This is a genomic window from Chthonomonas calidirosea T49, from assembly GCF_000427095.1.
In the GTDB taxonomy this organism is placed as follows: domain Bacteria; phylum Armatimonadota; class Chthonomonadetes; order Chthonomonadales; family Chthonomonadaceae; genus Chthonomonas; species Chthonomonas calidirosea.
Genome location: NC_021487.1, coordinates 2535313 through 2592983, shown reverse-complemented (window position 1 = coordinate 2592983; position 57671 = coordinate 2535313). Strand labels below are relative to the sequence as shown.

The following is a 57671-nucleotide window of genomic DNA, read 5'->3' as shown; positions in this document are numbered from 1 at the left end:
AGGAAAGCTGCTGCCAGCCCTGATGCTGCTCCTTTTTTGCGTCCTCTGCACCTGGCTCGGACTAATGGCATCGGCACCCTACTCGTCCGCAAAACAGTGGCATGAGGCCAATGAGAAGCTCTATCAACAGCTGCAAACGCTGCGCCTACAAAATCAACGGCGCGAGTTGGAACTTCAGGCACTACAGACTCCTGCCGGCATCGAGCGAGCCGCACGCGAACTTGGCTACCTCCGCCCAAACGAGTATACGCTCCGCCTCCCCTCCAATTCAGGTGCGCCTTAGGAGCTGCTGCGCGCCTCCATCGAATTCCTTGAGTTCCTATAAAGCTGTGGATAGGTTCAAATTGCGTCGTTCTACCCAATATGAAACAGGCGACCGAGCGCATAGGTTGTAACGCCGCAGAGAACGGCGATGAGGGTCATCTCCAAGCCGCTTTTCCACCACGAGCGCGCCGTCACCATGCTTTTGGCCGCACCTACGGCGAAGTGAGCCGCCATGCCGATGACAGCTGCCCAAAGCACTGCCGCATTACCATGGGTAAACAGAAAAGGAATAACCGGAATAAAGCCTCCGATAGCCGTGGAGGCGGTGGCCGTTAGAGCTGCAACGAAGGGGTTTGGAAAGCGCGCCTCACTCAGCCCCAACTCCTCTTGCGCCATCGTTTTCAAAAACTGCTCCGGCTGGGCAGCTAGCCGCTCGGTCATGGCAACGGCCTCTTGCTCGGAGAAGCCCTTCAGTTGATAGATAAGCGCCAGCTCCTCTTTCTCATGCTCTGGCGACTGCTCGATCTCCTGCTTCTCCCGCCCCATCTCCGCCTGGTAGACCTCCCGCTCCGATTTGGCCGCCATAAAGGCACTGGCTCCCATCGAAAGGGCGGAGGCTAGCATAGCGATAAGACCAGCCACTAGTACGACACGCCCACCTCCGGCCGCGCCCGCCATTCCGCTCACCACCCCAAATACGGCACCTAGCCCGTCGTTCAATCCGTAGATAGCATCGCCTATCCAACTCCCTGTAGTCGCATGCCAGCGCTCCCCTTTGAGAATGGCCTCGAGCCGAGTGCGTGGCTCTTCACGCGTTTTGAGCTGTTGGAGAAGCAGGGTGTGCTGCTCCTCTTCATCCTCTATTTGCCGAAAAAGGGCGTGCGATTCGGCATCCTCCTGAAGGGCCTGCGCGTGGTGAGCAAAAAGCCGTGCATTGCGCTGCTCTTCAGCCTCAATGCGACGCAGCGTCGCCTCCACTCCCAAAGTCTGCACAAGAAAGCGCTGGGCCGACGTCGGCTCCAAGCTTTCGGAAGGGGGGACACCGCCCAAGGCAAGAATACGGTCGGCAAAGCGCTGCGCATGCTCCTCCTCCGCGCGGGCGAGGCGCAGAAGCAGCTGCCCACGCCGCTCGTCTTGCAGCTGTTCGGCAAGCAGGCGATAGAGGCGGGCAGCCTCTATCTCGCGTTGCCAGGCTGCCCGTAACGCCGTAATTACCTTTTCCTTGCCGGCCATCGTCAACGAACCCTTTCTAGCTTTGCATAGGAAAGCATCAACCTGCGCGGACCCACGTTGGGAAACGCGATCTCGATGATGGCATCGTCGCCCTCTCCGCTCACCCGTAGCACGACTCCTTCACCGAACTGGGGATGCCGCACTCGCTGTCCCGCTCGGTAGAAAGCCTCTCCTTGCTGTCGTACGGCCTCACTTGGAGGGCGCGGCCCCTCCTGCCAAAGACGGCTAGGCATGCCTCCCGCCTCTCGATCGGGGTCAAACGTGGAGAGCGAGGAACGGCTGCATGGCTTTTTGTTGAAGGCAAAAAGCGTTTCGGGAATCTCCTTTAAGAAACGCGATGGCGGGTTATAGGCGGTGCCCAGAAACTGGGAACGTTGGCGAGCACAACTTAGATACAACTCCTCTTTCGCCCGTGTTATGCCCACGTAACAGAGACGACGCTCCTCCTCAAGCTGCTCGCTCTTTTCTAACGAGCGCATATGAGGAAAGACGCCCTCCTCCAAACCGGTAAGGAAGACCACTGGAAACTCAAGCCCTTTTGCCGCATGCAGGGTCATGAGGGTTACAGCAGGCACCCCCTCCTCCAAACTGTCTATATCGGAGACAAGTGCCGTGCTCTCCAAGAAAGCGGCAAGAGTGGGCGATTCGGTGGTGGCTTCAAACTCGACAGCCGCCTGCAAAAGCTCCGCCAGGTTTTCCAGCCGTCCCTGAGCCTCCAACGAGTTCTCCTCATGGAGCGCCTGCAGATAGCCAGAACGTTCCAGCGTCGTTTTAAGTAGGTCGTGTACGCTCAGCGTGTCGCGTAATGCCCGTAGCCCTAGAATAAGCTCTCGAAACTCAGAGAGATTCTTGCGGGTACGTGTGTTGAACTCAGTGAGCACCTGCTCATTTCCTAGAACTTCCCATAGGCTAGAACCGGCAAGAAGGGTCTCCGCCTCTAGTTTTGCTAGCGTTGTATTTCCGATGCCGCGTGCGGGCACATTGATGATCCGCTTCAAGCTTACGCTGTCGTTGGGGTTATGGACAACGCGAAGATAGGCGAGGGCATCTTTGATCTCTTTGCGGTCGTAAAAGCGCAGTCCACCCACGATGCGATAGGGTACCGCCCAAGCCCGTAGCATCTCCTCTAATACACGCGATTGGGCATTGGTGCGATAGAGCACCGCAAAATCCGACCACTTTCTTTTTCCGCTTTGCACCTGCATGGTGATGGTATTCACCACCCACTCCGCTTCCAGGCGCTCGGTGGCCGCCTCGTATTTCGTGAGCGGCGGCCCTTCAGGGTTTTCCGTCCATAGCCGCTTCTCTTTGCGCCCCTTGTTGTTGCTTACAACCGCATAGGCCGCATCAAGGATACGGCGTGTAGAGCGATAGTTCTGCTCTAGCTTCAGCACCTTCGCGTCTGGGTAGTCCTTCTCAAAGCGCAGGATCAGGTTCACATCGGCTCCGCGCCAGCTATAGATGGACTGATCATCGTCGCCCACCACACAAAGGTTTCGGTGCTTCTGTGCCAGCAGCTTTAAGAGCAGATACTGAACGAGGTTAACATCCTGGTACTCGTCCACCAGGAGATAGCGCCAACGGTCTTGTAGATGCTGAAGCACGCCCGTATTGTTTTGAAGCAAACGGACTGTTTCGGTTAACAGATCATCAAAATCGAGGGCGTTATTTTGGCGCAGTTTCTGTTGATAGAGCCTATAGATGCGCCCAGCGATCTCCTCAAGATAGCCCGAATAGTGTTTATCCCACTCTTCCGGCGGAATCAGACTTTCTTTTGCTCGACTGATCCGGTCGAGCATCGTACGCGGTGGAAACTTACTTTCATCAAGGTTGATAGCGCGCAGACACTCCTTTACCAGGCTCACTTGGTCGCTATCGTCGTAGACCACGAACTCGTGAGAGAGGCCGGCCTCTGGGGCAAACTCGCGCAGGAGGCGTGCACAGATGGCATGGAAAGTGCCCACCCATAGCTTCTTGCCCACCTTTCCTCCCACGAGGTGATCGAGGCGCTCTTTCATCTCTTTCGCAGCTTTATTGGTAAAGGTAACGGCCAGAATGCGCTGAGGCGGCACCCTACGCACAGCGGTAAGATAGGCGATACGGTGGGTCAGGACACGCGTTTTACCGCTGCCCGCTCCGGCAAAGAGCAGCAGAGGCCCCTCAGCGTGCAAAACAGCCTCACGTTGAACGGGGTTCAGCCCTTGCAGCAGTCGTTCCTGCGTAGCCTGTTGGGCCTCCGAGTTCGCATCGGGTTGTGAAAAAGGGGGTTCTGCCGGTTTTACGGTTTCATCCATCGCCTGCCATCGCCTCTATGGGGAAGTCTTCTGTGTATTATACAGTAATTCGCAGGCGTTCTACCCGACAAGATGTACCTACTTAACAGCAGGACAAAGTAACTAGCCAAAACTTAGGCTAAGAGGAGGTAGCCACTTGTGATGGATCGGTTCTTCGTGAAACCAGCTTGTTGAGGAACTTCTCGGAAAGCACGTCGCAGGTATCGAGTTTTTGACGTGCACATACATACGCCGAAAAAGCCTCGGCAAAACCCTCCTCCACCGAGGTCGAGGCATAGGTGCTTACTAAACAGTGCTTCCGAAGCTGCCGCTGCCACACGGCCTTGTAAGCGTCGCGCTCCGCCGAAGTAAGAAGCTGATCCCAAACGAAATGGCCGTACTCGTGGGCGAAAACCATGCGTGCTCGATCGCCCTGAAGGGTATCTAGGAGCAGGATTGTGGCATCGGCATCAATACGATCCCCTCCCGAATAGTAACAACCGTCTACCACATCCGAACAGGGCTGCCCCATCGTCTTCTCAAACAGTTGCTGCATTGTCTTGGCTGATACCACCTCTACCACCACCGCTTTTTGAGTCTTTAAAGCGCTTGGAAGCGAATCGTAGACCTGCTGCCAAATCTCCTTATGAGGCGTATTCGAGTCGAAAATGAGATCAGCGCGGGCAGCCTGTACACTGAACAGTAGATAGCAAAAGCCGACCCCAAAAATGCTAGTGAGGATGCACCTCGTCCAGCTTATCGCCCTGTCTAACCACATACCTTACACTCTGGCCCTTTCCGAATTAATTTCGATGACAGCAAATAGACGAAAACAATCACCACTTTACCGATCGCTTCCTTGCTTGGGATGCCTGTTTCCCTACAGGCTTAGTGTGGTTTAACGAAACCGAAGAGGAAACGTGAGCCGATGGTCGTGCCTAGTGTTACGTTTCCAAAAAGATAGACGGGAGATAAGGGGTGAAAAGTGCGAGCAGACGCCCCTGCAGAAAGCATTTTCTACAGGGGCGCTGAGGGCCTTAGAGGCTATTCCGGATTAGTGTTTGTCGTACTGCAGGGCGAGTTGGCACTCTCTTATGGCCTGCTGAGTAAGGTCAAGTGCCTTCTCGCGATGGCCACCGAAGTCATGCTGCGCTTTCGACAGGAACATCTTGGCGCGATTGAGCGCAAAGAGCGCATGGCGAATCTCGGGGTGCTTCTCGGTTCGAGCCATTGGGCGATGGTTAGGTCGGTGAGCCGGCGGTTGGCTCTGGGCGAAAGAGTTTTGAACGAACGCCCCAAGCCCTAGCAGGCTCACAAAACCTGCCCCTGCAAGCAGCATTCGAGTCTTTTGGGTAGAGATCATTTGTTGAGATTTCCTCCTTACACTTTCAATGTCTGGATTTTCGCTTTTTGAAACGGTCATCCTCTTTAGTTTTGGTCTCTCGTGGCCGTTCCGAGTATAGAGACGCAAGCGATAGGAGAAATGTTCAAAATATTTGGTAAGCACCACCAACAGGATCGCCTTGAATGGGGGCGCATTGTTTAGCGAGGAGCCTGCTATCTGCAACGGCGTCCCGCTCCCCAATGGGAGGGATGAGGGCGGAGAGCACGCTAAGGACTCTCCCTAAATGAGCAGGCTGTAGGGCGATTCGAGGATTTCACAGAGCCGCTGAAGGAACAGGGCCGCCGGCGCACCGTCTACCTGACGATGGTCGAACGAGAGACAGAGATTCATACATGGTCGAACCTCGATGGCTCCATTGCGAACCACCGGCTTTTCCTGAATGCGCCCGACTCCAAGTATGGCCGCCTGTCCCGGTACAAGAATCGGGTTGAAGCTATCCACATGAAACGGACCGAGATTGGTAATGGTGAACGTTCCGTCGCTTACATCCTCCGGGCTGAACTTTCCGCTGCGCACACGTTCGATGAGAGGCTTTAGTTGTGCCGCCACCTGTCCGAGTGTCAAACTCTCAACATGCTTTAAGACGGGCACTACCAGACCCTCTTCCAGTGCAACGGCCACGCCGATGTTTTTTGACTTATGCAGGCGGATAACATCGCCTTGCAGCGTGGCGTTGAGGCGCGGATGCTCCTCGAGAGCGCGTGCCACCGCCTTGACCAACATATCGGTAAACGATAGGCGCACTCCGTAAATGCGCTCTACTTCCGGCAAAAGGCGGCTGCGAAGCTCCGAACATGCGCTCATATCTACCTCGGTAACTAGAGTAACATGAGGGGCGGAAAAGGCAGAGCGCACCATGTTATCGGCAATGCGGCGCCGCATGCCAGCCAACGGAATCTCCTCAAAATCTTGGGTCTGCTCTGCTGAGGAGGGTTGGCTCTGCCGGGCCTCCACATGGCGCCTAACGTCGTCGCTGCGTACACGGGATCCAGAGGACGCCGCAGCCACGACATCGGCAGCTACGCCCAAGTCGTCGGCGAGGCGAGCCGCAAGAGGGGTAAATCGTGGTGGACGCGGCGCGGACACTTGCAACTCCGCGGCAAGATAGGCCTGCACATCGCGCTCGATGATGCGCCCCTCCGGCCCAGAACCACGCCCCTCTAACGCTGCAAGCGGTACGCCCTTCGCCTCAGCAAGGCGTCGCGCTCTCGGAGAGATGCGCAGCGACCCACCCTCAGCAATCACGGAAGCAGAGGGCTCGGCTACGGAAGCGACCGATGCTGGTACGGCTGCCTCTACAGATAGAACGCTGCTTTGCCGCAGCTCTGAGGAGAGGAGGGAAGAGACGTCCTCCCCAGGTGCGCCCACAATGGCAATAGGCTGGCGAATGGGAACGGTGGTGTTAGGTTGAGCGAGAATCTTCAACAGAACGCCGTCGGCCTCTGCTTCTACCTCCATAGAGGCCTTGTCGGTCTCCACCTCTAACAACGGCTCACCTTTACGAACCTCTTCACCCTCTGCTTTCAGCCAACGAAGGATAGTACCCTCCTCCATGGTATTGCCAAGCTGGGGCATCACGATCAGCTGTGCCATGTTTCTTGTCCTCTCTTATAAAAAAACATAACGCCAGGGTGCGCCGTAGCGCTTACACGGGTGTAAGCACGGCCTTTACCACCTCCCCACAAGCCATGGCCTCAAAACATTCGCGCCACTGCGGGAGCGGGGCAACGCGGTTTAATACCGGTTTTAGATCGATTTGACTGGAGGCCAACATGGCCAAAACGCGCTCCCAAATCGGCCAATTGTGACTAAACGAGCCTTGTATTGTTAGGTTTTTAGCCACCACAGGGTCAAGCGAGTAGTCGCAGGGCTGCGGTCCCCAGCCAACCTTCACGATCTGAGCTGTGGGGCGAGCCAGCTGCAGAGCCGTTTGCAGGGAGGCACTGACGCCGGAGGCATCCACCACCACATCAAAGCCGTACCCATCGGTAAAAAGCTTAGCGGTATCGGCCATCTCTTGAGGAGGCAGCGCGAACACGTGCGTTGCTCCCACGGCCCGTGCTGCCTCAAGGCGATGCCGGTCAGCCGGTAGTCCGTAGACGACGAGAGGATTGGCGCCATTGAGACGCGCCATGAGCGTGCAGAGAATGCCAATAGGCCCAGGCCCTAGCACGGCCACAGCGTCGCCGGGGCGGATGCGGACGTTCATACAGACGGCGTTATAGGCCACACAACACGGCTCGGTAAGCGCCGCATGCTCGAAGGGAAGCGATTCGGGCAGAGAATGAAGGCAGCGTTCAGGCACTCGCACATAGCGCGCCATGGCGCCGTCTACTCCATAACCGAAACCAAGCCGTGCAGGGTCGAGATTGTAAAGCCCGCGCCGAGTCATTGGGGAGTCGGGATCGATCACAGCCGCCGTTTCACCGGTTACCCTATCGCCCTCCTGAAACCGACGAACTCGTGCTCCCTTAGCCACTACCACACCGGCATACTCATGGCCAAGAATCACCGGATAGTTCACCTTCCAGCTGTGGGTGGCGTGATACTGATGCAGATCGCTCCCACAAATGCCTACCGCCTTCACCTCCAGCAGAACGTCCTCTTCTCCTATGCTGGGCACGGGCACTTCGCGCAACTCTACCGCGCCGGCATGCTTCGCATAGTTGACCAAAGCCAGCATCTTCTCCGACATTGCCGTTCCTCTATCCTGCTTTCACACGCGCAATGACCTCCGGCAGCGATAGCGTGCCGGCGTATAACGCCTTTCCGATAATCGCCCCTTCGACGTTAGGATGTTGCTGACGCAACTGGAGGAGGGCCTCAATATCCTTCATACTGGTAACGCCTCCGGAGGCGATAAGCGGCCGCCCCTGAGCTGCCTGGGCCGCATTGCGAATGGCCTCTAAATTCACCCCTTCAAGCATGCCGTCTTTTGAGATGTCGGTAAACACAAACCGTTTAGCGCCTAATTTCACCATTCGCCCGATGAAGCTGAGAGCTGGTTCGTTTACCTGCATCTGCCAGGCCTGAATGGCCACCATACCATCCCGTGCATCTACCCCAACGACGATCTTGTCGCCATACACGGTAAACAACCCTTCGATAAGTTTCTCCTCAGTGGCCGCCGTCGTGCCCACCACCACCCGCTCCACACCGAGGCGCAACATCCTTTCCACTACTTCTCCACTACGCACCCCGCCGCCAAACTGTATGGGTAACCCCACCTGCCGCACGATTTGGCGTAGCACTTCAAGGTTCGTTGGGTCTGGACTGCCCTTGCGCGCCCCATCGAGGTCTACAATATGTAACCGTTGAGCGCCTTCCGCCTTCCATCTTTTGGCCATCTTTAAGGGGTCTTCCGAATAGGTTGTGATCTGTGCGAACTGCCCCTGGCTGAGGCGCACGCACTTCCCACCTTTCAAGTCAATTGCCGGATAGATGTCCATGTAAAATCCTCTCTTTCGCCTCTTGAAGTCTACCAGTTCACAAAGTTCTGCAAAATGCGCAGCCCAACGGCTCCGCTCTTTTCCGGGTGAAACTGCGTCGCGGCCACATTCTCTTTCTCGACGGCACAGCAGAACTCCTCCCCATATGTGCTTGTGGCGATAACCACAGAGGGATCGGCCGGGCAGGGAAAGTAGGAGTGAACAAAATAGACCCTATCCCCCTCCTGTAGGCCACATAGCAGCTTCGATGGGCGCGTGAGGTGCAGGGCGTTCCACCCGATGTGAGGCACCTTTAATCTCGACACATCGGAATACCCTCCGTCCTCAAAAAAGGCCCTCACTCGTCCCGGAAGCACCCCTAAACCGCTCGTTGTGCCCATCTCCGTGCTCTCCTCAAACAGCATCTGAAGTCCGAGGCAGATCCCTAAGAACGGTTTGCCGCTACGGATATGTTGCATAACGGCCTCCTGCAGGCCGCTACGCTGTAAGTTGCTCATCGCTGCACAAAAAGCCCCTACTCCGGGCAACACCACCTTCTCGGCCCGCGCAATAACATCGGGGTCAGAGGTGATCTTGGCATCCCCGCCCACACGCTGCAATGCCTTCTCCACGCTGCGTAGATTGGCCATACCATAGTCTACAATAGCAATCATAGGTTTTTCTGTCTCCACGAAACGTTCTCGCAAAACCTCCCTAAAGAATCTTAGCATAGAACGAGAGCCTATAAGAAAAACAGGCCCTTGAGGTAGCATAGAAGCGGTCTTTCTAAGAATTAGAAGTTAGAAATGAGGAATTAGAAACAGAGTGAGAGGGATCGTATGGTGAAAAAGGCGCTTTTGGTGGGCGCTGGCGGCATGGGGCGCGCTTGGGCGCGCAATCTCACGGAGTGCGATCAGACGACACTGGTGGGTTGGGTGGACATTCGGCCAGAAGCAGCCGAACAGGGCGCCCAAGAGCTAGAGCTTTCCGACATCTACATTGGGGACGACCTCAAGAAGGCCATTGAGGCCACGAAGCCGGACTTCGTGGTAGATGTAACCGTCCCCGAAGCGCATCATGATGTGACCATTACGGCGCTTGAGGCTGGCCTACCGGTGTTGGGCGAAAAGCCCATGGCCCACTCGATGGAGGCCGCCCGCGAGATGGTGGCGGTTGCGGAACGCACCGGGAAACTCTATATGGTGAGCCAAAGTCGACGTTACGACGCGCGCATTGCAGCCTATCGTAGGCTTATTCATGAGAACCTGGGCCCCATCGAGATTCTCAATTCGGATTTCTATCTCGGCCCTCACTTCGGTGGCTTTCGTGATGAGATGGATCATGTGCTGCTGCTCGATATGGCCATTCACACGTTCGACGCCGCGCGCTATCTCAGCGGAGCCGATCCCGTTTCGGTGTATTGTGAGGAGTTCAACCCTTCTTGGAGTTGGTACCGTGGGGCGGCCTGTGCCAATGCCTGCTTCGAGATGACGGGTGGGTTGCGCTATACCTATCGGGGTTCTTGGTGTGCTGAGGGGCGAATGACCTCATGGGAGGCGGAGTGGCGCGCCGTGGGCCCGAAGGGCACCGCCACATGGAACGGCCACGACCAGATCGTGGCCGAAGTGGTGGTCGAGCCGAACGGCTTTTTCTCTAAAACGGAGGAGCGCACTGTTGCCATAGAGCCGGAGCCGGGGGGCATCGCGGGCTCCTTAAGGGATTTTTTGCGCGCCCTTGAAACGGGCTTGCCTCCTATGGGCGAGTGCCACGATAACATCAAAAGCCTTGCCATGGTGTTTGCAGCGATCGAGTCGGCCACTAAAGGACAGCGTGTGCCTGTGACGCTTTAGCTATGCCTTACCTTAGGGTGTCGAGCCAGGCGGATCGGTGGCCTGCGCCGCATTGAGCAACGTGTCGCGCGGCACACTATGCCGATCCACAAGCAGGGCATAGCCAGTGCCATCGCGCGACCAGGCGTAAAGCACAGGGCCTTTTGGCGGAGACATAGTGTAAAATCGCCTCCGATTTAATGCCAAGGTGCTTAGCGAGGAGCCGAACCGCCCGTGATGGGGCACAATGTAGATGCCCACAAGCCCATGTGGGGTGCGGTAGAGCAGACGAGCAGCGGCCACACCATCGAGAGAGACGACATCGGCCCCCAAGAGCTCTCCACGCGAGAGTGAAAGGTTAATAGGCGGGACGTTGGCGTGCAGGCGATCGCGCAGCCAAACCGCAGCGCGGTCGGGGTTTGGCTGCGCAAAGGCCGGTTGAACCACCGTTCGCTCCACCTGCTCAAAGTCCTGAAGAGCGGCGCGCACGGGGAAGATATCGGGGCTATTAAGGCGTGCCCAGACAAAGCTAAAGATGGCAAGCAGTAACATGGAGAAGGCTAGTGCTGGACGCCAGGCGAATCGCGCGCGTTCAAGCCGCTCTCTGCGTCTCCAAACGCGTTGGGCTTCGCGCCACACATGCGGAGCCGGCTCGATGTGGCGTTGATGAACACGAAGGGCACGCAGGTGCTGACGTATCTCTGCGAGGCCTTTCGACTCCTCATAACAGGAGGAGCATACCTCTAGGTGCTTCTTCACTTGTTCGTGGAGGTCTTCCGGTAGCGCTCCGTCCACGTAGGCAGCGAGGAGGTCGTGCATTTCCCCGCACGAACCCTTCATCGCCTCGGCCTCATTCTCATTGTGACTCATGGTCTTCTGATAACGACACGTAGTAGTGCGTGCTTTCCTTGTATTTTACAGCTCACGATTGTTTGCGCGCCGTCGGCTCCGTACCGGTCAGCATTTGGCGCAACAACGCTCGTCCTCGCGACACACGGGAACGCACCGTTCCCACAGGGATGTTGAGGGCATCCGCCGTTTCCTGATAGCTCAGCTCTTCCACATCTACCAGCAGCACGACCGTTCGATACTCTTCCGGCAAGCTGTCGAGCGCTTTTTGGAGCTTTTCATCTAAAAGGTTCTCCGTAAGGAGGACGGCGGGGTCGCTCTGCGGCGGTGCGGGGAAATCCCACGTACTGCCCTCCACCCCCGAATCGAAAGAGGTGGTCAGCGGCCTTCGCTTGCCGCGCTCATAATCGTTAATATAAACTCTTGTCAGAATAGTAAACAACCATGCACGAAAATTGGTTCCCTCTTCAAACTGATCGAAGCGTTCGTAGGCTCGAATCAGCGTTTCTTGGGTTATATCTTCCGCCCATTCGCGGTTGCGCGTCATTCTGAGGGCCGCTTGATAGAGTGGTTTAAAAAGCGGTTTTGCTAACTGCTCAAAACGACGACTCCGACTTTTGCTAAAAAGATCCATTCTCTATGCGTTCCTGCTATCGGCCCGGCGAAAGACTATCTCCCCTGTTTCAACTGCCGACGCCATGCCTCTATCTTCATCAGCGCTTCCATCGGGGTCATTGTGGTGATGTCGAGCGCCTCCAACTCCTCTAGAATGGGATGCCGCTCGGGTTCAAACAGCGTAAGCTGCAGCTTCTGCTTGCGTTCAGGAACCTGTTGACCACTATCCACAATATCGCGTGTGACCCCGGCGCTACCCTTTTCAAGGCTTTTGAGTATCTCTTTTGCCCGCTCTACCACCTCTAGGGGCACACCGGCCATACGGGCTACCTGAATCCCATAGCTCTTATCGGTTCCGCCCGGTACTAATTTTCTTAACCAAATAATATGCTCTCCTTGTTCCCGAACGGCCACCCGAAAGTTCTTTACCACCGGATAGCGATTGGCCAGCTCGTTGAGATGATGGTAGTGTGTAGCGAAGAGTGTTTTACAGCCGATCTGCACGAGATATTCTGCTACCGCCCACGCGATAGAGAGGCCATCGTAGGTGCTGGTGCCACGCCCTATCTCATCCAGGATCACGAGACTGCGGGCGGTGGCATTGTTCAAAATGTTGGCCGTCTCGCTCATCTCCACCATAAACGTGGATTGGCCGCTAGCAAGCTCATCATGGGCGCCCACGCGAGTGAAGATGCGATCTACAATGCCGATGGAGGCCGAGTCGGCCGGCACGAAGCTGCCGATCTGGGCTAGAAGCACGATCAAAGCGGTTTGACGGAGGTAAGAGGATTTTCCGCTCATGTTGGGGCCTGTGATGATGAGCAACCGGTTCTCTTCATCAAGGTGACAATCGTTGGGAATGTAGTCGCCTCCGAGGCCGATGCGCTCGATGACGGGGTGGCGTCCGCCGAGAATATGGATCGAGTCGCCCTCATGTACTTCCGGACGCACATAACGGTGGCGTACGGCCGTTTCGGCAAAGCTTGCCAGCACATCGAGCTCGGCCACCGCGCGCGCTACAGCCAGCACTTCGGGAGCCGCTTCACCAACCCGCTCGCGTACGCCGAGAAACAGCTCATACTCCAGTTCAATCGCCTTTTCCTCAGCTCCCAAAACAAGCGCTTCATACTCCTTGAGTTCAGGTGTGATGTAGCGCTCGGCGTTCACCGTGGTCTGCTTGCGTAGGTAGTTGCTTGGCACTTTGGAGAGGTTGGCCTTGGTCACCTCGATGTAGTAGCCGAACACAGCGTTGTAGCCGACTTTCAACGAAGCGATGCCGGTACGTTCCCGCTCGGTGGCCTCCAAGTTGGCGATATAGCCCTTCGCATCGGCGGAGACAGCGCGCAGTTTGTCTAGCTCCGCATGATAGCCGGGACGGATAAGCCCTCCCTCGCGCAAGCCGGCCGGAGGGTCGTCTTGAATAGCTCGACCGATTCGCTCCACGATGTCCAGCGGGCACGCGAGACGAGAGGCCAGATCGCGCAGTTTTTCGCTGCGGGCACCAGCGAGCACGGTAGCGATGTTGGGTAGCCGAAGCAGCGCATTGCGCAAGGCCACCAGATCGCGGGCGTTAGCCAGCCCCGCGGCCGCACGGCTCACAAGACGCTCGATGTCGCCCATTCCTCTCAGAAGATCGCGTAGATCTCCTCTGCGAATGGGGTCCCGCACCAGCTCCTCCACAGCTTCTTGGCGCCGTTGAATACGCCCCACTTCCAGCAGCGGCTCCTCGATCCATCGCTTCAGCAGACGGCCTCCCATGGGGGTGAGGGTCTCGTCTAAAACGCCCAATAACGTGCGTTGCCTACCACCATCGCCCATGGGGGCGAGAAGTTCAAGATGACGTCGTGCTGCCGAGTCTAGCGTCATGAACTCCTCGGTGGAGTAAGTGGCGAGGCTACGAATATGCGCCAGTGCCCCCATTTGTGTCTGGCGGAGGTAGCGCAGAATGAGCGCGCAGGCATCTATGCCAGCCGTATACTCCTCACAGCCGAAGCCGCGCAGCGACTGCGTTTGGAAATGGGCCAACAGCAGCTGCCGACTATCCGTGCTGGTGGAGCGTTGCCCTCCCTCCGATCTCGGCATAACAGTTACTGAACCGGTGCAGGTGGCCTTGATGGCCTCAATCAGCTCCGCATCTACCCCCTCTGGCACTAAAATCTCCGCCGGCTCAAGTCGTGCGATCTCCTCAAGAAGTCGCTCCTTGCGTCGCTCTCCTTCGATCTCTGTGGTAAGAAACTCCCCTGTAGAGACATCCACCACGCCCACCCCGGCCACCGGGTCTCCGATAACGGCCGCCACAAGGTAGTTGTTGCTGCGCGAATCGAGCATGGCGTCTTCCAGCACGGTGCCGGGGGTAACGACCCGCGTGACCTTCCGCTTCACCAGCCCTTTGGCAAATCGGGGGTCCTCTACCTGATCCATGAGGGCCACACGATGGCCCCGCGCGATGAGCCGAGCAATATAGCGTTCCACAGAGTGATAGGGCACACCGGCCATCGGCACCCGTACGCCTCCGTCATCACGACCCGTAAGGGCGATCTGCAGCTCATGCGCAATGATCTCCGCGTCCTCCCCGTAGGCCTCGAAGAAGTCGCCTACACGCATCAGCAAAATGACCCCCGGACGCTCGCTACGGGTAGTAAAATACTGCTTTAACAGCGGCGTGCGCCCTACATAGTTCGACGGGAACGGCTCTACCGTCGCTTTTTCCGAAGTGGGCAAAACATCTGAGTCCGACATGCTGCGTATTCTACTTATTCACAAGGAAAACGTCAAGTTGGGATCGCCGGTTTGGACTTTTCGAAGGAACTCGGCGAGTCGACAATTGCAAGAACTTGACAATTGCGTGCACGTACGTTACAATAATAGTGTGATCGGTTTTGGAGCACTTTTTCTTTTTTAATTTAAGGCATAAGGGCGCTATTATCCTAATCGAGCTGCTTTTTAACAAACGCTTCTTTCGCTCTTGCCGAGGGCTACACTCCTATTCGGAACCCCGCAAGAGGATTGACAAAGGAGGAACGATTATGCAGGATCCAGAACTGCTTTCCCATCTTCGTGAGAAGAGCAAGGAAAGACCGCTAACGCGACGCGAGTTCATGCGTGCCCTCACGGTTGCAACCGCTGCCGGCCCTGGCCTCATTTCGGCCACACTTTCCGGTATCTCCCTCACCCGTAGTCAGCGCGCTGAGGCCGCAGAGGCCATCGTGGCGGCCTTCGGTAAGCTGCCGAAACGGCCCTTCGGTACTCGCCTCGGACACATGATGGTAACCCCCGTTTGCATCTGCTACGACTGGAACCCGGAACTCTTTGCTCCTGCCCTCGCGTTGGGCATTAACTTCATCCACAAAGCGGGCTACTGGGGACAGAACATCCCCGATGTCATTAAGAGACTGCCACGTGAGTCCTTCTACTGTGATATCACCGTAGACAATACCCCCGATCATCCCGACGACTACGACCGAGCCTACAACCAGGTGGTTTCGTCGCTCGAGCAGAACGGGCTAAAGTACTACGACATCTTTCGCGCCCACTTTGGCTGGAAAACCGTAGATGCCTACCGCATCCATAACGTCTCCTATCAGGTCTTCAAACGACTCAAAAGAGAGGGCAAGGTGCGCTACTTCGGGGTCTCTCAACATCCCTACGTGCCCTATCCGGATATCATCTCGGCCGAGATCGAGGGAGGCAATATTGATGCCATGCAGGTGTGGTTTAGCTACGGCACAGCACCGGAAACCGAGAAGGTGTTTGCTGAAGCTAGCAAAGCCGGCATCGGCATGACGGCCATGAAAGTCTTCGATCATGGTCATGGCCGAATCAACGATCAGTTCATGCAGGAGTGGAATGCACCGGGGCAGCCAGGGCGAGCGCTTCTTCGTTACACGCTCTCGCGAAAGCGCCCCGACGGTAAGCCGATCTTCCACACCTGCGTTACCGCTCTGGGTAATTTGCAAACGTTCGAGGAGAATATCGGAGCCGTCAGTCCTCAAGTCTCTCAACGCGATGGTTTCGATATACAGAAAATCTACGCTTAAAAAAGTTATATTTTCGACGATGATACCTTCCTCATCATAATGTAGATGAGGGAGGTTTTTGTTGTTTCTTACACCTACAGCCATGACCCATTCCTTAGGGAACGGAGCATGTAGCGGTGAGCGCCCTTACAAGCGGCGCCTTTGCCGATGGCAACCTCCTACCCAACAATGTCAAGCCGACGCTCCAGGGAGGATCGGACAGGGACGGATAAGATGACCCTGCCCTGCCAACTTGCCCTAGCATCGAGGAAGCTAAGGGGGGACAAAAGTCGAAATCACGCAACAGATTGCGGTATACTTCCTACGTAACAGAGCGCCGTGTATTGAAAACAACCTCCTTCCTTGGGCTACTGAAGGGCCTCAAGCGCCATGGTGAGGGAAGGAGGCCTATCAAACTTAAGGTTTTTGTTATGAACGCCATGCGCACCGAACTTTTTGACTACGAACTTCCACCGCATCTCATCGCCCAGACACCCCTGCCGCGCGGGGAATCGCGTCTGCTAGTGCTTCACCGGAAAGAAGAACGAATCGAACATCGCAAATTCAGCGACCTACCAGACTATCTTGTAGAAGGGGATGTGCTCGTCCTCAATGATACACGCGTCTCCGCCCGACGAGTTCAAGCACAGCGTGAGAACGGAAAACCTGCCGAGGTTTTGCTGCTACGCCCTGTGGCAGAGACGGACTGGGAGGCGCTGGTGCACCCCGGTTTAAAGCCCGGTAGAAAGTTAACTCTCATTGGCCCCAACGACGATCGAGTCGAGGCGATAGTGGTGGGCGTGACCCCGGAGGGAGGTCGCCTTCTCTCACTGCCTAACAGAGAGTGGCGTGACCGCATCGCCTCATGGGGCGAGATTCCGCTACCGCCCTACATTCATCAGAGCGTTGAGGACGAGGAGCGCTATCAAACCGTCTACGGTCATCGTCCTGGCTCCGCAGCGGCGCCTACGGCGGGACTGCACTTTAATGAAGCTCTCTTGGATGCGCTCGCGCGCAAAGGGGTAAAACGGGTAGAGTTGACGCTGCATATCAGCGTGGATACCTTCCGCCCCGTCCGTGAAGAGAACGTGGAAGAGCACAAGATGCATGGTGAGCAGGTGATGCTTTCAGAAGAGGCCGCACAAGTCATTAATCAGGCTTCCGGACGCATCGTGGCGGTGGGAACTACATGCGTTCGCGCTCTCGAAACGGCAGCACAACACGCGCGCCCCGGCCAGCGCGTCGCTCCGTTCCAGGGCGAAACCCATCTTTTTATTACGCCGGGCTATACCTTTCGCGCGGTAGACGCCCTCATCACCAACTTCCACCTTCCTAAATCTACCCTGCTGATGCTCGTAAGTGCCTTTGCCGGCCGGGAGCTCGTGCTGCGTGCCTACCGAGAGGCCGTAGAAAAAGAGTATCGGTTCTATAGCTTCGGCGATGCCATGCTGATCCTGTAAATCCGTTTTTGTGGGAGAGAGACCGTGCGACTTGAGGAGTGGCAAAAATATCTGGAAGCCCGCTTTGTGGACGAAGAGGAGGTAGAGCGGCTCATCAAACATCCTACGCCCGAACCAACACAAACCGCATCCGAGCCCGAAAACGGTCAGGAAGCCCCCCCAACTTCCTCGCTCCCTGAGACTGTTACAACCAACCACACCGCCCTTACGATGATAGAGACCATGCCCGTTGCAGCAACCGCTCCCCCTTCAACGGAACCCTCTAAACCACCCCAAGAGGAGGCGATAGCCCAAGCCAACCGGCATCGTTCGCTCTCCCTCTTCCCTGTTGTTAACAGCGAGCGCCCCACCTGCCAAGCTTCCAACAGCCCTATTGCCAAGCGCGCTCTCCAGCCTTCTTCCGCTTCCGATTCGGACGTTCTGGAGGTGGACATCCCCGAGTTTGCCCAGTTCCTGCCCTCAAACCATCCCGCAGCAAAACCTTCCAAAAAGCGTCCACGAAAAGCAGAGTCAACAAAACCAGCGGCCTCCGCACAACCAGAGGATCCCCTTTCGGCTATCGCACTTCATCGCCGCCTCTTTGAACGCGCTCAGCAGATGTTTGCTCTCCAAGCCCCTGAACGAGAAGAAGCCGTACAGGGCTACTACAAACGCCCCTTCCAGGAGACCCGTGCGGAGCTTATTGAGCGGCTTTTTGACCCCGAACTTTCCTTAGAAGATGTGGCACGCCTTTTGAACGTCTGCCCCACTACCGTAAGACGCTACACCAACCTTGGTTGGCTTGTATGCCATCGCAAGGAGCCAGAGCACTCACAGGCCTCCCAAAAGAAAGAGACCCGCCAACGTCGCTTCCGGCTCTCTGCCCTTCTCGCCTTCATCGAAACCTACGCAGAGCAGATCGCCGCCGACCGTATTGTAGATAACAAGAACGTATAAAAGTTTGGGCACAAAAGAGCGCTCAAAGCCGTCCAACCATAAGAAATAGGCCACTCACAACTCAAAAAAGCTAGCGAGAGTTTGCGTTAAAGAGCAAGTACGGATCTACCCAATAGGCTGTCAAGTAAAAACAGTTACAATGTCAAATCAAGCTGCACCTCATTCTCAAGTAAACGTTCAAGATACAGGCTTGCAACAGCCGCGCACGTGGCGGATCGGCATGTTCTCCGAGAGCTTTGCGCCCGTGCGCAACGGAGTTACGATCTCCTTGCTGACCCTCACCCAAGAGCTTCGTGCTCAAGGCCACTATGTCTGCATTTTCGCTCCCGCTCATAGCCAGCAACCTCCTGACGAGCCGGATGTGATGCGCTTTCCCTCGTTCGTCTCCATCTTCAATCGAGGCTATCCTCTGGCCTACCCTTTCTGGCCGCGCATTGTGCTCTCTAGCCAGTTTGCCGATCTTCGGCTCGACATCGTCCATACCCACACCCCCTTTGTGCTAGGGCTTACCGGAGCGCGTCTTGCCCTAAGCCATCATGTGCCGCTTGTCAGCACGTTTCATACCCTCTATTGGCAGTACGCACACTACATGCCCTTCCTACCAGAAGGGGTTACCAATACGCTTCTCGACCTCTATCTGCCCTGGTATTATAACCACTGTAGTTGCATTATCTGCCCATCAAAGGTCACCGAAAACGCCTTGCGGAGCATTGGGGTCAACCGACCGATCACTATCATTCCCACCGGCATCCCCTTGCCACCGGAAGCGCAGCTGCAGGGTGAGGCCGTACAACGGGCACGTCAGAGGCTTGAGGTTCCCGAGAACACCTCCCTTTTGCTCTATGTGGGGCGTTTGGCGTCTGAAAAGAATGTGATGTGGTTACTGGAGGTCTTTCAACGGGTTCATGCGGCCTACCCGAATGCCGTGCTCGCCTTCGTTGGCGAAGGGCCTTTACAACCTTCTCTCATAGCCCGAGCGCAAGAGCTAGGCCTTGCCGAATTTGTGCGGTTTCCCGGCCCCATTCCGCGAAACGAGCTAGACGCCATCTATGCTGCTGCCGATGTGTTCTGCTTCCCTTCGAGCACAGAGACGCAAGGGCTAGTAGTAGGCGAGGCAAGGGCAGCTGGGTTACCCAGCGTGGTGGTAAATGCTGGAGGAGCACCGGAGACCGTGAGTGAGGGTGAGGATGGATTTGTGGTACCCGTAGGGGATGCTGAGGCCTTCGCCGATAGGGCGTTGCGTCTTCTGACCGATAGAGCGCTTGCCGAACGGATGCGTCGTGCGGCGCGACGCAATGCGTCGCGCTATACTCCTTCCCAAATGGCTCAGAAAGTGCTCGAAGTCTATGCCGAGGCGCGTAGACTATCACCACCGCCACGCATGCCGGAACCGGAGGTCATGCCACATGGGCCGGATTGGGAGGCTCAGGAGGCTCTTTATGAAGATGCTTCGGGAAACGCATCCACGCCAACCTCAAAGGGAGAGCCTATGGATATAACCTCTCATCCGTAAGCGCTCCCTACAAAACGCAGAGAGTTGCTGCCTAGAGGATTTCACCTTGATGCAAGGGTGTTTCTATTCAGTCTGGTTCTACAAGAGGAGTCTACGTGTTCACCCATCTGTTAACTACTGTGAGCCTTTGGATCGAATCGGTCATCGCTCGTGGAGGCTATGGGGGCATTGTGTTACTTATGGCTCTTGAGAGCGCCTGCATCCCATTGCCAAGCGAGGTGATCATGCCGTTTGCTGGGGCCTTGACCCTAGAATGGATCGCCGCCCAAAACCATCGCCCCACGCTTAACCTTTTCCTCGTTGCCCTGGCTGGAGCCATTGGATGCGTGCTGGGCTCCGCCTTGGCCTACGGCATAGGGGCAACCGGCGGACGTGAGGTGGCCTTCCGCTATGGGCGCTACGTGTTGCTGAGACGGCGCGACCTGGAGCGCGCAGAACGATGGTTCGCCCATCAAGGCGCCATTGTGGTCTTCGTCTCTCGTCTTTTGCCGGTTGTGCGCACCTTCATTTCGCTGCCGGCAGGCGTAGCCCGCATGCCATTCATTTCCTTCCTCGTTCTCACCTTTCTCGGCTCGCTGCCCTGGTGCCTTGCCCTAGCCTGGCTCGGCGTTCTCGTCGGCGGCAACTTAGAGCGCATTAAAACGGTTTTTCACGGTGCCGACGCGCTTATAGTAGCTATTCTGTTGGTGCTCCTCCTATTTTGGATACGTCATCACCTGCAAGGAGAAGAAGCATGAAGGAACGTCCTTGCTGGCACATATCGTTGCACGGAGGACACTCCGGAGAGTTTTGCGACCACGCGGAGGGCATGCTGAGAGAGATGCTCGAGGCGGCGGTGGCAGCGGGATATCATACCTTCGGCGTGAGCGAGCATGCCCCACGTCCGGAAGCATTTCTTTACGAGGAGGAGCGCGCCCTTGGATGGAATGCGGAAAAGCTGATCGCCGACTTCCATCGCTACATGCACACGATCAACACCCTGGCAGATGCGTTTGCACCACAACTCATGGTGTTGCGCGGCTTTGAAGCGGAGGTCGTGCCACAGCAGACGTATGTAGAGACCATGCGGAACCTGCGTATCCGGCAGCTTGAAAATGGAAGACCTGCTTTCGACTACATGGTCGGCTCCGTTCACTATGTTTATGAGATTCAGATAGATGGGTCTCCAGAAAACTATCGAAAAGCTGTGGAGGAGTGCGGTGGGGTGGTATCTTTCGCGAAACGTTACTATGCGCAGGTTGCTGAGATGGTGGAGGCCCTACGACCGGAGGTCGTAGGGCATCTTGACCTGATCCGAAAAAACGCAAGGGCTATTGGTCTGTCGCTAGAGGCCCTGGAGACGCAAGAGATAAGAGCGGCCGCGGAGATGGCTTTGGAGGCCATCCGAGCCTACGGCGCGATTCTCGATCTCAACACGGCCGGCTGGCGAAAGGGATTAGACACTCCTTACCCGGCCCCCTGGCTCGTGCAACGCGCCCATGCGATGGGCATCCCTTTCTGCTTCGGCGACGACAGCCACCGGCCCGCAGAGGTGGGAATGGGTTTGAGAGAGGCACGCCTTTACCTTTTGCGCAACGGCGTTACGCACATTATGACGCTGGAGCGCTCGGAAGATGGCTCTCTTCTCCGCCGTCGCTGCCCCCTTTAATGCCTTTCAACGCTGTTTGGCTTGGAAGAGGAGGGATCGGGTATGTGTAGTAGATTCTCTTCGGATGTTTTATGCGCGGTAGAGGGACGAAGCATCTCCTGAGGAGGGCACTTCGGCTCCTGCCCGGCACGCAACAGCAGGGCGTTCTCCTTGTTGCGTTTTGCTAACGCCTCAAGCTGAGGCAAAAGCTCTTTAGCCACTTCATGAGCTTCGGGTGGGGCTTCGATGTTTTCTACGATGAAGTTCCGAACCCAAGGCAACGCGACCACATCGCCTGTTTTGCGTACCATCTGCAGCAGCGCCACCGGATAGTCCGCCCCTAAACGGCTAAGGTGCAACCTTCCTACCTCGCTGTAAAACACATCTATCAGCAACCCCTGATAGAGCACGAGGCGCACCGATTTAGGAAGTTGGCGAAACGATTCGGGCGATATCAGGCGCAAGAGCCGCGCAATAACGGGGCGCGCTAGGATGGCCAGACTCTCATCTGCTCCTGCCTTCGTGGGGTAGTAGGTCTCCACAATTTTACGCGACCAGAACGTAATGGCCACCTCAGGGGTTTTTCCGGCAAGGGGGTCAAAAGCGTCTAATAGACGTTCCAAACAGCGTTCGGCCTCCTCTTGAATCAGCCTCTCCTGAGGCAGGTGGAGCGAGCGTTCCGCGGCAACCAAGTGGGCTACCACCGTTAGCGGCACAGGGTTGCCATCCGCAGGAACCTTGCGCAGCACCGCCAAGTAGAGCGCCTGCTGCATGGGAAGCGGCAAGTTGCCGAAACAAGTGCAGAGGATGTTCCACCGTCCACGCCCTAACGAGCGCGCCTCCGTATCGCTCAGCCGCGGAAGCAGCCGTACTAAAGCAGAAGAGGCTGCCTCCTGTAGACGTAGATTGCCCTGACCGAGCGCATCTACCAGAGGGCCAATGCACTCCGGATTATCTACGGCAGCCAACTGTCGCAAGAGCCGCTCAAGGCGCGGGGGCAACATGTAAGGTGCGGTGAAGTAGAACAGTAACGAGAGCGTAAGGGGTAGTAGGGCAAAAGCTTCCCAACCGGCAATGAGCACCACGAGTGAGGTAATGAGCGTGAGCGTCGTCCAGGCAAAGACGCGATCGTGCCACCGCTCTCTTTCCGAGTTCCAGAGGGCAATGAGACGCTCCACATCATGGGCACTGAGTTGCGGTATGGCAGCCATTCTCCTAACCCGTCAAACCTATCTACTTGTTATATTTTGCCACAAGCTGTTTGGTTCCTTCTTTTTAGTCGCCAAGCTCTCCTGCACACCCTTTCTAACAAGCAAAGGCCTACGCGCAAAATACGGCTTTGTGCCGCTAGCGGGTATCATACAAGGTGCAAAATCGGTTCGCCCTAATGAAATCTGCCCCTCCAGCTAAGCTTGAGGTGGAACGGGTTAAGAATACTCTTATATTCCTAGTGAAACCAAAATTGTGGACAAAAAGGTATAATTTTATCACAAAGGGTTTCCAACCCCTACTCTTAGATTCATAACAGAGGAGAACAACAGGATGGCTTATGTAATTACCGAACCTTGCATCGGAGTGAAAGACAAATCTTGCGTGGCCGTATGCCCTGTGGACTGCATTCACGAGGGAGTCTACACGGAGGACGGTAAGGTTTACGATATGTTGTTTATTAATCCGGATGAGTGCATAGACTGCGGCCTTTGCGAGCCGGAATGCCCAGTTACGGCGATCTTTGCGGATAGCGACGTGCCCAAAGAGTGGCAACACTACATCCAGATCAACGCCGATTTCTATCGTAACAAGTAGTACCCCAGAGGCCGAGGGTTAACAAGACTCGGCCTCTTCTTCCCATAACAGACCATGAGTTTACGAATCTACACTCGTACCGGCGATTCTGGACAAACCGGCCTTTTTGGTGGCACACGCGTTGACAAAGATGACCTGCGCGTTGAAGCCTATGGCGCAGTAGACGAGTTGAATGCAGCCATCGGCCTTGCCTGCGCCCAGTGGAACGATTCGGAGATCGTTCCTCTCCTGCAAGAACTGCAGGGGCTGCTGCTCGTGCTTGGCGGCGATCTGGCCACTCCGGGCACAGAGGCGACCACGCGCGGGCGCGTGCAGATCGAGCGCATCAAGCCCCAAGAGGTGGAATACTTAGAACGCCTTATAGACCACTTTGAAGAGCAGCTTCCGCCGCTTAATACCTTTATTCTGCCGGGAGGCTCCCTCGCTGCTGCAGCGCTTCATTGGGCGCGCGTGGTCTGTAGACGGGCGGAACGACGGTGTGTAAGCCTATGGCACGCTGTTGGTGAGGACAAAGAGAACGGCATGAATCCCACCGTACTGCCTTTTCTTAATCGGCTGTCCGACCTTCTTTTCGTGTTGGCACGCGTGGCCAACCAGCGCGAGGGACACGCAGATATTCCCTGGATTCGTCGAGAGAGATGACCTATGTGCGCGCGACCACCCTCTCTTGGCCTGCTTTTTGGTCTTGCTTTCCTGCTTCATAGCCTCTGTTCTGCCAACGCCACTCCCCTGGTAAAAGGCCATCAGCAGGCCTCCCCGTTCGATCCCAAGGCCCTTCAACTGCTTGACGAAACCCTCCAAACCTACAAAATGCTTTCTAGCCTGCAGGAAGAGACGGTGTTTAGCGCCTACAATTGGATGATCCCGCCTGGAGCGCCTGTGCATGCGGACATTCCGGATGGCTTAAAACCCCAGTCGGTAGCGCGCACGCTTACCCTAAGCATGCTAAAACCTAACCTGTTTCGGATGGAGCTGAAAACCACCGATACCAACAATAAAGTCCAGACAGCCCTCTGGGTTTGCGACGGCACAACGTTTTGGACCTACAACAGTGAGAAAAACTACTATACCAAACACCCGGCCCCTTCCGACCTCGCCGGTCTTGCCAAACTGCCCGGCATGGATATGAGCGCTCCCGAAGTGATGATGCTGCTTGGTCAGAACCCCTTCGCTAACATTCAAGATCGTTTTGATGGCGCTCGTTTGCTTCCGCCTCTCCATCTTGAAGGGTTGCCTCCTCTCGATGGGGTGGAGATTTGGCAGGAAGACACCACAAAAAATCTCATTCGCCTCTACATCTCTCCCCAAAACCATCTCATCTACCGCATTGTTTTTGAAACGCTGCCGCTCTCCTCTTCTCACGATCCCTCACTCGTTGGCGATGACGTGGACGCACTTGCTATTCGCCGCCCCGTCTCCTCCGGAGACAGCCCCTCAACCGCTTTTGCGCTCGTTTGCGACAATAAGTTCGGCTCTTCCCCTACCAAAGAGGCGTTCCACTTTTCCCCTCCTCGAGGGGCACTGCTCTTTCAGCCGCTGAACAGCCCACAAGACCTTTTGGACTATCTGCAACGCAATATGCAGAAAACCGATTTGCACCATATGCTGCGCGGGCGCAAGGCGCGCATCATTCGCCCTTAAAAGGGGCGTGAGGTAGAATGCATTCATAAGGTGAACGGAGTGGACGCAATCTCCTCGCGACAAAGTCCTTGAAACCCGGCGCCGAAGCCGAAAAGGAGTATTCATGTGGCACTAACGTCTGTGCGACAGGTGGGTATCACCGTCCATCGCACAAATCACCAGGCGTGGCAGTTGGGCAAGGAGCTTATCGCCTGGCTACAGCAAGAGGCAGGCGTGAAGGTTTTGCTTGATGAGCAGACCGCGAAACGCTTGGAGCGCCCCGATCTCTCCTGTTGCGCCTCCGTTTGGGAGGCCGTGGATTTTGTGGTGACTCTTGGAGGCGACGGCACCATTCTCTCGGCAGCACGCATGGCTGCCCCCAACGGTGTGCCGGTTTTGGGGGTCTATATGGGTCGGTTCGGCTTCATCGCCGAGTCGCATCCCTCAACGCTTTATGCGGATCTGCGGCGTGCCCTCGCCGGTGACGTGCGCATCGAAGAGCGTATGATGATCGAGGCGGAGGTCTGGCGTAATGGCACATGTGTCCATACCAACCTCGGGCTTAACGATGCCGTCGTGAAAAGCGCTACCTCTAGCTTGCTGAATCTGCGCCTTCAGCTTGGCGGTGCACCTTTCGCCACCTACCCCGCCGATGGCCTGATCATCGCAACCTCTACCGGCTCTACAGCCTACTCGCTCTCCGCCGGCGGCCCCATCGTAGCCCCCACCATGGGCGCCCTCATCCTCACCCCCATCTGTCCCCATACCCTCAGCGCTCGCCCCATGGTGATCCCTTGTCACGATGTTATCGAAATTCACATCGAGGACTCCGGCGGCGACGTACTCTTCAAGATGGATGGCGTAGACCCGTTTCCCATTCAACACAACGATCGCGTGGTGGTTCGACGCTCTCAATTTGTGACAAAGCTCATCGTGCTCGATCACGCCACGTTCTATCAAAAAGTCCGCGCTCGCTATCTCTACGGTGAACGCCTCGACGAGCCCGACGGTCTCGACCCAGAGCCTTAATCGCATGCATGTTTGCCGACTATGCTCCCCTACCCATTCTGCAAAAGGGATAGGCTTACGGTCACAATAAGCAAGAAAGCCCCTAAAAGATCTTCGTGGTACAGCAGCGCCCCTCCATACCCCAAAAAGACGTCCCCCAGCAAAAAATGACGAAGAGCCCGTTTGCCTTCTCCTCCCTTACATCTCAGGGGGTTGACATCGGAAATTCGCTGAACAGACTGACGAGCAGTGGAGAGTGTACGGCCGCTCCTTAACCAAAATTTAATTCTGACTTAACATGGCCTTAATTTTCACCCAGTATTCTATAAGCATAAGGGGAAGAGAGGTGGACTCGAATCGCATTAAGGTAGACAAAACCCCTCGAAAGGAGAGCTAAGAAAATGAATTTCAGGAACCGAGCGTTTACGCTCATTGAGCTGCTTGTGGTTATCGCTATTATAGCGATACTTGCAGCTATTCTGTTTCCCGTCTTCGCCCAAGCTCGCGAGGACGCCCGTAAAGCCTCTTGCGTCTCTAATCTCAAACAACTCGCCACAGGCGTTCTAATGTACACCCAAGACTACGACGAGACCTTCCCCTGTGTCACCGGCAACGGCTATCCGCCTCAGCCCGGTATTCCCTTTGGAACCGACACCTGGGTCTACAACGACATTGTGGTGATCATTCAGCCCTACGTGAAGAACTTCGATGTCTTCTTCTGTCCCGACCGTCAACGGCTTGTGCCGGCCAGTGGGGACTTCTGCAATCCGGGCACAGGCACCCAGCATGTTTGGGGCTACGGCTACAACTGGAGCAGCGGCTATGGGCCTCATGATAATCCGCATAGCCTTTGGTTTCAAGGCGACGGCTGTGTTCTGCCCGATACAGGTTCCAATACATTGCCCGGCCGCTCCCTGGCCGCCGTAAACTTCCCAGCGCAATTTATTTTCCTGGGCGATACCGGCGACACGCCCCGCCAAACGCTCTATACGGCGGTGTTCGACCCGCGATGCAACCCGTCGAGCGGCTGGAACTCCGACCTGCCTACCGGTGCACGCCATCAAGGCGGGAACGACTTCGCTTTTTCCGACGGCCACGTGAAGTGGTTCAAGGTCAACCTCACCTATGTAGACCCCTACAATGTGGGCGTCACCACCCCCGCCGTCGTGCCCAATCGTTACTGGTTTAGCGCCACTTGGGATGGCGTTTCCCATTCCCCCTAGCCCCTACGCTGTTGCGCCGCTATCTCCGCTTACGCGGAGATAGCGGCCTTTTTTCTAAACATAAGGAGAGAAAAATGCGCTACCGAGACAATCGGTTCAAACGCGCCCTCTTGCTGCTGCTTCCTGTGCTGTTTGGTGCTTACGCTTTACCTGGTTGCCATAGAGATGAGCCACCGCAATCGCCAAACGCCACAACAGCGCCACCAGCCCGTCTGCCTAATCAAGACCTTGGTAAAACAGATATACTGAAACGAGGCCAGGGGCCGAAATAGTTTAGTTCTGCATCCTGTTTACCGAGGAGGAGCTGCAGCATGAATAAAAGGGTGCTTGCAGGGCTAACAGGACTGTTAGCGGGTGGGACGATCTGCTTTTTTGGATTTTCATGGCCCGGATCACAGAGAGCACAAAGAGCCACTTTTGCTCTGGAGGACTATAGGGCGCCCGCGGGGGACCGCCCAGCCCTTCGTAACCCAAACGGAACCTCGATCTTGCCTAACGGCCGCCTCATAACCCCCATAGGGCAAACGGCTCTCGTTGCTCCACACCCCTACGGGCTTTGCCTCCGCTCCGATGGAGATCTCCTGGTTGCCTCCTGCAGCGGCACAGGACCTTTCACGCTCGAAATCTTTGAACGGCCTCAAACGAGCCTTGCGATACATCATACCGTCCCTGTCCAAGATGCTTTTATGGGCTTGGCCTTCAGCCCAGACGGCGACTGGCTCTACGCGGCCGGCGGAGATAGGGGAAACATCCTCCGATACAACCTTCGCACACAACAGCTGGCGTCGAGCTGGAATCTTGACGGCCCCACAGATGGACATGAGTGGCGGCATAGCTATGCCGGTGACATAGCCCTGAGTCCAAACGGCCGCTATCTTTACGTGGTAGACCAGGCCAACTTTCGTCTCGTGGTGATGGACGTAGCGACCGGTAAGGCCCTTCATTCCGTGCCCACGGGGCGCTATCCTTTTGGATTGGCCCTTACCCCAAAAGGCGATCGTCTCTGGGTGGTAAACGTAGGTATGTTTGCCTATAGTCCCATCCCCGAAGCCGCCAATGGACATCGCGGCCTGCCTTTTCCACCCTTCGCTTTCGGCTCGAAAGCGGCGCGCGATGGCGTCAAGATAGAGGGACGTTTTATACCGGGGCTTGGCAACCCCAATGTGCCTGAAAGCTTCAGCGTTTGGGGTTTCGATGTGTCTAATCCTCCGACCGCTCATGTGGTCCAAAAAATAAAGACGGGCTGGCTTGTCGGACAAATGACCCCACAAGGCTTCCCTGCTGTGGGCGGCAGCGCCCCGAGCGCGGTGGTGACCACCGAAAATCGCATCTTCGTCTCTAATGCCAACAACGATATGGTGCAGGCGTTCGATGTCTCTAACGGCAAACGGCTCTGGTCTACGCTTATTACGCTTACGCCAGCTACAGCTCGATGGCGCGGCGTAATGCCCTTTGGTCTCGCGCTCTCTCCAGATGAGAATCGGCTCTACGTGGCCGAAACGGGAATCAACGCGGTGGGTATTCTCGATGCCCACACAGGGCGGGTGCTTGGCCATCTCCCCGTGGCCTGGTGGCCGGCGAAACTGCAGATCTCTGGAGATGGCAAAACGCTTTTTGTGGCCTGCTCAAAAGGCTTTGGCTCCGGCCCGAACGCTGGTCCTAACTTTCATGAGGGCCCAGAGGGAACTTATGTGGGCAATCTGTTGCAAGGAGTCATCGAGCGCATCTCACTCCCACCCGACTCTGAACTAACGGCCTATACCCATCGTGTTCTCGAGAACAATGGCCTGTTGCCTCACACATCACCGGAAGCCACCGCTCTCCCCTCGCTTACGCAGCTACGTAGCCACATCAAGTATGTGGTGATGATTGTAAAAGAGAATCGCACTTTCGATGAGGTTTTCGGGGCGCTTCCCAACGTTAACGGCCTCCAAGAGCTGGCTCGTTTTGGAGCTCCGACGCGCTACGGCCCTTATCCTGACGTGATTGTCATGCCAAACCATCTCGCCCTCGCACGGCGCTTCGCTCTTTCAGATAACTTTTACACGGACGGCGATGTCTCCGCCGACGGACATCGCTGGCTCGTAGGCGTCTATCCTAACCCCTGGATGGCCACTAACTACGTGCAAGCCTATGGGGGGCACAGCACGTTTGGGCTGGACGAGGTTGGCCGACGTGCTCTTTTTGGAAGCAACGCCTCGTTGGCTCCAGAAGACTACTTGGAGGCCGGCAGCATTTGGGACAACTTAGCGCGTCATCATGTGCCCTTCCGCAACTACGGAGAGGGATTTGAGTTTGCCGGTGTCGAGGAAGACGCTGGGGAAAAGCCCACAGGGGCCATCGAGACCGTCAACATTCCCATGCCCGCTCCCCTCTTTGCCAACACGTGTCGCACCTACCCGCAGTTTAACCTCAACATTCCCGACCAGTACCGTGTTGATCAGTTTTTGGCGGATTGGAAGGCCAATGGCTTTGACGACCCTGCCCGCATGCCTCGTTTCCTCTACTTCCACCTGCCAAACGACCACGGCGCCGAGCCTCGTCCGAAGGATGGCTATCCTTTCCACGCCTCTTATCAGGCGGATAACGATGACGCTTTGGGTCGCCTCATCGCCTTCTTTTCCCGAACCCCCTATTGGAAACAGATGGCCATCTTCGTTACCGAAGACGACTCGCAGAGCGGGGTAGATCATGTGGACGCCCATCGCTCCATCTGTCTGGTGATCAGCCCTTGGGTGAAACCTGGCTACGTCTCGCATCAGCACACTAGCATCGCCAGCATCCTGAAAACGGAGGAGGAGCTTTTGGGATTACCCCCCCTCAATCTCTACGACGCCCTTGCCACGGACCTTAGAGACTGTTTTGGGAACACTCCAAACGTTCGCCCCTATACTCCTATCCCCGTGGACAAGCGCATCTTCGATCCGGCGCGGGCGAAAGATCCCAAAGATCCAACCACAGCGAACGAACCGCCCGGCCCTGCTATGGACGACCCAGAGTACATCATGCGTTCTCTCGCCCGTCAATCGCACACAAGGGAAAGATAGCGAGCATCTCCGGCCTAAGAGGCCGAAGAGGGATTGGGCATCCCCATCAAAACCTGGCGGGCTGCGGCCACGTCGCAGGCCATCTGCGACTGCAGGGCCTCTAGCGAGTCGAAGCGCTCCTCGCCACGTAGGCGCTGCACAAAGCGAACCTCCAAAATCCGATCGTAGAGATCGCCCTCAAAATCGAACAGGTAAACCTCTATTGCGCGTCCAGCGCCCTCTATTGTCGGGCGCTCTCCAATGCTGCACACGCCGGGCCAAAGACCACCGTCCTGCGACACCCACACCGCGTAGATGCCATCGGCAGGAACCACTTGCCGATAAGTTGGCTCCAGATTCGCCGTGGGATAACCTAACTTTCTGCCGAGCCTCTGCCCCTGCACAACCCTCCCCTCCAGCCAAAACGGGTGCCCCAACACGGCCTCAGCTTCCGCTATATCACCCGAACGCAGGCACTCCCGCGCGCGGGTGCTGCTGGCCGGTACCCCGTTCACGATCACCGGGTCTACTGCATGCACCTCAAAACCGTAGCGGGCTTGTACTCCCAAAAGATAGGCCAGGTTTCCTGCACGCCCCTTGCCGAAACAGAAATCGCGTCCCTCTACAATCGCTTTCGCACCGCACAAACCTACCAAAATGCGATCCACGAACTCCTCGTGGCTGAGATTGGCCAATGCCGTATCAAAATGGGCGATCACCAAAATATCTACCCCCAACTGCTCGATAAGCCGGTTGCGCTGATTTGGGGTCGTGATGTAGGGCGGCGCCTCCGTGGGACGCAACAGCTCTGCCGGATGGCGGTCGAAGGTGAAGACGAGCGCTGGCCGACCATGTGTATGGGCATTCTCGACGGCCGTTCGAATGATGGCCTGATGTCCCACATGAACCCCATCGAAGGTTCCTATGGCCACCGTCGTCGCGGAAAAAGGCGCTGGGATTTTATGAAGGCCTTCATACAGAATCATAAGTGCAAAACTTTCACCGGTTGCAGTCTACTCTCTTCTATCCGTCCCACCCCGATGAAGTTCCCATCGGCATCGAGAAGCGCAACAAACTCGTTCGGCGACGCTAGCTGCATCGGTTCAAGAGCGGAAAGGGGTACGGCCTGACCGTGACGAATGCGCTGCACCTGTAACTCGGAAAGAACGACATGCGGCCGCCCGGCCATTGCGACGATCGGGGGGAGCAGCACCTCTTGCAACTTTCCCTCTACAATTTTCGTTTCGAGAACATCGAGCGTGACCGCCTGTTCTAAAGTAAAAGCGTGCTGTTCGTCCGCACCTACCCAGACGCGTCGTAAAGACTGCATTGTGCCTCCCACTTCCAAAGCCGCCCCTAGGTCCTCTGCAAGAGAGCGAATATAGGTACCGCTAGAACAGACCACCTCCAGCTTTGCCACCGGATGATCGCCCGCACGAAAGTCGAGCAGCTCCAGACGCTCGATCTGAACGGTTTGTGGCGCTCGCTCCACAACCTGCCCTTCACGGGCTAAGTCGTAGAGACGACGGCCTTGGTGGCGCTTGGCGGAAACCATGGGAGGAACCTGTTGAATGAGGCCACAAAAACGCTTTAGAATCGGCTTGAGAGCCTCCGCTGTAAGATGACCGGCATCGCGCTCACGTAGCACCTTGCCGGTAATGTCAAGCGTATCCGTTTCGATACCGAACACAACCTCGGTGAGATAGGCCTTTCGAGATGCACTGAGATACTCGGCCAAGCGTGTGGCCTGGCCGACGCAAAGCACGAGCACGCCGGTTGCCAAAGGGTCTAACGTGCCCGTATGCCCCACACGGCGCACACCGAGACGCCTACGCACCCACTGTACGACGTCGTGCGAGGTTCTATGTGCCGGCTTATCAATAACAAGCAAGCCGCTTAGCGTGGGGGATTCGGTTGCGCTGGCCATCTCATTTACACGGTCTATCTTCCCCACGTTGCCCAAGCTGACGTTGGCGGTAGTGCTCATCCGGCCGCGTATGAATGCGGCGCACGGCCTCTTCGGTAAGGAAGTTAGGCCCACCGGCAGCGCAGGTGCCTAAAAGAATACGTGCCGCCTTAACCGCCATAAGGGTAATGTTTTCCACCTCGCGCGCCGAACGGCCTAGCGCTATAAAACCGTGGTTCTGCATCCACACGGTCTTAGGCCACTCGCCCCACTGCTCGAAGAACTCTTCAACACGTTGTTTTATCCGCTGGGCTAGCGGAATGCCGGGATCTACATACTCCACAAAACAGGGGGCTACCCCACAGACCACAATCTCATCGGGAAAGAGCCTTCCTGCTAATAGCTCGTGCGCCCGACGCGAACAGAGAATGGAGTTGATGGCGGTCGGATGGGTGTGTCCTACAAACTGAACGCCGGGCAGCGTAAGAAAATAGGCATGGAAGAAGGTCTCTACAGAGGGAAGAACCTCCTGATCTTTCTCCGCTTTGCTCTCTAAGAGCACCTGCTTGAGAGCTGCATCAGACAGGGGCGGCCCCTCAAAACAGGCAAGAATAGGGGCAAAACGCACCCTACAAAACCCCTTTGGCCCTATGGTGCCAAGTTGTTGCCCGCTGGCCTTCACCAAAAACAGCTCTTCATTTACCTTCGCAGAGGTATTTCCCTCACCAAGAATGGCCAAATCGCGCTCTGGTGCCCCCAAAGCGCGGGAAAGCTGCACTAACTGCTCCAAAAATGGGCAACGATGAGCTCATCGAAAACTCCGCGCAGAGACCGCCGCCTCAGAGCGTGCGGAGGACGCGCGTTTCCCCTCCTTTCTACATTGTTGTTTGATGGACTGTCTTCACAGGAACATGGTGGTTTACAGGTGTGATATTTTCATGCCTTTCGGTAGGCTTCTACCGTGAGACGCAGCCCTTCCTCCAAACTTGTTGCTGGCCGGTAGCCAAGAAGGCTTTCGGCCCGCGAAATGTCGGCGCCTGAATGGCGAATATCGCCGGTGCGCGGGGCTGCATAGGTCGGACAGAGCTGGGTGCCCATCACACTCTGCAGCATCTGCCAAAGCGTGTTGAGCGTGTGCTGGCGTCCTCCGGCTATATTGAAAACCCCACCGGAAGCCTTCTCCGACGGCGCAGTAGCGGCCAGGAGATTCGCCCGTACCACATCGCCCACATAGCAAAAATCGCGCGTCTGTTCCCCATCGCCAAAAATGGTTGGCGACTTCCCTTCTAAAACAGCGGAAATAAATTTGGGAATAACGGCAGCATACGGGCTGTTCGGGTTCTGATGCGGCCCGTAGACGTTAAAATAGCGTAGTGCAACGGTCTGAAGACCGAAGATGTTTGTGAAGTTTTGTGCGTAGTGCTCCCCTGCCAACTTCTGAACCCCGTAGGGTGAAAGCGGTTTTGGAAGAACGTCTTCATGGGTAGGGATGATGGCCGTATCGCCGTAAACGGCCGCTGAAGAGGAGAACACAAAGCGCTGTACCCCCTGATCGCGAGCGGCTATCAACATGTTAAGCGTTCCTCCAATATTCACGGAATCTGCCTGGATGGGGTCTTGAATGGAGATGGGCACGGAGACCAGCGCAGCAAGATGAAACACAACCTGAACGCCTCGGCAAGCGTTGCGGCAGGCAAGTGCATTGCGTACATCCCCCTCTACGATATCAATACGCCTCTCAAAGCCACGCAGATTTTCGAGCGTTCCGGAAGAAAAGTTATCCAGCACACGTACCTTCGTCCCTTGCGAAGCCAACGTTTTTGCCAGATGTGCCCCAATAAACCCGGCCCCACCGGTTACTAGAGCGCTTTCAATTTTGGGTATAGCCTCCAATGCCTTCTCCTTAAGCATCTTGCAAAGACGCCGATGGGCTGTATTCCTATGCTACCACACTTTGCCGATAGTTCAAGCAGTTAGGTACCCGCAAACCGGTGCTCAATCCATAGTATGACAAGAAGGCCACAAAACCAGATAGACGGATGGAAAAACAGTTAGTGTGGCTCTGCTAGCTTCTGCTTTGCGTACGCCAGCTGCGCACGTACGGCATCGGGGGCTGTACCACCTTCAGAGGTTCGACTCGCCATGCTGGCACGAGGCGTCAAAAGGGCTAGAACCTCGCTATCGAACAAGGGAGAAAAGGTTTTCAAGGTGGCAACATCGAGCGCTTCGAGCTTGATCCCCTTCTCAAGGCAATAGCGCACAATGCGACCTACAATCTCATGAGCCTCACGGAAAGGCATTCCCCTACGAGCTAAGTAATCTGCAAGATCGGTGGCTGTGGAGAAATCGCCCTCCAGTACGGCCTCCATGCGCTCTGCCCGAAATCGGGCGGTCTGCAGGGTTCGCCGCAAGGCTGGTAAAATCAGCAGGAGCGTATCTACCGTGTCAAAGAGAAGCTCTTTATCTTCTTGTAAATCTTTATTATAGGCCAGCGGTATCCCTTTCAGCACGGTGAGCAGGGCGAGGAGGTTCCCATAGAGACGGCCCGTTTTGCCTCGTACCAGCTCGGCGACATCTGGGTTCTTTTTCTGCGGCATGATACTGCTACCCGTTGTAACGCTATCGTCAAGCTCCACAAACCCAAACTCAGGGCTGTTCCAAAGGATGATCTCCTCAGCAAGGCGAGACAGATGCATGCCGAGGATAGCGGCAGCCGAGAGGAACTCCACGGCGAAATCCCGATCGGAAACCGCATCAAGGCTATTGGGCAGCACCGCATCGAAGCCCAACAACTCGGCAACCCTCCGCCGATCGATGGGAAAACTCGTGCCAGCCAGAGCACCAGCACCCAACGGAAGCCGGTTGAGGCGCTTCCGACAATCGTGCAAGCGCTCTCGGTCTCTGTCTAACATCCAAAAGTAGGCCAAAAGATGGTGTGCCAACGAGATAGGCTGAGCATGCTGCAGATGCGTAAAACCGGGAAGAACCGTTTGAATCTCGCGCTCGGCCAGGGCAACCAGCGTCTGTTGAAACTCTCTGATCTCTTCGGTGAGCCTATCACAAACGTCCCGCAGGTAGAGCCGTAGATCGGTAGTCACCTGGTCGTTACGGCTCCTTGCGGTGTGCAGTTTGCCCGCCACGTCGCCTATCCGCTCATAGAGTAAGCTCTCGATGGCAGTATGCACATCTTCGGCATCCTCGGGCAGGGCGACACGTCCCTCTGCAAGCTCTTGCTCAAGGGCCTTAAGCCCCTCTACAATCTTCATAGCCTCTTCTTGAGGCAGGATGCCCGTGGCCCCCAGCATAGTAGCGTGAGCGATGCTCCCCTGAATATCCTGCCGCCAGAGGCGCCGATCAAAGGGCAGTGAACTGTTGAGCTGCGCTATCAGCGCATCGGTCTCTCCCTGAAAACGCCCACCCCACAGTTTTCGCATGGTCTCTTACTTTCTGTTCCGTAGCAAAGCGTCTCCCCTACGATGGAGTCTCTTGGGTCGTAGGCTTCGGAACGCTCGCCCCAAGCAGCGCTGGAGGAACGGGCTGGCCGGTAAGCCTTCCGCTTTGACGCAGGTGGAAGTACATGCGCGACTGTAGGCCATGTGTCTTTACAATGCCTAGTGATTCGGATTGATCGAAGGTCTTGCTATCGAAGGAGGCGAGGTCGGCGCTATAGAGGGCGTTAGGGCTGTTGCGTCCGATCACTGAGGCTGTGCCTTGGAAGAGACGCAGGTGCACCACTCCGTTGACTCGCTCCTGCACCCGCGCAATAAACGCCTCGAGGTCTTCCTTCAAAGGGTCAAACCAAAGTCCCTTATAGGCTAACTCGCCCCATTCGCGGTCTACCATGGCTTTAAATTTCAGCTCACCCTGGGTACAGACCAAGGCTTCTAGAGCCCTATGAGCGGTAAGCAGGGTCACCGCGGCCGGACACTCGTAATTTTCGCGCACCTTAAGCCCCAACATGCGGTCTTCCATAATGTCAATGCGCCCTACTCCGTGCTGTCCGGCTATGCGATTAAGGGTAGTTACGAGGCTCACGGGGTCGAGCCGTTGTCCGTCGAGAGCCACAGGCACACCCTGCTCAAACTCGATGGTAATGGTTTGTGGGGTTGGCAAACAGTTGCCCGGCCCACGCGTCCACTTGAAAATCTCTTCGGGCGGGGCGTAGTCCGGCTCCTCCAAACGCCCTCCCTCTATGCTACGGCCCCACAGATTTTCATCTACCGACCAGATGCGCTCTTTGGTCTGCGGAATGTCGAGTCCGTGGGCGTTGGCGTAGTCTATCTCCTCGCTACGCGTCCACGGCTCACGGCGTCCATCGGGCAGGCGGCGCCCCTCGCGCATAGGCGCGATGATCTCGGCCTCCGGCATGAGCGTACGCAAAATATACTCGATGCGGAACTGGTCGTTGCCTTTGCCAGTACACCCGTGTCCAAAGGCCGTTGCCCCCAACTCGCGAGCCTTCTCCACCGCCTTAAGAGCGATGAGAGGTCGTGCGATGCTTGTGGAGAGGGGATAGCCTTCATAGTCGCCATTGGCGCGGACGGCAGGCCAACAAAAGTACTCCACGAAAAGCTGTTTCGCATCTATCGTGTAGTGTTCCGCACCAAGGCGCCTTGCACGCTCCTCGGCCTGACGGATATCCTCTTCCGGCTGTCCTACATCCACCGTCACCGTGATTACGTGGTCGAAGCCGTACTCTTCACGAACCAACGGAATGCACACGGAGGTATCTAGCCCCCCCGAGTAGACAAGAACGATCTTTTTCATCGGTTTTAAAGTCCTATGATCAGCAGCAAGAGCGCTTTTTGTGTGTGCAAGCGATTTTCGGCCTGTTCAAGAATGGAGGCTTTATGCCGTTCCATCACCTCATCGGTGATCTCCTCACCTCGGTGCGCGGGCAGACAGTGCATAACGATGGCGTTGGGTTTGGCGTTGGCGAGGAGGGTCGCATTGAGCTGATAGGGCGCAAACAGTTTAGCACGTTGCTCGCGTTCGGCCTCTTGCCCCATACTCGCCCATACATCGGTGTAGACGGCATCGGCACATCGCACGGCCTCTTCCGGCTGCGAGAGCACCTCGATTTGGGCACCGCTGATGGCTGCCAGCCGGCGCGCCTCTTGAACATAGGCCTCGTCGGGGAAGTAGCCGTTAGGGCAAGCCGCGGATAAGTTTACCCCCATTTTGGCACAAGCCAACAGCAGCGCATGCAGCACGTTGTTGCCGTCTCCCACATAGGCAAGCTTGAGGCCGTTCCCCAAAGGGCCGCAGAACTCCTGGAGGGTCAAGAGATCGGCAAAGGCTTGAATGGGGTGCTCGCGGTCGCTGAGCGCGTTGATCACTGGAATAGTTGCATGTTCAGCAAGCTGCTCCACAGTGGAGTGCTGATAGACCCGAGCGGCGATGATATCCACCCAGCGTGACAGCGAGGCGGCCACATCGGGCACGGCCTCGCGCGTCCCAAGCCCCACATCGTTGGGGCCGAGATAGATGGCATGGCCGCGCAGATGCGCCATAGAAACCTCGAAGCTCACGCGCGTGCGCAACGATGGCTTCTCAAAAAGCATGGCCAGCGTGCGCGGGTAGTTCCAGTAGAGGGTGGGTTTGCGGGCCAAATCGCTTTTCTTTAGAAAAACGGCCACCTCTAGCAGCGCCCGAATCTGCTCCGTGGTGACGTCCCAAAGGGTCACCACGGAGCGTTTGCGCCAGCCGGCGGAATCGCTTTGAATGAGCTGACGAAGCTGCTCTTCGGTGGGATCGGTTGGTAAAGTCATGCAAGCGATACCTCTCTATAAGGCCGGTTGAAGGGCATATTGGAGCGCTTGAACCACTCGGTCGCAATCGGCTTTGGTGACCACAAGTGGCGGAACGAAGCGAAGCGTGCTATCCCCGATGGCGTTCGCCACGATGCCCTGCTGAAAAAGCGAATCGAGCACCGCCCTTGCTTTCGGCTGCATCAGCTCCACGCCAACCATCAAGCCCAAACCACGCACCTCCTTAATACGGTTTGGATATGCCTGCTGCAGCGCGCGTAGCCTCTCCAGGAAATAGGCGCCTATCTCTGCGGCGCGCTCCATGAGGTGCTCCTTCTCCAGTACATCGAGCGTGGCAAGGGCGGCCGCACAGGCCAAAGGCTGCCCCGCAAAAGTGGAACCGTGGTCGCCAGGCACAAGGGTATAAGCGGCCTCTCCCCGTGCTAAACAGGCTCCCATGGGAAAGCCATCGGCGATGCCTTTCGCTAGGGTCACGATATCCCCTTGTACCCCTAAGGCCTGACTTCCGAGGAAATGTCCTGTGCGTCCAAGCCCACACTGCACCTCATCAAAAATAAGGAGAACTTTTGCTTCATCGCAAAGGGCACGCACGGCCCTAAGAAAATCGGGATCGCAAGGATGAATACCGCTCTCCCCCTGGATCGGCTCGATCATCACGGCACATGTGCGCTCAGAAAGAAGGGCACGAAAGGCATTAATATCATTGAGTGGCGCATAGTGGAACCCGGGCACGAGCGGCTCGAACGGTTTCTGATATTTAGGCTGCGCGGTGGCCGTGACGGTGCCGAGCGTGCGCCCATGGAAAGAGCCATGAAACGTGATGATCTCGTAGCAGTTATCACCCCGCTGCTGCTTTCCCCACTTGCGAGCTATCTTGAGAGCGGCTTCGTTGGCCTCAGCACCCGAGTTGCAAAAAAATACGCGTTCCATACCCGTCAGCTCGCAAAGGCGCTTTGCGAGCTTGGCCTGATGCGCATTATGAAAGAGATTGCTAACATGCATCAGCGTGTGGGCTTGTTTGGCAATGGCCTCCGCAATGCGCGGATGGCAGTGGCCTACTGAAGCGACCGCAATGCCGGCCAAGAAGTCAAGATAGGCGCGCCCCTCACTGTCATATAAGGTGGTTCCCTCACCGCGTACGAACACCACGCGGCGTCGGGCGTAGGTGCCCATTACATAGCGCGAATCGAGTTCAAAAATCTCCTCTGCGTTAACTTCAGTCTGAGGCTCGACGGTCGGCATTCCTATGTATCTCCTTCCTTGTACCGCTAAACGGTATGTGTCTTCTACGCCCCTGAGCCGTGCACCATTGTGCCGATTCCTTGATCGGTGAAGATCTCGATAAGGAGCGCATGGGGCTTTCGTCCGTCAATCAGATGGCAGCGAGGAACCCCGCCCTCGATGGCCGTGATGCAGGCCTCCAGCTTAGGTATCATCCCTCTATCAGCAGCACCGGTGCGCAACATCTCCTCTGCGCGAGCAACATCCATATCCACGATAAGGCTCGATTTATCGTTGTAGTCGGCATAAAGCCCCTCGACATCGGTGAGAATCACCAGTTTGGCCGCCCCTACGGCGGCGGCAATATGCCCCGCCACATGATCGGCATTCACATTGTAGCTCTCACCATCGGGGCCTATGGCCACCGAAGAGACAACGGGAATATAGCCCCTCTCCACCAGCAGATTAAGAATGCCGGGGTTCACCCTCGCCACTTCGCCCACATACCCTAAATCGCCCTTCGGCGAGTGCATCTTGCAGGCCACAATCAGGTTGGCATCTTTGCCGCTCAGCCCAACGGCCTGCGCCCCCTGACGGTTTAGCAATGCCACAATGGACTTGTTGGTCTTTCCGGCCAGCACCATCTCTACGATCTCCATCGTGGCCGCATCGGTCACCCGTAGCCCACCCACAAAGGTAGGCTCGTACCCCATCTGTTTCATAAGGGCGCTAATTTCAGGGCCGCCACCGTGCACGAGAATAGGGCGTATCCCCACATAGTGAAGCAGCGCGATGTCTTGCATCACCTGCTCTTTCAAAGTCTCATCAATCATGGCGTTCCCGCCATACTTTACCACCACGATCTTTCCGTAGAACTCACGGAAATAGGGTAAAGCCTCAATCAACACATCGGCAGGGGTTTGCATCAGTGAACTCTCACGTATGGTATTCGGCGTTGATTCGGACATAGTCATAGCTGAAATCGCAGGTATACACCGTTGCGCTCTCCTCGCCAATGCCCAAGTCGAGCGTAACGGTGACCTCCCTCCCTTTCAGATAGGCGTGGGCGCCCTCCCGATCGAAAGGCACCGAGCTGCCCTGAGCGCAAACCCTGTAAGGCCCTATGAACCCCTCTATCCGGTTGGGGTCAAGATGCACACCCGAACGCCCGGCAGCGGCCAACAGCCTACCCCAGTTCGGATCGCACCCAAACAGCGCTGTTTTCACTAGAGGCGATTCGGCAACCGTTTTAGCCACCGTTTTGGCCGCATACCTTGTAGGCGCCCCTTGCACCGTTATGGTGACCAGCTTCGTGGCCCCCTCACCGTCGCGGGCGATCTCTTTCGCTAGCGCCGTGGCCAGGCGCGTAAGCGCCTCTACAAAATCTTCAAAAGCCTCGCCTTCGCGCGATATTTCCGCCTCACCCATGCCAGAAGCGAGCAGAAGGCACATGTCGTTTGTGCTGGTATCGCCATCTACGGTAACAGAGTTAAAGGAGGGCTCTACGGCGCGGCGCAAAGCTTCCTGCAATAGAGGGCCGGGGAGCCTAGCATCGGTGGTGAGAAATGCCAACATAGTAGCCATGTGGGGGGCGATCATACCGGCTCCCTTGCACATGCCTCCAAAACGGATAGGAGCTACCCAGTGATTGGAATCGACCAAAACAGCCCGATATTTGGGAAAAGTGTCGGTGGTCATGATAGCACGGGCGGCACGGGCATCGGCTTCGGCAGAACGCTCCAAGCGTTCGACCGCCTCAGGAATGCCTTTTTGCAACCTATCCATCGGTAATGGATGGCCAATAACGCCGGTAGAGGCGGTAAGCACGGCATCTGGCGCCACGTCCAGAAGGCGCGAGGTCCACTCCGCTAAGTTGCGGTTATCCGTCTCTCCGCGCTCTCCATTGCAGGCATTGGCGTTGCCGGCGTTGATCAGCACAGCACGCGCCACACCGCTGCTTCGCACAACGCGACGCGAGTAGCGCACACAGGCGGCCTGCACGTAGTTCGTTGTGAAAACACCGGCGACAGTGGCCATGCTATCGGACACGAGCAGAGCGAGGTCATCCCCTTCTGTCTTCAACCCGCATCGTACGGCGGCCACCACAAACCCCTCTGGGTAGGTTACCCCAGCCAACTCTTCCTTCCACAACGTGATCATGGCCAAAGGCCTCCCGAATCCAAACCAGCCGTCTCTTCAAAATGACACATCAAATTCATGTTCTGGATGGCCTGCCCCGCCGCACCTTTCACCAAGTTATCAATGGCGGAGACCACCGTTACCCGATTGGTGCGATCGTCTACCGCCAAACCGATGTGGCAGTCGTTGGAGCCATAGGTTCCTTTCGTAGAGGGCAGTCGATCGGTGAAGACGACGACAAACGGGGCCTCTTTATAGAACTCGATGTAAAGCTCCTGAAGCGCTTTGGTCGTCTGCGGTGATCGGAGTTGGGCATAGCAGGTGGCCAGAATGCCTCGCGTCATGGGAATGAGGTGAGGGGTAAAGCTGATACGCAGTTGAGGCAGGCCGGCCACATCGGCGAGCACCGCCTCGATTTCAGGTGTATGGCGATGAGTGCCCGCGATCTTATAGGCGCTCACGTTTTCGTTTAGCTCTGAGAAGTGGTAGTCGAGACCGAACTTCGAGCGACCTGCGCCGGACGCTCCGGATTTAGCATCCACGAGAATCGAGCTCGGATCAACCAAATTCGCTTTCAACAAGGGAGCCAAAGCCAAAATGGCCGCCGTAGGATAGCATCCTGGGTTGCCGACAAGTCGCGCCTTTTCGATCTGCGCGCGGTACAACTCGGGGAGGCCGTAAACGGCTTCCCGGTTCCATTCGGGGCAAGCGTGCGGCTGCCCGTACCACTGAAGGTAGGTCTCCGTGTCACGGAAACGGAAGTCGGCAGAGATATCAATGACGCGGCACCCAGCGGCCAGCAGCTTTGGAGCCAAGTGCATAGCCTTGCCGTTCTCTTGAGCAAGGAACACCACATCACAAGAGGTGAGGAGGCCTTCATCCATATCGGCAAAGCGCAACTCGGTGTAGCGTGAAAGCCCAGGAAACGCCTCGCCCAACAGCTTGCCGGCATATGTGCCCGAAAATGCGCACCGCAACTGAACGTGGGGATGCCGTAGAAGCAGCCGCAATAGCTCACCGCCCGCATAGCCAGAAGCCCCCACGATTCCTACGTTAAGCATTATCTACCCCTTTGTCAAGCGCCTGTCAGAAGCGCAAAAACGATCAAAAGTCCGGCACAATTTACGGCATGAGATAGAAATCTTACCGCAGAGAGCCTCTTCAAGTCAACCGGTAACAAAGCAAAAACCATCTGTCTTGCGGTCAAGCTCACGGGGCTTGCGAATGTGTATATTTGATGATCTCGCAGTCTCGGACGGTAATAAGCCCTTCCTGAACCATCTCATCCAGAATCGGCAGAAAACCGTTGATACGCTCCGGCTGATCGATGATCTCAATGCGAATGGGTAGGTCGGTTGAGAGGTCGAGAAGCTTACTGCGATGGATGCGCGAGTTGGCTCCGTAACCGACAACCCCCTCCAGAACGGTGGCCCCGGCCAAACCTTCCTGCCGAGCGCGCTCCACAATGGCCGCATAGAGAGGCTTTCCATGCCACTTATCCGAACTGCCTATATAGATTGTGAGCACTTTGCCAATACCTTCTATCTTCATATCCTGCTACCTCCTAAACCGTTCGGCCTAAAAGCAACAAAGCACACACTCTTCCTAGATAGACCGCGAGAAAACCACCTAGAACGCTTCCGACCACATAGCCGCCAAGACGTAGCCACTCCCCATCGGAGACCAGGCCTAGCGAGTCGTTTTCGAAGGTCGAGAACGTGGTGTAGGCCCCAATGAACCCGATGGGAATGAGCAGCGTCCACCGCCTATCCCATACTAAAAGCTGCCCCAATGTCACCATAAACCCCAAGACGAAGGAGCCGGTAATGTTGATCACGAGGGTTCCTGCCGGAAACCCATTAACGTGCTGCTGAATCCATACTCCTAAAAAGTAGCGGGCGTTGGCGCCTAAAAAACCACCTACTCCCACATAGAGCATACGGAGAAAGACATCCTTCATTCTCTTAGACGAATCCTCCTCTATATGAGTTTTCCTCTACGTCGCGCGGAAGCCAGAGATACAAAAAACCCCTGATCGGCGCAACGTATCCGACCAGGAGCCATTAGCCTACAAAGCGGCGGTTCAGACGTCAAAACGTCTCGGCGGCCTCCATCACCGTTATCCATGGGTACCTATAAGTTTACCCTAGGACTCCCTTCAAGTAAAGACCGGCCTTTACGAAAAAACTTTCCGCTTCTAAAAAGGCCCCGGATAGTTTAAAATATCAGAAACCTTTCAACGAGGGCATCATGGCTTCTCCGCTCATTCGTTCCGGTATGAACGCCGATTTGGGAGGAACGGTACGTTGGCGCGTTCTTCCGCCACAGCCCGCCATCGAACAACGCCTTCTCAAAGGCGGCGATCTCCATCCCATCGTCGCGCGACTTCTGGCGCAACGCGGCATCGAAACAGTGGAAGAGGCGCACCGTTTTCTCCATCCTCATCTCGATCATCTGCACGATCCCTTCTTATTACCCGACGTAGAGCCTGCCTGCGTGCGCATCCAACAGGCCCTACATCGCCACGAACGGATTCTGGTCTATGGAGATTACGATAGCGATGGAGTGACCTCGGCAGCCCTATGGACTCGCTTGCTGCGCCGCCTCGGCGCTGAAGTGGAGGTGTTTGTACCGCATCGCAAGAGAGACGGTTACGACATCCGGCATGCGGCGATCGCACAAGCGAAGGCTCGTGGCGTGCGCCTCATCATCACAACCGACTGCGGCGTTCGCCGTGTGGAGGAGGTTGAATACGCGCGTCAGCTTGGAATAGATGTCATCATCACCGATCATCATTTGCCCCCTGAAGTTCTGCCGCGTGCCGTTGCCGTCGTCAACCCACATCGTGCCGATTCGCGCTATCCGTTTCCCTATTTAGCGGGCGTGGGAGTGGCGTTTCGTTGTGGCGAGGCCCTTGTTCGCCATCTCGGCCTAAAAGTGGAGAGCTATCGCCAAGCCTTTCTAGACCTCGTGACGATCGGCACCATCACCGACCTTATGCCCTTACTCGACGAAAATCGCGTGCTTGTTACCTTTGGACTTCAGCAGCTGCCTTACACCAAGAAGCCAGGTCTTCAGGCACTCCTTGAAGTAAGTGGGGTTCAGAAGCCCCAGGCAGAGGAGAACGCCCCCCTCCTCACGGTGCGCGACATCGGCTTTAGCCTTGGCCCCCGCCTAAATGCGGCGAGTCGTGTGGATGAAACAAAACCCGCTCTCGATCTCCTGCTGACCAGCGATCCGGGCGAGGCAAGGCGCCTCGCAGCCCTGCTGGATGCACAAAACCGCACCCGTCAGGAAGAACAGAAACGGATCTTTCAAGAGGCCATACAGCGAGTGCAGCAAGAGGGTCTGCACGAGCGAGCCTGCATCATCATCAAGGGAACGGGCTGGAGCAGCGGGATCATTGGCCTGGTGGCAGGCAAGCTTACCGAAGCGTTTCATCGCCCCTCCATTGTACTGGCATTGAACCCGCAAACCGGCGAGGGACGCGGTTCAGCGCGCTCTATCGAGGCCTTCGACCTCGGTGAGGCTCTTGAGCTGTGTCGTCCTCTCCTTATTGATGGAGGAGGCCATGCCCATGCTGCTGGGTTCTCCATTCGCCTTGAGAACGTTGCCGACCTTACCCAGCGAATGGAGGAGATCGCACGCCAACGCTTAACGGAGGAAGATCTACAACCCGTTCTCGATATAGATGCCGAGCTCAGCCCTCATCAGATTGATGAAAGGCTTCTGGAGCAGCTTGAGGGCATGGCCCCGTTCGGCATGGAGAACCCCGAGCCCATCTTCGTTAGCTATGGCGCCTTCGTCCGCTCCATCCGCCCGATCGGAAAGGAGTTCCAGCACCTCAAGCTCATCGTGGCGGCGCAAACGTCTCACGAGCCCACCACCTATCCGGCGCTCATGTGGTGGCAAGGGACCCTCGCGTCAGAGTTGGCTCCTGGCCCAGCCGACATCTGCTATCGTCTTCAACGCAACACCTACCAAGGAGAGCGTCGGATTCAACTGCTTGTGGAAGACATCCGACAGGGAAACCGCTAAGCAGCTCTAAAAAGACAAGCCAAAGGCACCTGCCGGCAGCATAAAATCGGCCAGTATTCTTCAAAATCACGTAATACAGGCTTTGCCTACATCGCGAAACAGGAGACAACCTTTATGGGAAGATCAGGGAACAATTCCGCCATTTGCGGCGGTGGGTTTCACCATGTGGCCGTGCGCGCATGGGATTTCGAAGGGGCGCTTCGCTTCTATATCGAAGGCCTTGGTTTTCGACGCGTCTACGGTTGGGGCAGAGATGAACGCAGCACAGGCGGTCGTGATACGCGCGCAGTGATGCTCGACACCGGAGACGGCAACTACTTTGAGGTTTTTGCCGGCGGCACGCCGCCATCGGAAGGAGGCCTACCGGAAGGGGCGCTTCTCCATGTGGCCCTGCGCACCAACGACTGCGATGCAGCCCTTGAGCGGGCGCGTGCCGCCGGTGCGATCGTCACTATGGAGCCGCGTACGCTCTCCATTGAAGGAGATACTCCACAGCAGTTCCGCATCGCCTTCTGTAAAGGCCCCTGTGGCGAAACGATAGAGTTTTTCCAAAACGATACGCTTTAGCCAGATGAGCTGCTATGGTAACGACGATTTGAGCAACCCACTCAGCGACGCCGAGGGCATCACGGCTCCCACATTTTTAAGCAGCTTCACACAGTCCCAATGCCGATTCGCTTGGGCAAGCTCAAGAGGTGTTTTGCCCTGATTATCCATCAGGTCATCCATGGCACCGGCCTCAAGCAGCAGGAACACACTCAATTCGCAGCCTCTGCTAGCGGCAACATGAAGAGGGGTTTGCCCGTTACAGTCGGCAAAATTCGGGTTTGCGCGGGCGCGCAGCAGACGTCGCAACGCCTCCACATGTCCTCCCTCCGCTGCCAGATAAAGAGCCGTTTTGCCAAAACGATCGCTCTCGTTTGCCTCCGCACCGGCATCGAGCAACAGATCGATGGTACGGATGTGGCCTCCAGCGGATGCTAACAGCAGCGCTGTACGCTCCATCTCCGGTTCTGTCTCATGTACGGAAGCACCTAGCGCCAACAGCAGCGCGACCGTCTCTGTGTCTCCTTGAGCCGCAGACCGCAACAAGCGCTCCGAAAGGCGGTGTATCTCTTTCCATTTCTGCTCTGTCAGGTCGGTGGGGACGCGAAACAAGTGCTCGCGCAGCCTTACCGCGAGACGTCGATCAAGCTGTGTAAGGATGAGATAGTGTTCCCGTGCCCCGTTCTGGTCTCCCAGCTCCAAACAGAGCAGCCCCATCTGATAGTGGGCAACAGGTAGATAGGGCGCAAGCTCGATGGCTTGTTGAAATGCGGCCTTCGCCTTTTCCGGTTTTTGAAGGTACCGATAGGCAAGGCCAAGGTTTACGTAGGCTAAAGGATAGTTCGGGCGAATTTGGACGGCTTTGCGAAAATGCGCTAGAGCCGCATCGAATTGGCCTGCCTGTAACAAAAGAGTGCCCAAGTTATTGTGGGCCGGAGCGTGATCTGGCACAAGATCGAGCACAGTTCGAAAGGCCTCTTTGGCCTTTGCGAACTCTCCAAGATGCAGAGAGAACATCCCCACCTGAAAGCGCGCTTCTGGATGTCCCGAATCGATAGTCACGGCGCGCTCGAAGGTCTCGAGCGCCTCTCGATAGAGGGAGAGGCGAGCACAAGCTTGCCCAAGGCGCATGAGGTTTTCAAAAGAAGGGCTTTTCTCGATCGCCCGCTTTGCCAGATCGTAGTCGCCCTCAGGGTCTTCGGTTTCTACGGGAGGAGGGGTTTTGGGTGCTTCACCTACAGGCCCCTGGTCGCGATGATGACCGTGCGAAGGAGAGGAGGGGTGCTGTTGCGGATAGGTGCAGACATAGACTTTCCCGTCAGAAGCCGCAATAGCGATGAGGCCTTTCCCGGGCGCAAGCGCAAAGGCGCGTGCCGTTATAGGAGCGACCAAGCATGAAAATGCGGGTGCTAGAGGCCTTAGGCTCCAAATATCGAGTTTACCAGTGCCTGTCCGAACCACCACTGCATGAGGGTGAAGGAAAGCCATGTCGAAAACGACCTCACCGAGTTCGAACCGCTCAACCTGCCGCTTTTCCTGCATATGCCAGCAGATCAGCTCCCCATTGGCATAGGCCGCAAGGAGATGCTCCTCTTTCGGATGGCAGGCCAAGGCCGTTACAGGTGCACCCGGCCCTGTCAACAGCGTGATCGCCTCGCCCTTCTGCAAATCCCAAACATAGATCCCTCCCTGATGAGAACCTAGGCCGGCAAAAAGAATCTTGCCATCTGCAGAAAGCGCCAACGCCGTAACCTCCCCATTATGGGGGCCCAGATCCGGCAGCACCTGCCATGTGTAGACATCCTGACAAAGGAGATGACGACTTTTCCCTCCCATTACAAGCAGCCCGTCGGCACACACCATTGTGCGCAGCGGAAAGGCAGCACGAAAAATGTGATGACAGCGCTGTTGCTCAAGATGCCAAACTCGGACTGTTCCATCTTCCGAGGCCGATGCCACCAGTTCCGCATCTAAAGCATTAACAGCCCACACCGGCTCTCGATGGTGCCCCAACACTATCGGTTCGCTGTTAGGACGTGCCTCTTGAAACCATATTGTTCCCTTTGTGCTACCCACCACGATGTGATTCTCATCGGGTGTGAAGCAAAGCGCGCTAAGACCCCCCACCGACTCCAGACCGGTTAGCTCGAACAACCTGTTGTGTTGCATTGCGCTTCTCCATAAAACTTCACGATTTTGGAAAAAGGTGGCGACACCGAGTGAACGGGACACCTTCTAGGGCAGCGTCATCGGTGTCGCCATAGAAACGTCGCATCACACTTATCTATGATAGCTAGGCTGTGAGACATGCACTGTTACCTACTTCACAAAAGGGGTGTGAAATAGTTCACAACACCTAATAGAAAATGCTCTGTGGAGGGGTGAAAGCGGAAAAAGAGGTCTTAAGGTTCAAAAAAGCGTGGGATACGCTGGGTGAGGCAGGTAGTAATTTCGTGTTCGGTTGTGCCGACGGATTTGGCTAACTCCTCTACAAAGAGGCACTCTGTGCCCTGCTTTCCGATGGCGACGGCCACATCGCCCGACTGGACGAAAGGAATCTCGGTGACATCGAGAACGGTCTGATCCATGCAGATTCGACCCAATATAGGGGCTTTTTGGCCATGCACCAGCATGTAGCCTTGGTTAGAAAGCCGACGTGGGTATCCATCTCCATATCCTATGAGAGCGGTGGCCACGCGAGAAGGGCGGGTAAGCCGATGGGTGGCTCCATAGCTAATAGAATGTCCTTGAGGCAGTTCTCGCACGGTGCCAATAGAAGCCTCAAGCTGAAGTGCTGGCAGAAATTGCGTACGCCAGAGCTGGTTCTGACGAGTACTGGGCAGTATGCCGTAGACAAGCAGGCCGGGTCGCACTAGATTCGATTCGGAGTCCAAACCTGCCAGTAACGCAGCGCTGTTGGCGCTGTGAATCCATCGGAACCTCGCTCCCGCCTTCTCTAAGGTGGAACGAACCCAATGAAAGCATTCTAGCTGCTTTTGACTAAGCTCGTCTTGAGGATTCTCGGCATCGGCAAAATGAGTGCCCAAACCGGTAAAGGCAAGACCGCGGCTCTGTGCGAGTCTCCATAGAGCGGTGGCCTCCTCGGGCAAAACGCCCGCACGTCCCATGCCGGTGTCAACTTCTAAATGGGCCTCACGACATCCGGCGGCCACGAGCGCTCTCAACACATCCTCGCTACCAATAAGGGGTGTTAGATTGTATTGCACGACCCATTCGGCCTCTTGGGGAGCGGGCACACAGAGCAGGGCGATCGGGCAGGTAATGCCAGCCCGACGGAGGCACCTTCCCTCCTCTACAGTGGCCACTCCAAGCCATTGAACCCCAGCCTCTAAAGCCGCTTTGGCCACCGCAAGCAGGCCATGCCCATATGCATCCGCCTTTACAACGGCCATAATCTCTTTAGAAGGGCCGGCAATTCTCCGAAGGGTGGCAATATTGGCGCGAATGGCTGCCAGATGAACGGTTGCCCAGGCACGCGTTTTGCCATCCTCCGCTACGGCGGGAGCATGCCCATCCTGCATAGAACCTAAAGCCCCTTTTCTAAGACCAACTGAGGTATGCTAAAAAGAAGATGATAGATGCATGTTACCTCAAAAGACAGCAAGGCGAAAAAAGGATACAATGGGGCAATCGTTTCGTAATTCTTTAGAGAAACCACGTTAACAACTTTGAAGGAGTGTGGATTAGGATGAGAAAGCTTGGCGGTTTAAAACTAGGGAGTTGGTTCTTAGTAGCGCTTGGGCTGTTGGCGCTCGTTGGATGGTCTGCTTCAGGAAGAGGGAGTTCAGAGAGGGCTTCGCTTCAGACTACCCATCTTGAGTTTCGCGATATCGCCGGACAAACCTATTCCTGGGCGACTATTGCCTCTCACAAAGCCACCGTTTTCCTCTTTCTTTCCTGTCAGTGTCCCGTCTCTAACCTTTACGGCCCACGCCTAGCCGAACTGGCGCGCCAGTTTACCGGCAAGGATGTGCAGTTTTTCGGTGTCTACCCCGACATTCAAGAGAGCCTTTCCGACATCCAACGTAATGCCAAAGAGCACGGATTTCCCTTTCCTATTGTTCAGGATAAAGCAGGTCTACTGGTCTCTCAGTTCAAAGCCGCCTACACTCCAGAAGCCGTCGTTGTCAACCGCCAGGGCAAAGTCTGTTACCGCGGGCGCATTGACGACAACGTCGTTACCACCAAAGTGACCTCCCACGATCTGCAACAGGCCATTGAAGACGTATTAGCAGGCCGTCCGGTTCCTCACCCTAATCTGCCCTCCTTCGGCTGTATCATCCGTAGAGGCCCTGTAACTTCGGTGGTGCTTCGCCCTGGGACACCCACTTATGCCCACGATGTGGCCCCCATCCTTCAAGCCCATTGCGTCGAGTGCCATCGTCCTGGGCAGGTGGCCCCCTTCTCTCTAACGACCTACAAAGACGCTGCGGCTTGGGCGCCCGACATCGTCCGCTACACGCAAAACGGCACCATGCCACCGTGGAAACCAGTACCTGGCTATGGCGACTTTATTGGCGAACATCACTATACGCTAACCTCCGCTGAGAAAGAGGTGCTGGTAAAATGGGCGAAGGCGGGTGCGCCCGCAGGCGATCTCAGCGCGACGCCCCCTATGCCCCACTACTCCTCTGGATGGCAGCTGGGGAAACCCGATCTCGTTTTCCATTCCGATCAGCCTTATCACGTGGCTGCAGATGGCGACGACGTGTACCGTAACTTTATCATCGATCCCCACTTTACCCACGATGCATGGGTGCGCGCAGTAGAGGTTCATCCCGACGCTCGGGCGGTTGTCCACCACGTTATCGTCTATGTGGATGGTCTTCATCTCTCTCCAAACGTTGAGGCGAAGTTTCATAAAGAGCATCCAGACGACAAAGAGCCCGGCTATACGAGCTTTGGTGGCCCCGGCTTTATACCCACCGGCTTCTTAGGCGGGTGGGCGCCCGGCAACGCACCTCAGTTCGCCCCTCCCGGCGTGGCCATGTGCATTCCCAAAGGCGCCCTGCTGGTTCTGCAAGTGCATTATCATAAGAACGGTGTTCCCCATACCGACCAAACTAGCTTCGGGCTTTACTTGGCCAAAGAGCCGGTTCATAAAAACGCGGTGGTCAGCATGGTAGCAAACTTCGGCTTCCACATCCCGCCGGGCGCCCCGCACTATGAAGTGGATGCGCAAACCACTGTCCCTGTAAATTGCCACGTGCTAAGCATTATGCCGCACATGCACCTGCTTGGGAAGGAGATGAAGCTTTGGGCTACGTTGCCAAATGGTAAAGAGGTGCCTCTTATCTGGATTAAAAACTGGGATTTTAACTGGCAACGCACCTATTGGTACCGCCAGCCGGTTGCCCTGCCCAAAGGCAGCGTTGTTCACCTGGTGGCCTACTACGATAACTCAAGCGACAACCCCTATAACCCCAATCGCGAGCATCCAAAAGAGGTTGGATGGGGAGAGAAAACAACCGATGAAATGTGCATCGCCTTTATATTCGCTACCATAGATTCGGAGCATCTCAATGTGATACCGCAAAATCCGGTTACCGTAGCCTCTACAAGCCCCTCTACAACATCGGCTAAGTGAAGGGCTAGAGACGAGCTTCTTTCGCCTTGCTGTGTCGTAGCTGATGCAGTAAAATTTCTGCAGAAGAAGCTGAAATCAAGTGGAAGAGCGAATAATCAGGTGTGTGGGAACTTCAACATGGCGAGGAGGCAACTCCTCGCCTTTGTAAAGGGCGTTAAGGCGTTCCATCAACATGTTGACGGCCGCATTGCATATCTCCTCCAAAGGATAGCTAAGCGTTGTAAGCGGCAGGTCGAGTTGGGAAATGAGAGGCAGATCGTCGCATCCCACAAGCCCCATATCCTGCGGAACTCGTATCCCTTTTCGCCGAAGGCCAGAGAGCACCCCTAAGGCCGTCATGTCGTTGAAGCAGAGAAGAGCGTCCGGACGCTGGGGGTCGTCGGCAATCTGCTCTGCACAAGCACGAGCTGCCCCAACATCGTAGGCGGTTCCTGGGTAGGTGTAGACGAGCGGTGCTTGCCCATTTTTCTCAGCAAACTGGTTATAAAATTGGCCTCTTACATCGTTACGTGCTACCGCTGATGCCGGAGCGACGTAGCCGATTCGCCGATAGCCTCGCTCACAAAGATGATCCACCGCCTCCTGTAGACCAGTGGTAAAGAGCGCGCGAACGCTATCCCGATTGGGCACGAGATAACCAATGACAACCACATTCTCCATATCGGGCTGCTGTGCTCGCTCCAGCACCTGAGTGGGGGTCTCGCACCAGAGGATCATGCCATCGGGCCGACGGGAGTTGAGCGTTTCCAACAGGTGTAGGTCGTTGGACTCATCGGCACGTCGGGTATTCAAAATAAACTCATAACCACGTCGTTCCAACGCGATGGCGCACAGCGATACCATGCGAGCAAAGAAGGGATTTTCTAGCCCACCAACCAAAAGCCCCACCACATGGCTCCGACGGGTGCGTAACTGTTGAGCCGCTCGGTTTACCGTGTAACCCAGTTCACGAGCCGCAGCAAGTACCCTCTGACGAGTCTCTTCCGAAACACGTGTGCTGCTCCGTGCACCATTAAGGACATAGGAGGCCGTCGCATAATGGACATTGGCAAGACGGGCGATTTCACGCAGGGTAGGCTTTCCTGTGGCCATTTTTCCACTCTCTACTCGCTAGAAAGCAAGAAACTTTTCAACGAAAGGCAGCACGAATCGATAGGAGCAAGACGAATAGAGTCCTCTCTTGACCTAACGTTCAGCTTGATGTCATCATAAATTATATAGCACACGAAAACCAACTTGGTCAATGTGTGCCAAGCCATTTACAAAGCCGAGACAGAGAAAGACACTCCTATGAAAGGCCGCAACCAACGGTGAAAAACGTTTTTTCCTTTCCTCGAAACCTGCTCCAAATCGTTTTCGGCATCCTGATCTGTTGTTCCACGTTTTCCAAGAAAGGACAAGCAAACTCCATGCCAGTACCTCATCACCGGCCCTCACTCTATCTCTACACACGCACAACCGATGCTACCACCACGATTACCGTGAATGCAACGGAACCCTACGGTACCCCCATCTCACCGGATATCTTCGGAAACTTCCTTGAAGACCTCGGCCATGCCATTGAAAGAGGCATTCTCGCCGATGCTATCCTCAATCCGAGCCTCGAGCCGGAGAGCCCGTCCAACACCGCTCCACCTTTTTGGACTCTGCAAGGAGATGCCACTTGGGTAGAAGGCGGCTACTACTCTCCTCATGCCGTTCAGCTCGCCAGTGCAGCAAATGCTCTCAAGGCCGATACCGGAGTTCCTACCAAATCATCGCAAGATTCTTCGGGTCAAGGTACAAGCTCGCTCAACGAAGGTCGCCTTGAACAGATCGTATTTCTGCCGGTTACTCGCGACCCACGCTATCGTTTCGAAGCGCTCTGTCGCAGTTTAGGAGCTGAGGGCACCATTGAGCTACGCATAGAGGGCACAGAGGCCCGTGAAGGGCAGGTGTTTGCGAAACACCCTATCTCTGTACATGGCAGCACATGGCAAAAGATTACCTTCACTTTTTCGGTTCAAGAAGCCACCCCTCAGAAAGGCGAGGCCTATCGTTTCGTGCTCGCCCATACGAGCGGAGACCCAGTGATCGTGGATCGCATCTCGCTAATGCCAACCGATAACATCGCTGGGCTTGACCCCGAAGTGGTGGCTCGTGCCCGTGAATGGCATATTCCCATTCTACGCTACCCCGGCGGAAACTTTTCAAGCGGCTATCACTGGGAAGACGGTATAGGCCATCTTGACCGACGCCCTAGCTCGCGCAACCCGGCCTGGGGCGGCATACAGAGCAATCGTTTCGGCACGGACGAGTTCCTGCATTTTTGCCATCTACTGCACATACAGCCCCAGATCACCGTGAATGCGGGCGATGGCACACCGGAGAACGCTGCCGCCTGGGTCGCCTACTGCAACGGCGCGCCCGATTCCAGCGTCTACGCCCGAATGCGCGCCGAAAACGGCCATCCAGCCCCCTACGGTGTAAAGATATGGGAAGTGGGCAACGAGCTTTACGGGGGCTGGCAGATAGGCCATACCGACGCTCAAGGTAATGCCCAACGCTTTGTTCGATTTCGTGATGCCATGCTCCAGGCAGACCCCACCATAAAGCTTATCGCTACCGGTAAGGGCGACGAGTTCACCCCAGAAGGATTATCGCGCGACGCCGCTTGGAACGAGGCGCTACTCCGCAGAAGTCTGGAAGAAGGGAATCGTCCTCCCGACTACCTCTCCATCCATCCGCTGCTGCCTTTACCGGAGGCGGCAGGGGCGCCAGACTACGACGATCAGTATCAAAGCGCTATGGCCTTTCCTACCTTCCTCGACAGAGTGATGTTTCCTGGATTGGTGCACCTTATTCAACAGGTGGAGGGGCCCCAGCCTCACACACGTCTGGCAGTTACCGAATGGGGCATTATTGTTGGGGGACCTAACTGGCGTAGCGTGCCAAACCACAGCACCTTTTCAGGGGCCATCTTTAATGCTCTCATGCTTAACGCGATGATGCGCCATAGCGATCTTATCTCCATCGCCAATATGACGGGCTTTATGCACGGTGGTTGCATTGAAAAGGTACGTGGAGTTGTCTATGTAGACCCTCAATACTACACCCAACAGCTCTATGCAGCGGCCAAGCCCTACTACCCGGTGGCCATCCATATCGAAGGGCCAGGCCAGGACGTTCCAGCGCGTGGCCGCCTCCAGGCCGTAACCGATGTGCCCGATGTGGATGCCTTTGCCGCCCTTACCAAAGACCGTAACACGCTGACTCTCTTTCTCGTAAACCGTTTGATAGAGGGCGAGCGCCAGGTGCGAATCGAACTCAGCGGTTTTGATGCCCGAAGCGCTTCCGCCACCATTCTCACGGCAGATAGCCCTATGGCCGACAACGACTGGACACATCCCGATCGCATTAAGCCGCAACCCTATTCCCTGCCTAAGGACCTTCTAACAGGAACGGTCTCACTCCACCTGCCGGCTCATACGCTTCTAGTGCTCACCCTTCACCGTTAGGAAGGGACAGCAAAATTTCGTTGTTACATCTTGCCGATCCCGCAGGCGTAACCAGGGGATGGAAGTTATTCACCATAAGCCGGTATGGTCTGAGCAAAGAGCTTCCTATCTACGTCGTCCTCCTCGAAGAGGCGCCCTTGAGCAATGTCCTCATCCCCCGAAAGGGTTAACATGTTACCGGGCAACAGTTGCTGCTTCAAATAGTCCACGAAGGCTTGAGTCTTTTGCTCGCTCAGGTAGCATCCCAGAATATGTGTCGGCTTGGACACGTCTATAGGCATGAAGAGCATATCCCCCGACCGATAAGGGGTTGGCACCAGTCCTGTCTAAGATCGTGTGGGAATCCACCTGACGAGGCCACACCAAAGGCGATGGAGATATCGGCCTTGACAGTCCCCCAGATAATATCTACAGAGGGTCGTTGCGTTGCGATAAGATGAATGCCCGTTGCGTGTGCCAACTGCGCCAAACGGCAGATGGAGTTTTCGGCCTCGGCACGCCGTGCTGGAGATGAGAGCGGCTAACTCGTCCACAATCAGCACAATGTAAGGAAGCCTCTCTTCGAGAGATACCTTTTCGTTGTAACTATCAATGTTGCGCAACCCCATACGGGCAAAGCGATCGTAGCTGCGATCCATTTCGCGAAGAGCCGTGTGAAATATAGCCCGGCAGCAAGCTTTACCTCCCTCAAGACCGGATGCAGCAGATGAAGGATATCATCTCATAGGCTCAATTCCACGTGCTTTGGGTCTACCCATCAGCAGGCGTGCCTTTGAAGGAGTGGTGCGATAGACCAAGCGCGCGAGGTAATAAACCCCAAAAATCGTTGCTCCCTTCTGAGAAACTTTTTCATGTCCCAAAGCCACTCATCACACGCAATGCACAAGCTTGAGGTTATTTTCTCGCAACTTAAATCCGGCTTAGCAGGTCAAAGGATAAGTTTTGTTGAGACGGATGGAAGAAGGGTGCCCTCTGAAAACCTTGCTCCTGTGGACGATATAGGGTTTTTTGAAGGGCAGCGAGCCATGCCAGCCTCATAGTTCATTTCAGCCACCTCTCAACGCTCGGTGTTTTGGGCTTCGCTGCGTAAGGTTCTAGCGCGAACGTAGCAGGATGTAAAGGGTTTAGCAAATTGATGGGCTACTACCATCTTTGGAGAATAGCCACGATATCATCGGGGACGAGAGTGGGCTCATAGCCCACAGCCCAGAGGTAGCCAGGGCCAATGGAGGCAATTGCGTTTAATTGCTTATATCCACTTAATACAACCTGCCATGTCTTGCCATAATCGTGTGTTTCGTAAAGACAATCGGTGATGTGATAGACATCGCTATTATCTATGGAGGCGAAGCCGTCCCCTATTTGGTCAATCCATAAGGCAACGACCCTTCTTTCCGTTGGCAGTTTCAACCATTCCCAACTTTCTCCTCCGTCCTTGGTAAAGAGAAGCTTGCCCCCTTCCAAACCAATCCAGCCCATCCTACTTGTAGGGAAACACATCGCTGCGAATGCCTGAGCGGGCATCTCCTCAGGCAAAGGAAGGACCTTCCAAGTCTTCCCTCCATCCTCACTTTTTAAAAGCCGCGCCATCCAATTCCCCTCTTTGTAGGCACCTCCCCAAACATAGAGAACATAGCCATTACGGCTTGGCACATCTGCAGGAATAGCTATTTTATATGCTTGTCCGATTAAGTTATCAAAATTCACTTCCTTCCAGGTTTTACCTCCGTCGGAAGTATGAAAGGAGGGGTTCCATCCAGAGATAATCCACCCTTCTTTCCCCCGGAAAAACATATCCCAATAACCGCTCAATTTACCCTCCAATGCCTCTACCCTCTCCCAACTCTTTCCTCCATCCTTCGTATGCCAGAGGAATACCTTTCCCCTTCCTCCAGGATGATGTCCCTCCAAAAGGTAAACTTCGCCCGGGGCCACAACCCTTATCCTGATCCAATCTCCTCGAGGTTCTTCTCTTTCCCAGGATAACCCTCCATCCTTTGTCATGAACACTCCACCATATCCACAGGCCCAGCCTTCATTTAAATTAACAAAGTCAACATCGGAAAGATGATAATGGGGGTCCCCTCTTCCGAACGGCCCTCCGCTCCCTCCGGTGTCGATTACCAGAAAGGAGGAGGGTTTCTCCTCGTTCGCTTGCATTAGGGGGTAAGTATGGCCCTGCCATTGACCTTGCCCCCAGGCTACATGGAGGCTCAAAACGATATTAAGGAACATAAGGATAAGCAAAGCCCACTTACCCCGCATCTCTCATTCCTCCACCTGGAACTTCCCCCAATAAGAGGGATTTATCTGGGATTCCGAGAAAACATCGGATATCATAGCGCCCAAAGGATTGCTCCAGAACATCCTCAGTTCATCTGTCTTCCCCAATTTATCGGAGTAAATGACCCCAAAGTCTCCCCTATAATACTTGCCCTTTTCCGGTTTGAAACCTATATCCGCCAACGGGATTACTATCCTTGCGCTATAGTTATCGCTTCCCCTATCGAAGACCACCTTAGCATCTTTCAAAATTTCGACCTGGTCTATCAGGGTGGTGCCTACGGGAGAGGAGAAACGATAGGGCTGGGTTGTACCGGGCACCTTGTAGTTATAAAGGACAGCAATTGGTTCCCCATGGAAGACACTAAAGAGCAGACGGATATCTCCAGGAAGAACATTGGGGGAATCGTTATCAGGGGTCGTACGCAACTCAAACAGAAGGGCATCGCCAGTCTTGAACAGTAACTGCCAATCCTGGCCATTGTTTATCATAGGGGTATCGTCCGCTACTCCCTGAAATGCTATGTAGAG

At 55.8% G+C, this 57671-nt stretch carries 51 protein-coding genes and 1 riboswitch (2 of these 52 only partly in view); of the genes, 19 read left to right on the top strand and 32 right to left on the bottom strand.

Going from position 1 to position 57671, the window contains the following annotated elements; translation table 11 throughout:
• On the top strand, positions 1–283 hold the 3' portion of the coding sequence (locus tag CCALI_RS10825) for an FtsB family cell division protein (protein ID WP_016483525.1). The gene continues 65 nt to the left of window position 1, outside the view; the window shows 283 of its 348 coding nt (coding positions 66–348); its start codon lies beyond the left edge, outside the window; it ends in the stop codon at positions 281–283.
• A 71-nt stretch (positions 284–354) separates the two neighbouring features.
• Here the strand turns inward: CCALI_RS10825 and CCALI_RS10820 are convergent, their stop codons facing one another.
• From CCALI_RS10820 to hisH, 8 genes are all read right to left on the bottom strand, one after another.
• Positions 355–1497, bottom strand: coding sequence for a VIT1/CCC1 transporter family protein (locus tag CCALI_RS10820; protein ID WP_016483524.1), 1143 nt, complete (start codon positions 1495–1497; stop codon positions 355–357).
• A gap of 2 nt (positions 1498–1499) precedes the next feature.
• On the bottom strand, positions 1500–3791 hold the full coding sequence (gene pcrA / locus CCALI_RS10815) for a DNA helicase PcrA (protein ID WP_016483523.1): 2292 nt from the start codon (positions 3789–3791) through the stop codon (positions 1500–1502).
• 118 nt (positions 3792–3909) lie between these two features.
• Positions 3910–4548: a peptidase MA gene (locus tag CCALI_RS10810; RefSeq protein ID WP_016483522.1), complete on the bottom strand. Its 639-nt coding sequence runs from the start codon at positions 4546–4548 to the stop codon at positions 3910–3912.
• A 276-nt stretch (positions 4549–4824) separates the two neighbouring features.
• Positions 4825–5133, bottom strand: coding sequence for a hypothetical protein (locus CCALI_RS10805; protein ID WP_016483521.1), 309 nt, complete (start codon positions 5131–5133; stop codon positions 4825–4827).
• Between the two features lie 261 nt (positions 5134–5394).
• Positions 5395–6768, bottom strand: coding sequence for a dihydrolipoamide acetyltransferase family protein (locus CCALI_RS10800; RefSeq protein ID WP_016483520.1), 1374 nt, complete (start codon positions 6766–6768; stop codon positions 5395–5397).
• 52 nt (positions 6769–6820) lie between these two features.
• On the bottom strand, positions 6821–7870 hold the full coding sequence (locus CCALI_RS10795; protein WP_016483519.1) for a zinc-binding dehydrogenase: 1050 nt from the start codon (positions 7868–7870) through the stop codon (positions 6821–6823).
• Positions 7871–7880: 10 nt separating this feature from the next.
• Positions 7881–8624, bottom strand: a complete 744-nt coding sequence (gene hisA, locus CCALI_RS10790) for a 1-(5-phosphoribosyl)-5-[(5-phosphoribosylamino)methylideneamino]imidazole-4-carboxamide isomerase (protein WP_016483518.1) — start codon at positions 8622–8624, stop codon at positions 7881–7883.
• A 29-nt stretch (positions 8625–8653) separates the two neighbouring features.
• Positions 8654–9277 (bottom strand): imidazole glycerol phosphate synthase subunit HisH, encoded by a 624-nt coding sequence (hisH, locus tag CCALI_RS10785; RefSeq protein ID WP_044950371.1) that lies wholly within the window; start codon positions 9275–9277, stop codon positions 8654–8656.
• 165 nt (positions 9278–9442) lie between these two features.
• On the opposite strand from hisH, the gene CCALI_RS10780 reads away from it, so the two are divergent.
• Positions 9443–10453, top strand: a complete 1011-nt coding sequence (locus CCALI_RS10780) for a Gfo/Idh/MocA family protein (RefSeq protein WP_016483516.1) — start codon at positions 9443–9445, stop codon at positions 10451–10453.
• 12 nt (positions 10454–10465) lie between these two features.
• Here the strand turns inward: CCALI_RS10780 and CCALI_RS10775 are convergent, their stop codons facing one another.
• From CCALI_RS10775 to mutS, 3 genes are all read right to left on the bottom strand, one after another.
• Positions 10466–11272: an anti-sigma factor family protein gene (locus CCALI_RS10775; protein ID WP_016483515.1), complete on the bottom strand. Its 807-nt coding sequence runs from the start codon at positions 11270–11272 to the stop codon at positions 10466–10468.
• 82 nt (positions 11273–11354) lie between these two features.
• On the bottom strand, positions 11355–11915 hold the full coding sequence (locus tag CCALI_RS10770) for a sigma-70 family RNA polymerase sigma factor (RefSeq protein ID WP_016483514.1): 561 nt from the start codon (positions 11913–11915) through the stop codon (positions 11355–11357).
• A 35-nt stretch (positions 11916–11950) separates the two neighbouring features.
• Positions 11951–14635 (bottom strand): DNA mismatch repair protein MutS, encoded by a 2685-nt coding sequence (gene mutS / locus CCALI_RS10765; RefSeq protein WP_016483513.1) that lies wholly within the window; start codon positions 14633–14635, stop codon positions 11951–11953.
• Between the two features lie 287 nt (positions 14636–14922).
• Between mutS and CCALI_RS10760 the strand changes: the two genes are divergently transcribed.
• The 6 genes from CCALI_RS10760 to CCALI_RS10735 all read left to right on the top strand — a co-directional run bounded on the left by CCALI_RS10760 (position 14923) and on the right by CCALI_RS10735 (position 21469).
• The gene (locus CCALI_RS10760) at positions 14923–15933 is read left to right on the top strand and encodes an aldo/keto reductase (RefSeq protein WP_016483512.1); all 1011 of its coding nucleotides are present in this window, start codon (positions 14923–14925) and stop codon (positions 15931–15933) included.
• A gap of 419 nt (positions 15934–16352) precedes the next feature.
• Positions 16353–17372, top strand: a complete 1020-nt coding sequence (gene queA, locus CCALI_RS10755) for a tRNA preQ1(34) S-adenosylmethionine ribosyltransferase-isomerase QueA (protein WP_044950369.1) — start codon at positions 16353–16355, stop codon at positions 17370–17372.
• A 24-nt stretch (positions 17373–17396) separates the two neighbouring features.
• Positions 17397–18308 (top strand): helix-turn-helix domain-containing protein, encoded by a 912-nt coding sequence (locus CCALI_RS10750; protein WP_016483510.1) that lies wholly within the window; start codon positions 17397–17399, stop codon positions 18306–18308.
• A gap of 139 nt (positions 18309–18447) precedes the next feature.
• The gene (locus CCALI_RS10745; protein WP_016483509.1) at positions 18448–19821 is read left to right on the top strand and encodes a glycosyltransferase; all 1374 of its coding nucleotides are present in this window, start codon (positions 18448–18450) and stop codon (positions 19819–19821) included.
• Positions 19822–19916: 95 nt separating this feature from the next.
• Positions 19917–20558: a DedA family protein gene (locus CCALI_RS10740; protein WP_016483508.1), complete on the top strand. Its 642-nt coding sequence runs from the start codon at positions 19917–19919 to the stop codon at positions 20556–20558.
• On the top strand, positions 20555–21469 hold the full coding sequence (locus tag CCALI_RS10735) for a histidinol-phosphatase (RefSeq protein ID WP_016483507.1): 915 nt from the start codon (positions 20555–20557) through the stop codon (positions 21467–21469). The genes CCALI_RS10740 and CCALI_RS10735 overlap by 4 nt, the downstream gene beginning before the upstream one ends.
• Here the strand turns inward: CCALI_RS10735 and CCALI_RS10730 are convergent.
• On the bottom strand, positions 21466–22659 hold the full coding sequence (locus CCALI_RS10730; protein ID WP_016483506.1) for a hypothetical protein: 1194 nt from the start codon (positions 22657–22659) through the stop codon (positions 21466–21468). The genes CCALI_RS10735 and CCALI_RS10730 overlap by 4 nt on opposite strands.
• 331 nt (positions 22660–22990) lie before the next feature.
• Between CCALI_RS10730 and CCALI_RS10720 the strand changes: the two genes are divergently transcribed.
• The 7 genes from CCALI_RS10720 to CCALI_RS10690 all read left to right on the top strand — a co-directional run bounded on the left by CCALI_RS10720 (position 22991) and on the right by CCALI_RS10690 (position 30152).
• Entirely contained in the window at positions 22991–23254 is a 264-nt protein-coding gene (locus CCALI_RS10720) for a 4Fe-4S dicluster domain-containing protein (protein WP_016483505.1), read from the top strand.
• A 54-nt stretch (positions 23255–23308) separates the two neighbouring features.
• Positions 23309–23896, top strand: a complete 588-nt coding sequence (locus CCALI_RS10715; RefSeq protein ID WP_016483504.1) for a cob(I)yrinic acid a,c-diamide adenosyltransferase — start codon at positions 23309–23311, stop codon at positions 23894–23896.
• 3 nt (positions 23897–23899) lie between these two features.
• Positions 23900–24895 carry a DUF2092 domain-containing protein gene (locus CCALI_RS10710; RefSeq protein WP_016483503.1) on the top strand — a complete coding sequence of 332 codons (996 nt, stop codon included), beginning with the start codon at positions 23900–23902 and terminating at the stop codon, positions 24893–24895.
• A gap of 105 nt (positions 24896–25000) precedes the next feature.
• Positions 25001–25903, top strand: a complete 903-nt coding sequence (locus CCALI_RS10705; RefSeq protein WP_016483502.1) for an NAD(+)/NADH kinase — start codon at positions 25001–25003, stop codon at positions 25901–25903.
• A 380-nt stretch (positions 25904–26283) separates the two neighbouring features.
• The gene (locus CCALI_RS15340; RefSeq protein ID WP_016483501.1) at positions 26284–27105 is read left to right on the top strand and encodes a DUF1559 family PulG-like putative transporter; all 822 of its coding nucleotides are present in this window, start codon (positions 26284–26286) and stop codon (positions 27103–27105) included.
• A 74-nt stretch (positions 27106–27179) separates the two neighbouring features.
• Positions 27180–27377, top strand: a complete 198-nt coding sequence (locus tag CCALI_RS10695) for a hypothetical protein (protein ID WP_016483500.1) — start codon at positions 27180–27182, stop codon at positions 27375–27377.
• Between the two features lie 39 nt (positions 27378–27416).
• A complete protein-coding gene (locus tag CCALI_RS10690; RefSeq protein ID WP_016483499.1) occupies positions 27417–30152 on the top strand; it encodes a bifunctional YncE family protein/alkaline phosphatase family protein in 2736 nt (911 codons plus the stop codon).
• A 14-nt stretch (positions 30153–30166) separates the two neighbouring features.
• Here the strand turns inward: CCALI_RS10690 and CCALI_RS10685 are convergent, their stop codons facing one another.
• The 13 genes from CCALI_RS10685 to crcB all read right to left on the bottom strand — a co-directional run bounded on the left by CCALI_RS10685 (position 30167) and on the right by crcB (position 43128).
• Positions 30167–31117, bottom strand: coding sequence for a bifunctional riboflavin kinase/FAD synthetase (locus CCALI_RS10685; RefSeq protein WP_016483498.1), 951 nt, complete (start codon positions 31115–31117; stop codon positions 30167–30169).
• The gene (gene truB, locus CCALI_RS10680) at positions 31114–32118 is read right to left on the bottom strand and encodes a tRNA pseudouridine(55) synthase TruB (protein WP_016483497.1); all 1005 of its coding nucleotides are present in this window, start codon (positions 32116–32118) and stop codon (positions 31114–31116) included. The genes CCALI_RS10685 and truB overlap by 4 nt, the downstream gene beginning before the upstream one ends.
• On the bottom strand, positions 32060–32815 hold the full coding sequence (locus CCALI_RS10675) for a class II aldolase/adducin family protein (protein WP_016483496.1): 756 nt from the start codon (positions 32813–32815) through the stop codon (positions 32060–32062). Before CCALI_RS10675 ends, truB begins: the two co-directional genes overlap by 59 nt.
• Positions 32816–32973: 158 nt before the next feature.
• Complete coding sequence (locus CCALI_RS10670) at positions 32974–33930, bottom strand: SDR family oxidoreductase (protein WP_016483495.1); 957 nt, start codon at positions 33928–33930, stop codon at positions 32974–32976.
• 158 nt (positions 33931–34088) lie between these two features.
• On the bottom strand, positions 34089–35471 hold the full coding sequence (gene argH / locus CCALI_RS10665; protein ID WP_016483494.1) for an argininosuccinate lyase: 1383 nt from the start codon (positions 35469–35471) through the stop codon (positions 34089–34091).
• Positions 35472–35508: 37 nt separating this feature from the next.
• A complete protein-coding gene (locus tag CCALI_RS10660) occupies positions 35509–36804 on the bottom strand; it encodes an argininosuccinate synthase (protein WP_016483493.1) in 1296 nt (431 codons plus the stop codon).
• Positions 36805–36809: 5 nt separating this feature from the next.
• The gene (gene argF / locus CCALI_RS10655; RefSeq protein WP_016483492.1) at positions 36810–37808 is read right to left on the bottom strand and encodes an ornithine carbamoyltransferase; all 999 of its coding nucleotides are present in this window, start codon (positions 37806–37808) and stop codon (positions 36810–36812) included.
• A 15-nt stretch (positions 37809–37823) separates the two neighbouring features.
• Entirely contained in the window at positions 37824–39050 is a 1227-nt protein-coding gene (locus CCALI_RS10650; RefSeq protein ID WP_016483491.1) for an acetylornithine transaminase, read from the bottom strand.
• Between the two features lie 44 nt (positions 39051–39094).
• Positions 39095–39955 (bottom strand): acetylglutamate kinase, encoded by an 861-nt coding sequence (argB, locus tag CCALI_RS10645; protein WP_016483490.1) that lies wholly within the window; start codon positions 39953–39955, stop codon positions 39095–39097.
• A 10-nt stretch (positions 39956–39965) separates the two neighbouring features.
• On the bottom strand, positions 39966–41189 hold the full coding sequence (gene argJ / locus CCALI_RS10640; RefSeq protein WP_016483489.1) for a bifunctional glutamate N-acetyltransferase/amino-acid acetyltransferase ArgJ: 1224 nt from the start codon (positions 41187–41189) through the stop codon (positions 39966–39968).
• On the bottom strand, positions 41186–42229 hold the full coding sequence (gene argC, locus CCALI_RS10635) for an N-acetyl-gamma-glutamyl-phosphate reductase (protein ID WP_016483488.1): 1044 nt from the start codon (positions 42227–42229) through the stop codon (positions 41186–41188). Before argC ends, argJ begins: the two co-directional genes overlap by 4 nt.
• A 148-nt stretch (positions 42230–42377) precedes the next feature.
• The gene (locus CCALI_RS10630) at positions 42378–42719 is read right to left on the bottom strand and encodes a DUF190 domain-containing protein (protein WP_016483487.1); all 342 of its coding nucleotides are present in this window, start codon (positions 42717–42719) and stop codon (positions 42378–42380) included.
• A 13-nt stretch (positions 42720–42732) separates the two neighbouring features.
• The gene (gene crcB / locus CCALI_RS10625; RefSeq protein ID WP_016483486.1) at positions 42733–43128 is read right to left on the bottom strand and encodes a fluoride efflux transporter CrcB; all 396 of its coding nucleotides are present in this window, start codon (positions 43126–43128) and stop codon (positions 42733–42735) included.
• An 87-nt stretch (positions 43129–43215) separates the two neighbouring features.
• Positions 43216–43295: riboswitch (Fluoride riboswitch) on the bottom strand.
• 123 nt (positions 43296–43418) lie between these two features.
• Between crcB and recJ the strand changes: the two genes are divergently transcribed.
• Together recJ and CCALI_RS10615 are read left to right on the top strand one after the other, a co-directional pair.
• Entirely contained in the window at positions 43419–45206 is a 1788-nt protein-coding gene (recJ, locus tag CCALI_RS10620) for a single-stranded-DNA-specific exonuclease RecJ (RefSeq protein WP_016483485.1), read from the top strand.
• A 114-nt stretch (positions 45207–45320) separates the two neighbouring features.
• A complete protein-coding gene (locus CCALI_RS10615) occupies positions 45321–45773 on the top strand; it encodes a VOC family protein (RefSeq protein WP_016483484.1) in 453 nt (150 codons plus the stop codon).
• A 12-nt stretch (positions 45774–45785) separates the two neighbouring features.
• On the opposite strand, the gene CCALI_RS15335 is transcribed toward CCALI_RS10615, so the two are convergent.
• Together CCALI_RS15335 and alr are read right to left on the bottom strand one after the other, a co-directional pair.
• The gene (locus tag CCALI_RS15335; RefSeq protein ID WP_016483483.1) at positions 45786–47921 is read right to left on the bottom strand and encodes a tetratricopeptide repeat protein; all 2136 of its coding nucleotides are present in this window, start codon (positions 47919–47921) and stop codon (positions 45786–45788) included.
• Positions 47922–48154: 233 nt separating this feature from the next.
• Entirely contained in the window at positions 48155–49294 is a 1140-nt protein-coding gene (gene alr, locus CCALI_RS10600; protein ID WP_016483482.1) for an alanine racemase, read from the bottom strand.
• A gap of 167 nt (positions 49295–49461) precedes the next feature.
• Between alr and CCALI_RS10595 the strand changes: the two genes are divergently transcribed.
• Complete coding sequence (locus CCALI_RS10595; RefSeq protein ID WP_016483481.1) at positions 49462–51360, top strand: redoxin domain-containing protein; 1899 nt, start codon at positions 49462–49464, stop codon at positions 51358–51360.
• Between the two features lie 75 nt (positions 51361–51435).
• On the opposite strand, the gene CCALI_RS10590 is transcribed toward CCALI_RS10595, so the two are convergent.
• Positions 51436–52452 (bottom strand): LacI family DNA-binding transcriptional regulator, encoded by a 1017-nt coding sequence (locus tag CCALI_RS10590; RefSeq protein ID WP_016483480.1) that lies wholly within the window; start codon positions 52450–52452, stop codon positions 51436–51438.
• Positions 52453–52769: 317 nt separating this feature from the next.
• On the opposite strand from CCALI_RS10590, the gene CCALI_RS10585 reads away from it, so the two are divergent.
• Positions 52770–54857 carry an alpha-L-arabinofuranosidase C-terminal domain-containing protein gene (locus tag CCALI_RS10585; RefSeq protein ID WP_016483479.1) on the top strand — a complete coding sequence of 696 codons (2088 nt, stop codon included), beginning with the start codon at positions 52770–52772 and terminating at the stop codon, positions 54855–54857.
• A 65-nt stretch (positions 54858–54922) separates the two neighbouring features.
• On the opposite strand, the gene CCALI_RS10580 is transcribed toward CCALI_RS10585, so the two are convergent.
• The 4 genes from CCALI_RS10580 to CCALI_RS10570 all read right to left on the bottom strand — a co-directional run.
• Positions 54923–55138 (bottom strand): hypothetical protein, encoded by a 216-nt coding sequence (locus CCALI_RS10580; protein ID WP_044949138.1) that lies wholly within the window; start codon positions 55136–55138, stop codon positions 54923–54925.
• 45 nt (positions 55139–55183) lie between these two features.
• Entirely contained in the window at positions 55184–55495 is a 312-nt protein-coding gene (locus CCALI_RS16195; RefSeq protein WP_155850540.1) for a hypothetical protein, read from the bottom strand.
• A gap of 505 nt (positions 55496–56000) precedes the next feature.
• Entirely contained in the window at positions 56001–57017 is a 1017-nt protein-coding gene (locus tag CCALI_RS10575; RefSeq protein WP_044950353.1) for a WD40/YVTN/BNR-like repeat-containing protein, read from the bottom strand.
• 108 nt (positions 57018–57125) lie between these two features.
• On the bottom strand, positions 57126–57671 hold the 3' end of the coding sequence (locus CCALI_RS10570) for a sugar-binding protein (RefSeq protein ID WP_269431626.1). 3477 nt of this gene lie beyond the right edge of the window; only the last 546 of its 4023 coding nucleotides appear in the window; the start codon falls outside the window, past its right edge; it ends in the stop codon at positions 57126–57128.

Excerpts from the sequence above, each read along its gene's own strand:
- CCALI_RS10820 (WP_016483524.1), bottom strand. The coding sequence starts at position 1,497 with ATGGCCGGCAAGGAAAAGGTAATTACGGCGTTACGGGCAGCCTGGCAA.
- pcrA (WP_016483523.1), bottom strand. The coding sequence starts at position 3,791 with ATGGATGAAACCGTAAAACCGGCAGAACCCCCTTTTTCACAACCCGAT.
- CCALI_RS10810 (WP_016483522.1), bottom strand. The coding sequence starts at position 4,548 with ATGTGGTTAGACAGGGCGATAAGCTGGACGAGGTGCATCCTCACTAGC.
- CCALI_RS10805 (WP_016483521.1), bottom strand. The coding sequence starts at position 5,133 with ATGATCTCTACCCAAAAGACTCGAATGCTGCTTGCAGGGGCAGGTTTT.
- CCALI_RS10800 (WP_016483520.1), bottom strand. The coding sequence starts at position 6,768 with ATGGCACAGCTGATCGTGATGCCCCAGCTTGGCAATACCATGGAGGAG.
- CCALI_RS10795 (WP_016483519.1), bottom strand. The coding sequence starts at position 7,870 with ATGTCGGAGAAGATGCTGGCTTTGGTCAACTATGCGAAGCATGCCGGC.
- hisA (WP_016483518.1), bottom strand. The coding sequence starts at position 8,624 with ATGGACATCTATCCGGCAATTGACTTGAAAGGTGGGAAGTGCGTGCGC.
- hisH (WP_044950371.1), bottom strand. The coding sequence starts at position 9,277 with ATGATTGCTATTGTAGACTATGGTATGGCCAATCTACGCAGCGTGGAG.
- CCALI_RS10780 (WP_016483516.1), top strand. The coding sequence starts at position 9,443 with ATGGTGAAAAAGGCGCTTTTGGTGGGCGCTGGCGGCATGGGGCGCGCT.
- CCALI_RS10775 (WP_016483515.1), bottom strand. The coding sequence starts at position 11,272 with ATGAAGGGTTCGTGCGGGGAAATGCACGACCTCCTCGCTGCCTACGTG.
- CCALI_RS10770 (WP_016483514.1), bottom strand. The coding sequence starts at position 11,915 with ATGGATCTTTTTAGCAAAAGTCGGAGTCGTCGTTTTGAGCAGTTAGCA.
- mutS (WP_016483513.1), bottom strand. The coding sequence starts at position 14,635 with ATGTCGGACTCAGATGTTTTGCCCACTTCGGAAAAAGCGACGGTAGAG.
- CCALI_RS10760 (WP_016483512.1), top strand. The coding sequence starts at position 14,923 with ATGCAGGATCCAGAACTGCTTTCCCATCTTCGTGAGAAGAGCAAGGAA.
- queA (WP_044950369.1), top strand. The coding sequence starts at position 16,353 with ATGCGCACCGAACTTTTTGACTACGAACTTCCACCGCATCTCATCGCC.
- CCALI_RS10745 (WP_016483509.1), top strand. The coding sequence starts at position 18,448 with ATGTCAAATCAAGCTGCACCTCATTCTCAAGTAAACGTTCAAGATACA.
- CCALI_RS10735 (WP_016483507.1), top strand. The coding sequence starts at position 20,555 with ATGAAGGAACGTCCTTGCTGGCACATATCGTTGCACGGAGGACACTCC.
- CCALI_RS10730 (WP_016483506.1), bottom strand. The coding sequence starts at position 22,659 with ATGGCTGCCATACCGCAACTCAGTGCCCATGATGTGGAGCGTCTCATT.
- CCALI_RS10720 (WP_016483505.1), top strand. The coding sequence starts at position 22,991 with ATGGCTTATGTAATTACCGAACCTTGCATCGGAGTGAAAGACAAATCT.
- CCALI_RS10715 (WP_016483504.1), top strand. The coding sequence starts at position 23,309 with ATGAGTTTACGAATCTACACTCGTACCGGCGATTCTGGACAAACCGGC.
- CCALI_RS10710 (WP_016483503.1), top strand. The coding sequence starts at position 23,900 with ATGTGCGCGCGACCACCCTCTCTTGGCCTGCTTTTTGGTCTTGCTTTC.
- CCALI_RS15340 (WP_016483501.1), top strand. The coding sequence starts at position 26,284 with ATGAATTTCAGGAACCGAGCGTTTACGCTCATTGAGCTGCTTGTGGTT.
- CCALI_RS10695 (WP_016483500.1), top strand. The coding sequence starts at position 27,180 with ATGCGCTACCGAGACAATCGGTTCAAACGCGCCCTCTTGCTGCTGCTT.
- CCALI_RS10690 (WP_016483499.1), top strand. The coding sequence starts at position 27,417 with ATGAATAAAAGGGTGCTTGCAGGGCTAACAGGACTGTTAGCGGGTGGG.
- CCALI_RS10685 (WP_016483498.1), bottom strand. The coding sequence starts at position 31,117 with ATGATTCTGTATGAAGGCCTTCATAAAATCCCAGCGCCTTTTTCCGCG.
- truB (WP_016483497.1), bottom strand. The coding sequence starts at position 32,118 with ATGAGCACTACCGCCAACGTCAGCTTGGGCAACGTGGGGAAGATAGAC.
- argH (WP_016483494.1), bottom strand. The coding sequence starts at position 35,471 with ATGCGAAAACTGTGGGGTGGGCGTTTTCAGGGAGAGACCGATGCGCTG.
- CCALI_RS10660 (WP_016483493.1), bottom strand. The coding sequence starts at position 36,804 with ATGAAAAAGATCGTTCTTGTCTACTCGGGGGGGCTAGATACCTCCGTG.
- argF (WP_016483492.1), bottom strand. The coding sequence starts at position 37,808 with ATGACTTTACCAACCGATCCCACCGAAGAGCAGCTTCGTCAGCTCATT.
- CCALI_RS10650 (WP_016483491.1), bottom strand. The coding sequence starts at position 39,050 with ATGCCGACCGTCGAGCCTCAGACTGAAGTTAACGCAGAGGAGATTTTT.
- argB (WP_016483490.1), bottom strand. The coding sequence starts at position 39,955 with ATGCAAACCCCTGCCGATGTGTTGATTGAGGCTTTACCCTATTTCCGT.
- argJ (WP_016483489.1), bottom strand. The coding sequence starts at position 41,189 with ATGATCACGTTGTGGAAGGAAGAGTTGGCTGGGGTAACCTACCCAGAG.
- argC (WP_016483488.1), bottom strand. The coding sequence starts at position 42,229 with ATGCTTAACGTAGGAATCGTGGGGGCTTCTGGCTATGCGGGCGGTGAG.
- CCALI_RS10630 (WP_016483487.1), bottom strand. The coding sequence starts at position 42,719 with ATGAAGATAGAAGGTATTGGCAAAGTGCTCACAATCTATATAGGCAGT.
- crcB (WP_016483486.1), bottom strand. The coding sequence starts at position 43,128 with ATGAAGGATGTCTTTCTCCGTATGCTCTATGTGGGAGTAGGTGGTTTT.
- recJ (WP_016483485.1), top strand. The coding sequence starts at position 43,419 with ATGGCTTCTCCGCTCATTCGTTCCGGTATGAACGCCGATTTGGGAGGA.
- CCALI_RS10615 (WP_016483484.1), top strand. The coding sequence starts at position 45,321 with ATGGGAAGATCAGGGAACAATTCCGCCATTTGCGGCGGTGGGTTTCAC.
- CCALI_RS15335 (WP_016483483.1), bottom strand. The coding sequence starts at position 47,921 with ATGCAACACAACAGGTTGTTCGAGCTAACCGGTCTGGAGTCGGTGGGG.
- alr (WP_016483482.1), bottom strand. The coding sequence starts at position 49,294 with ATGCAGGATGGGCATGCTCCCGCCGTAGCGGAGGATGGCAAAACGCGT.
- CCALI_RS10595 (WP_016483481.1), top strand. The coding sequence starts at position 49,462 with ATGAGAAAGCTTGGCGGTTTAAAACTAGGGAGTTGGTTCTTAGTAGCG.
- CCALI_RS10590 (WP_016483480.1), bottom strand. The coding sequence starts at position 52,452 with ATGGCCACAGGAAAGCCTACCCTGCGTGAAATCGCCCGTCTTGCCAAT.
- CCALI_RS10585 (WP_016483479.1), top strand. The coding sequence starts at position 52,770 with ATGCCAGTACCTCATCACCGGCCCTCACTCTATCTCTACACACGCACA.
- CCALI_RS10580 (WP_044949138.1), bottom strand. The coding sequence starts at position 55,138 with ATGCCTATAGACGTGTCCAAGCCGACACATATTCTGGGATGCTACCTG.
- CCALI_RS16195 (WP_155850540.1), bottom strand. The coding sequence starts at position 55,495 with ATGGATCGCAGCTACGATCGCTTTGCCCGTATGGGGTTGCGCAACATT.
- CCALI_RS10575 (WP_044950353.1), bottom strand. The coding sequence starts at position 57,017 with ATGCAAGCGAACGAGGAGAAACCCTCCTCCTTTCTGGTAATCGACACC.